The sequence below is a fragment of the Salmonella sp. NW177 genome, assembly GCF_051811585.1.
Taxonomy (GTDB): Bacteria; Pseudomonadota; Gammaproteobacteria; order Enterobacterales; family Enterobacteriaceae; genus Salmonella; species Salmonella enterica.
On record NZ_JAMMZV010000010.1, the window covers coordinates 1 to 57,236 of the forward strand.

The window sequence follows — 57,236 nt, forward strand, 5'->3', positions numbered from 1 at the left end:
TGGTAGTGTGGGGTCTCCCCATGCGAGAGTAGGGAACTGCCAGGCATCAAATAAAACGAAGGGCCCTGTCGGAAGACAGGGCCTTTTGTTTTATCTGTGGTCTGTCGGTGAGCACTCTCCTGGGGAGGAGAAATCCGCCGGGAGCAGATTTGAACGTTGCGCAGCAACGGCCCGTAGGGTGGCGGGCAGGACGCCCGCCATAAACTGCCAGGCATCAGACAAGTGAAGAAGCCCGTTCTGACGGACGGGCTTCTTTGCGTGTGTGGTAACTGTAAAAATGTAGGCCTGATAAGCGCAGCGCCATCAGGCAACCGGCACCGCCGGATGGCAGCTTCGCCTTATCCGGCCTACAAGGAACGTGCTTTCTCTAACCACCGCAAAATGAAGGCAGAAATCTGCGATACATCATTAAGATCCAAAACGGGTACCGCTACGGCAAGTGGAATATCACTGGCAACCGCAATAACATGCTCATCAAGAATCAATTCCTCCTCGCTGTGCCCACATCCCTGACGAAAAAGTAAGATCTTCGCAACTGCCTCGTGTTTAAACCCTTCTACCAGCACCATATCCAGCTTTGATGCATCCATCCGGCTCACCAGCCATGCCAGATCCAACTCTTCTTGCCCCGGCGTTTCAGTCATTAACGCCCAGCGCTGCTGACTGGCAACCAGCGTTTGTGCCGCCCCGGCCTTACGTAATTCGTAGCTATCTTTACCCGGTTTATCAACATCCATATCATGATGGGTATGCTTAATCAGCCCTGGCCGAATACCGTGCGCACAAAGTGCTGGGATCAGTTTTTTCAGCAGTGTTGTTTTTCCCGTGCCGCTCCACGCGGCAATGGCGAGTAGCGGTATCATGGTCTCTTTTGCCATTGCGCGAGTTCCTCCGGCGTGTTGACGTTCACAAATGCCTCTTTACAATCGCTGAAATCAACGGCGTGTCCGCCTACCTGGCGCATAAAAATCATTACCCGCCGCTCGCCTGCTTGCAAATAAGCTGTCAACTGGGGCTCAACGGCACGATTAATCAACGCGATCGTTGGATGATCGCGCTCTCCATCATGAACCCAAACCACGGGTGCACCATGACGCTGCGCTGCTAAACGATCGACCAGGTTGTGGGGGATACAGGGATTGTCACAGGGGCAAAACAGAAACCAGTCGCCTGCTACCTGCTGAAAAACGGAAAGCATACCCGCCAGCGGACCGGGAAAGTCAGCGATTGAATCCGGAATGACTTTCAGGCCGCTGGCCTGGTAGATATCCAGATGGCGATTAGCACTAATGACGACCGTAGCCAGTTGCGGCGCGAGCGCATCGGCAACGTGCCGCCAGAGCGGTTTCCCGTCCAGTTCAAGCAGACCTTTATCCGCACCTCCCATCCGCCTGGCTTTACCGCCTGCCAGCACCACGCCGGTTATTACTTCATCCAGATTCACCGATATCGCCTCTTTTATTGTGGGATTGACCCTGCTACCGTGTCTGTATCAAGAATAAGGAGCACAGCTATGAAATGTAAACGCCTGAATGAAGTCATTGAACTCCTCCAGCCAGCCTGGCAGAAAGAGCCTGATCTTAATCTGACGCAATTTTTGCAGAAACTGGCGAAAGAGTCAGGTTTTGACGGCAAACTGGAAGATTTAACTGATGATATCCTGATCTACCATCTGAAAATGCGTGATTCCGCCAAAGACGCCGCCATTCCAGGGATTCAAAAAGACTATGAAGAGGACTTTAAAACGGCGCTTTTACGCGCCCGCGGCGTTATTAAAGAGTAAAACCTTGTAAGCGGCGCCACCGAAATCGCCACGAAATGATATCCTGAATCATTCGTAGTATTTTCCGGATGATGGGATGAACGACAACGCTTTTACTTTCCAGACGCTACACCCGGAAACCATCATGGATGCGCTGTTTGAACAGGGGATCAGGGTGGATTCCGGGCTGACTCCACTAAACAGTTATGAAAACCGCGTCTATCAGTTTCAGGATGAAGACCGTCGACGTTTTGTCGTTAAGTTTTATCGTCCTGAACGCTGGTCTGTTGATCAAATTCGGGAAGAACACCAATTCGCGCTTGAACTGGTGAAGGATGAGGTTCCGGTTGCTGCTCCGCTCGCGTTTAATGGCCAGACGCTGTTAGCACATCAGGGCTATCATTATGCCATTTTCCCCAGCGTAGGCGGTCGTCAGTTTGAAGCAGATAATATCGATCAGATGGAGGCGGTAGGGCGTTATCTTGGTCGATTGCATCAGACGGGGCGAAAACGTCCTTTCACTTTCCGGCCTGACATTGGGCTTGCAGAGTATCTTTTTGAACCTCGCCAGGTATTCGAAGATGCCGCACTGATTCCCTCCGGGCAAAAAGCGGCTTTCCTGAAAGCCACTGATACTCTACTGTCTGCAGTTACCGAATGCTGGCGCACCGATTTCGCCACGCTGCGATTGCACGGCGATTGTCATGCCGGCAACATTCTATGGCGTGATGGACCGCTGTTTGTCGATTTAGATGATGCCCGTAACGGCCCGGCGATACAGGATTTATGGATGCTGCTGAACGGCGACAAAGCCGAACAGCGAATGCAGCTTGAAACCATTATTGAAGCTTATGAAGAAGTTAGTGAGTTCGATACGGCTGAAATTGGTCTCATTGAACCTTTACGCGCCATGCGTTTAGTTTATTATCTTGCCTGGTTGATTCGTCGTTGGGGCGATCCTGCGTTTCCGAAAAACTTTCCCTGGTTAACAGGGGAAGATTACTGGCAGCGACAGACAACGACTTTTATTGAGCAGACTAAAATTTTGCACGAACCCCCTTTACAATTAACGCCAATGTATTAATCGGAGAGAGTTGATCATGAAAAAGATTTGGCTGGCGCTGGCTGGTATGGTTTTAGCTTTTAGCGCCTCGGCAGCACAGATCAGCGACGGTAAACAGTATATCACGCTGGATAAACCGGTCGCTGGCGAACCCCAGGTACTGGAGTTTTTCTCCTTCTACTGCCCACATTGTTATCAGTTTGAAGAAGTGCTTCATGTGTCTGACAATGTGAAGAAAAAGCTGCCGGAAGGCACCAAAATGACCAAGTACCACGTTGAGTTCCTGGGGCCGTTGGGCAAGGAGCTCACCCAGGCATGGGCGGTGGCGATGGCGTTGGGTGTAGAAGATAAAGTCACGGTCCCGCTGTTTGAAGCCGTACAGAAAACCCAGACAGTACAATCTGCCGCGGATATCCGTAAAGTGTTCGTTGATGCGGGCGTCAAGGGCGAAGATTACGATGCGGCATGGAACAGCTTCGTGGTGAAATCACTGGTTGCGCAACAGGAGAAAGCCGCGGCTGACCTGCAACTGCAGGGCGTTCCGGCGATGTTCGTCAATGGCAAATACCAGATTAACCCACAAGGCATGGATACCAGCAGCATGGATGTTTTTGTTCAGCAGTATGCTGATACTGTGAAATATTTGGTTGATAAAAAATAAAAAGAACGCCGGTCACTGACCGGCGTTTTTATAAGATGTTTTAATCTCTTCTATCTGTATATCTTTCTTATCCCACAGCGTATTAAGCCAACGTTGAAAACGGCGTTTGAATGTTTTGTCGTTCACGTAATCGCCGTGCAGTTCTTCATTTATGGGTTCCAGTTGCACCCGAACAACAATACGCGTCAGCCTACCGCTTAGCATATCGTAGAAGGGGTGACGATCGTTGTTTGGGTAACACAACGTAATATTAAGCAGCTTATCGAACTGTGAGCCTAAAACATTAATCGCCATTGCAATACCGGCAGCTTTTGGCGGCAACAGATGTTGATAAGGTGAATGCGTTTGCTGACGTTTCTCATGCGTAAATCGCGAGCCTTCAACAAAGTTAACGATAGTGGTGGGATACCGACGAAACTTTTCGCAAGAGCGACGAGTTGTTTCAACATCTTTGCCGCGTCGATCGGGGTGTCGGAGCAGGTAGCTACGGGAGTAGCGCTTCATAAACGGCATATCTAATGCCCAGCACGCCAGGCCGATGAACGGCACCCAGGCCAATTGCTGTTTAAGAAAGTACTTATTCATTGGGATATGCTTGCGGAACAGAACGCAAAGCACAACGATATCGGCCCAGCTGCGATGATTACAAATCAGTAAATACCAATTTTTCTTGCTCAGCCCTTCTAACCCTTCTACATCCCATTGCAAGTGCGGATTAAGGCGTAACAGCGCTGCAAGACCAGCACACCAGCAATACATCATGAAATTGCAGAAAATGGAGACCTTGCGCCAGATACCGGGAACAGGCAAAAGAAGCTTTACCATACCGGCAACGATGATCGGTACTGAGCAAACAATAGTGACCAGGATGGTCAATACGATACTCAATGGGAGCGTGATAGCCGCGAGTATTCTCGTCATAATAAATTATTCAAAAGTTAGCCATAAACGGTGCGCGAAAAGGGCGCAAGAGGCTGATTCTATCAGAAAACGATGCTAATGATGGCGCTGAGTGAAATAGAAACACTCGTAACAACTATCCACATTATGATAACGGCATGAATCAGATAATCAGAAAAACGTGATGTTAACAACTCATTGAAAATAATGGGTAATTATTAAGACGAGAAGGCTATCGCGCTGATTTTAAAGTAATGGTAAGAATTTACACACAAAGTTATCCACAGGTTGTTTTGCGAGCGATCCTGAAGATCGACAAAACTTTTCCGCAAATGCGGCGAAAAACTCAAGTTTTCCTCCTGTATGTGGCATCCTTTAACCATAATCTGTTAAACAGGCACGGACATTATGGTTCAGATCCCAGAAAACCCACTTATTCTCGTAGATGGCTCATCCTATCTCTATCGCGCCTATCATGCGTTTCCGCCGTTAACCAACAGCGCGGGAGAACCTACGGGCGCAATGTATGGTGTCCTCAACATGTTGCGCAGCCTGATCATGCAGTATCAGCCGACGCATGCTGCGGTGGTGTTTGACGCCAAAGGAAAAACCTTCCGTGATGAGCTCTTTGAACACTACAAATCGCATCGTCCTCCGATGCCGGATGATCTGCGAGCGCAAATAGAGCCGTTACATGCCATGGTTAAAGCCATGGGGTTACCTCTGCTGGCAGTCTCTGGCGTAGAAGCGGATGACGTTATCGGTACACTGGCGCGAGAAGCGGAGAAGGTGGGGCGTCCGGTATTAATCAGCACCGGCGATAAAGATATGGCACAGTTGGTGACGCCGAATATTACGCTGATCAACACCATGACTAACACCATCCTCGGCCCGGATGAAGTCGTTAATAAGTACGGCGTGCCGCCTGAGCTGATTATCGACTTTCTGGCGCTGATGGGGGACTCCTCGGATAATATTCCGGGCGTACCAGGCGTGGGTGAGAAGACGGCGCAAGCCTTGCTTCAGGGATTGGGCGGCCTGGATACGCTGTACGCCGAGCCGGAAAAAATTGCCGGTCTCACTTTCCGCGGCGCCAAAACGATGGCCGCTAAATTAGCGCAGAATAAAGACGTAGCGTACCTGTCTTATAAACTCGCCACCATTAAAACGGATGTTGAGCTGGAGCTGACCTGCGAACAGCTTGAAGTGCAGCAGCCGATTGCGGATGAACTGCTGGGCCTGTTTAAAAAATATGAGTTTAAGCGCTGGACGGCGGACGTTGAGTCAGGCAAGTGGCTACAGGCAAAGGGCGTGAAACCGGCGGCCAAACCGCAGGAAACGGTCGTTATTGATGAATCGCCCAGCGAACCGGCAGCGGCGCTCTCTTATGAAAATTATGTCACGATTCTGGACGACGTTACGCTGGAAAGCTGGATTGAAAAGCTGAAAAAAGCGCCAGTTTTTGCTTTCGACACGGAGACCGACAGTCTGGATAATATCGCCGCCAACCTGGTGGGCCTCTCGTTTGCTATCGAACCTGGCGTTGCCGCGTATGTACCTGTCGCGCATGATTATCTGGACGCTCCGGATCAAATCTCCCGCCAGCGTGCTCTGGAACTGCTGAAGCCGCTGCTGGAAGATGAAAAAGTGCGCAAAGTGGGGCAAAACCTCAAGTACGATCGCGGCGTCTTGCAAAATTACGGTATTGAGCTGCGCGGTATCGCCTTCGATACCATGCTTGAGTCTTACATTCTGAACAGCGTCGCCGGACGCCATGATATGGACAGTTTGTCCGATCGTTGGCTGAAGCACAAAACTATCACCTTTGAAGACATTGCCGGTAAAGGTAAAAACCAGCTCACCTTTAACCAGATCGCACTGGAGGAAGCGGGGCGCTATGCGGCAGAAGATGCGGATGTCACGTTACAGTTGCATCTCAAAATGTGGCCTGAGCTCCAGCAGCACAAAGGCCCGCTGAATGTTTTCGAAAACATCGAAATGCCGTTGGTGCCTGTACTGTCACGCGTTGAGCGCAATGGCGTAAAAATCGATCCTGCCGTCCTGCACAAACATTCGGAAGAAATCACGCTACGTCTGGCGGAACTGGAAAAGAAAGCGCATGACATTGCGGGCGAGGCGTTCAACCTGTCCTCGACGAAGCAGTTGCAGACCATCCTGTTTGAAAAGCAGGGTATTAAGCCGCTGAAGAAAACGCCTGGCGGCGCGCCGTCAACGTCGGAAGAGGTGCTGGAAGAGCTGGCGCTGGACTATCCGCTGCCGAAAGTGATTCTGGAGTATCGTGGTCTGGCGAAGCTAAAATCCACCTATACCGATAAGCTGCCGCTGATGATTAACCCGAAAACCGGGCGCGTCCATACGTCCTATCATCAGGCGGTAACGGCGACGGGACGTTTATCGTCCACCGATCCGAACCTGCAAAATATTCCGGTGCGCAATGAAGAAGGCCGCCGCATTCGTCAGGCATTTATTGCGCCTGAGGATTATCTCATCGTGTCTGCGGACTATTCACAGATTGAGCTGCGTATTATGGCGCATCTTTCCCGTGATAAAGGGCTGCTCACGGCGTTCGCCGAAGGAAAGGATATTCACCGCGCAACGGCGGCGGAAGTCTTTGGCTTGCCGCTGGATAGCGTGACCGGGGAACAGCGCCGAAGTGCGAAAGCCATTAACTTTGGCCTGATTTACGGGATGAGCGCCTTCGGTCTTTCTCGCCAGCTTAATATTCCGCGTAAAGAGGCGCAGAAGTATATGGATCTCTACTTCGAACGCTACCCTGGCGTGCTGGAATATATGGAGCGCACCCGCGCTCAGGCAAAAGAACAAGGCTATGTGGAAACGCTGGAGGGGCGCCGCCTTTACCTGCCGGATATTAAATCCAGTAACGCGGCGCGGCGCGCGGGGGCGGAACGCGCGGCGATCAATGCTCCCATGCAAGGAACGGCTGCCGATATCATCAAGCGCGCCATGATTGCCGTCGATGCCTGGCTACAGGCCGAGCAGCCGCGCGTGCGGATGATTATGCAGGTACACGATGAATTAGTGTTCGAGGTGCATAAAGACGACTTAGATGCGGTAGCAAAACGTATCCATCAGTTGATGGAAAACTGCACGCGTATTGATGTGCCGTTGCTGGTAGAAGTCGGTAGCGGGGAAAATTGGGATCAAGCGCACTAAGCATTTAAGGAATAACGCGCTTTTTTCGTAATTAAGCAACATAAGCACGGGAGTTTTGTGATGGGTATTAGAATTCCCTATGTAAAGAATGAAAAAAAATTACGAAAAGGTCTTTCTGTGTTGCTCAAAAAAGAGTAAAGTTATTCACGTAGGGTACAGAGGTAAGATGTTCTATCTTTCAGACCTTTTACTTCACGTAATCGGATTTGGCTGAATATTTTAGCCGCCCCAGTCAGTTTATGACTGGGGCGTTTTTTATTGGGCGTAAGAAAAGTTTCGCTCACACCGTAGGCCGGATAAGACGCGCAGCGGCGCCATCCGGCATAGCGGGTGATTATTCCCCGTCCTGAATCTCTTCGACCGGTGCCAGTTCGCTAAACCAGCTATCCAGTTTCTGACGTAACTTATCCACTCCCTGCTTTTTCAGCGAGGAAAACGCTTCTACCTGCACATCGCCATTAAAAGCCAGCACGGCTTCACGTACCATATTCAACTGCGCCTTGCGCGCGCCGCTGGCCAGTTTGTCCGCTTTGGTCAGCAGAACCAGAACCTGGATATTGCTCTCTACAGCCCACTGGATCATCTGTTGGTCGAGGTCTTTCAACGGATGGCGGATATCCATTAAAACGACTAAGCCCTGTAGGCTTTGACGTTTCTCCAGATATTCCCCCAGCGCGCGTTGCCACTTGCGTTTCATCTCTTCCGGGACTTCCGCGTAGCCATAGCCCGGCAGGTCGACCAACCGTTTGCCATCTACGACTTCAAACAGGTTAATCAATTGGGTACGGCCCGGCGTTTTAGAGGTACGCGCCAGGCTTTTTTGGTTGGTCAACGTGTTCAGGGCGCTGGATTTGCCTGCATTGGAACGGCCAGCAAAAGCCACTTCAATTCCGCAATCGGAAGGTAAATGGCGAATATCAGGCGCACTCATCACAAAATGCGTCTGTTGATAATTCAGGTTAGTCAAAGCGGTCGTCTCCATCAGTCAAAGCATTGTGGCGATTATACCTGAACGCCAGCAAAAGACGGATTTTTCGGCGCGGCGGTGCTGTAAGTAAAAGCCATACGCTTTGTGAGACATTGACCATTGCACTTATGCGACATGACAGAGTCGTTGTCAGGCTCAAAGCCAGTTAATATAGTTAAATCATGAATTTATAGAAAGGTAATTGTCTGAAAAAAAGGGATTTGCCGTGTCGGTATCTTGTGAGTTTACCCCAAAAGAGTAAAGTAATGCACATAGCGAGGACGCTAACAGGATCAACGACTCAGGATGAGGGTCAGGAGCGCCAGGAGGCGAAGACACAGGATTGTCAGGAAGACAAACGTCCGGAGACGTTAGTAAAAGGAAATGGAAACAACATGGAATGTTCCAGGCTAAGGGAAAAACAGGGCGTGTTGATAGCCAACAGGGATGGTGGAACCCGTTAAGGGTCGTGAGTCAAGAAAAAAGGCGGCAGATTACTCTGTCGCCTTTTTTCTTTGCTTGCTTTCTGCTAGATTCCGCCTCAATTCTATACTGAATAAAACGGCTTAAAGATCTGACATCATGAAAAAACCAACCTCTGCACCGCGCAGTAAAGCCTTTGGCAAACAGCGTCGTAAAACGCGTGAAGAGTTAAACCAGGAGGCGCGCGACCGTAAACGCCTGAAAAAACATCGCGGTCATGCGCCGGGAAGTCGCGCGGCGGGCGGCAATTCCGCTTCGGGCGGCGGCAATCAGAATCAACAAAAAGATCCACGTATTGGCAGTAAAGCACCTGTTCCATTAGGCGTGACTGAAAAAGTGACCCAACAGCATAAACCGAAAAGTGAGAAACCTATGCTTTCACCGCAGGCGGAGTTGGATTTACTGGAAACGGATGAGCGCCTGGATGCGCTGTTAGAACGTCTGGAAGCGGGCGAAACCCTGAGTGCGGAAGATCAAGCCTGGGTAGATGCCAAACTGGATCGTATTGATGAACTGATGCAGAAGCTTGGTCTGTCTTACGATGACGACGAAGAAGACGACGAAGAGGACGAGAAGCAGGAAGATATGATGCGCCTGCTAAGAGGCGGCAACTAACGGATTTACACCGTGGGCTTGCCCGTCCTGCTTATAACCCTTCCGGTTATATGTTATCTGGTGTGGTTATTCGTTAAACTACAGCGATTGTCGCGGCGACAGAAATGGCTGCGCAGCCGGCTTGCCGCCCGTCATGGCGTGAAGCCGGTACGCCGTACCCGCCAGAGACGCCATCGGAAGGAGTGAGCATGTCTGAACAGCAAATAGACTGGGATCTGGCCCTGATCCAGAAATATAACTATTCCGGGCCACGATATACCTCGTACCCAACCGCGCTGGAGTTTTCTGAAGACTTCGAGGACGCCGCATTCTTGCAGGCTGTGGCGCGTTATCCTGAACGTCCGCTCTCGCTGTATGTGCATATCCCGTTTTGTCACAAGTTGTGTTATTTCTGCGGCTGCAACAAGATTGTCACCCGCCAACAGCATAAAGCTGACCAGTATCTTGACGCGCTTGAGCAGGAAATTCGCCATCGCGCGCCGCTGTTTGCAAACCGTCATGTTAGCCAGCTTCACTGGGGCGGCGGTACGCCTACTTACCTGAATAAAGCGCAAATCAGCCGCTTAATGACGCTGTTGCGTGAAAATTTCCACTTTAATACCGACGCGGAAATCTCGATCGAAGTCGATCCCCGTGAAATTGAGCTGGATGTGCTCGATCATTTACGTGCGGAAGGTTTTAACCGCCTGAGTATGGGCGTGCAGGACTTTAATAAAGAGGTGCAGCGGCTGGTTAACCGCGAGCAGGATGAAGAATTCATCTTTGCGTTGCTTAATCACGCCCGCGATATCGGCTTTACCTCGACCAATATCGACTTGATCTACGGTCTACCGAAACAGACGCCGGAAAGCTTCGCTTTCACGCTGAAGCGTGTGACGGAACTGAACCCCGATCGTTTGAGCGTCTTTAACTATGCGCATCTGCCAACGCTTTTTGCCGCCCAGCGTAAAATTAAAGATGCCGATTTACCCAGCGCGCAGCAGAAACTGGATATTTTGCAGGAGACGATCGTATCGCTTACTCAGGCCGGTTATCAGTTTATCGGGATGGACCATTTTGCCCGTCCGGACGACGAACTGGCCGTCGCGCAGCGCGAAGGCGTGCTGCACCGTAATTTTCAGGGCTATACGACCCAGGGCGATACCGATCTGCTGGGGATGGGGGTTTCTGCTATCAGCATGATTGGCGATGGCTACATGCAGAACCAGAAAGAGCTGAAGCGTTATTACCAGCAAGTGGATGAGCGGGGCAATGCGCTATGGCGTGGTATTACGCTGACCCGTGATGATTGCATTCGTCGCGATGTTATCAAGGCGCTGATTTGTAACTTCCGCCTGGATTTTAACGCTGTCGAACAGCAGTGGGGTTTGCATTTCGCTGAGTATTTTGCCGAAGATTTGCAGTTACTGTCGCCGCTGGCGAAAGATGGGCTGGTGGATATTAGCGAGAAGGGAATTCAGGTGACGGCGAAAGGTCGTTTGCTGATCCGCAATATCTGCATGTGCTTTGACGCGTATCTGCGCCAGAAAGCGCGGATGCAGCAGTTCTCGCGCGTCATTTAGCCGGGTTGCCCGGTGGCGCTGCGCTTACCGGGCCTACACGTTGCGACAACCTGTAGGCCGGATAAGCATTAGCGCCATCCGGCACATTGTCAGCTGAACAGTCCTACCAGCGCGGCACACAACACGGCGGCTAGCGCAGTTTGTGGCGTGTGGCTGTCGACCGCTCCACTCGATACCAGATTAATAATAGATTCTAACATAATGAATCCCCCCGTTTGCCGGGCATGATCATACTGAACTCATCGGAACAGTAAAGCGCAAAATAGCAGCGTTTTGCGCTCAATTATTAATCTTTACACTCGCGGGTAATGTTTACTCCATTCCCAGCTCTTTCAACTTCCGCGTTAGGGTGTTTCGCCCCCAACCGAGCAGCCTGGCGGCTTCCTGTTTATGACCCTGCGTATGGCGTAACGCCGTGGTCAGTAGCGTTCTTTCCAGTTCTGGCTGCGCTTCAGAAAGCAGGTTTTGATGACCGGATCGCAAGGCGCGGTCCGCCCATTGCGCCAGTAATGTCGCCCAGCTATCCGGCGGCAGGTGGGACGGGCTATCCGGCGCCGAGGCTTCAAACAGTTCGCCCGGTAAATCCTGAATCAATACCTCCTGTCCGGCGGCCATGACGGTGAGCCAGCGGCAGGTATTTTCTAACTGACGCACGTTACCAGGCCATGCCAGGCGCGTTAACGCCGTTTCGGTTTCCGGATGTAATAATTTGGCTTCCACACCTAATTCACGGGCGGCGACCTGCAAAAAATGGCGCGCCAGGCGCGGAATATCCTCACGGCGCTCGCGCAATGGCGGAAGATGGATACGAATCACGTTCAGGCGGTGGAATAGGTCTTCGCGGAATTTCCCTTCCTGAACGCGTCGTTCGAGGTTCTGGTGGGTGGCGGCGATAATGCGCACATCCACTTTTACCGGCGCGTACCCGCCCACGCGGTAGAACTGTCCGTCAGCCAGCACGCGTAACAGACGAGTCTGGACATCCAGCGGCATATCGCCAATTTCGTCCAGAAACAGCGTGCCGCCGTCAGCCTGCTCGAAACGGCCCTGCCGGATGGTATTCGCCCCGGTAAAAGCGCCTTTCTCATGGCCAAACAGTTCGGATTCAATCAAATCTTTCGGGATGGCCGCCATATTGAGCGCGATAAACGGCGCTTTGGCGCGTGGGCTATGGCGGTGAAGCGCATGGGCGACCAGTTCTTTCCCGGTCCCTGATTCGCCGTTAATCAGCACGCTAATCGAAGAACGCGACAGCCGACCAATAATGCGAAACACATCCTGCATGGCGGGCGCTTCGCCTATCATGTCTGTTGTCGGGCCGTTAACCTCGATATTACGCGGCTGCTGCTGCTCCTGATAGTGGCTAATCGCGCGCTCGACCAGAGCGACGGCTTCATCAATATCAAACGGTTTAGGTAGATAATCAAACGCCCCCTGCTGATAAGCGCTCACGGCGGCATCTAAATCGGAATGCGCGGTCATAATGATGACCGGAAGCATCGGGTGACGCTGTTTAATCTGCTTTAATAGCGCCAGCCCGTCCATTCCCGGCATTCGGATATCCGACAGCAAGACGTCCGGCGTTTTACTGGCCAGCGCAGCCAGTACTTCATTACCATTCTCAAAGGTGGTACAGGTCAACCCTGCCCCGGCGAGAGCACGCTCAAGCACCCAACGGATGGAACTATCATCATCGACGACCCAGACTATTCCTCGTTGCATAAACACCTCTATTTCCGAATCGGCAGGTAAACCGAAAACTCGGTATGCCCCGGCCAACTGGTAAATTCAATTTTGCCGGCGTGTTGATCGATAAGATTGCGGGCGATAGATAACCCAAGCCCGGTGCCGCCTTCGCGACCGCTGACCATCGGGTAGAACAGCGTATCCTGTAAATGGGGAGGAATGCCCGGCCCATTGTCTTCAACGTCTATACGCGCCGCCAGGCGATAGCGTTCGCCATGCAGCGTTAACTGGAAGGCGGTACGCGTACGCAGCGTAATTTCGCCGCCTTCCGGCCCCAGCGCCTGCAAGGCATTGCGGACAATATTCAGCAGTACTTGCTCAATTTGTTCCGGGTCGTGCGGCAGTTCTGGCAGACTGGGGTCATAATCGCGGATAAGCCGGACATTATCCGGCAGTTCCATCGACACCAGCGCCACCACGCGCTCCGCGACTTTATGTATGCTCTCGGTAATGTGCATTCCCGGGTGCTGCGGCCCCAGCAAACGATCGACAAGGTTGCGTAGCCTGTCGGCCTGTTCAATGATGACTTTGGTATATTCCATTAGCGCCGGGTCGGGCAGCGCCTTGCTGAGTAGCTGCGCCGCGCCGCGCAGGCCGCCGAGCGGATTTTTGATTTCGTGCGCCAGACCGCGCACCAGATCGCGGGCGGCGATTTGCTGCGCGTGCTGCAACTGCTCCTGACTCAGACGACGCTGGTTATCCATCGGCGCCATTTCGAGCAGTATAAAATCGTCGGGCAGACGTTGGGCGGTCAAAGAGAGAATATGCGAGCGACTATCAATCACCAGCGTCACTTCATTATCGGTAAAGCCTTGCCCTGCCGCTAAACTTTCGCGCATCAGGTCAATGTTTAACGAAAAATAGCTCAACAGTTCAGGTAACGGCGTCCCGAACAGTTTGCGTGAGCTTTGCGCGAGCAACTGCTGCGCGGCAGGGTTGGCGTAATGGATTGCCAGCGCGTCGTCGACCACCAGCACGCTGTTGATTAACGAATTGAGGATCTGCCCAGCATCGGGCTGTATGCCGCTTGCCATTCAGCAGTCTCCTGGAAAAGGTTGCACCATTTTAGTGCATTATAGCTTTTTACCACTAAAAAGCGCGTGAGATCAGATTGTTGGTGGAGAAAAAAGCCCATCCTGGGATGGGCTGAAAGTTTCCACGGCAACTCAAAAACTCCTGACGCCTTTCACGCTGCTGTTGTGTTGGCTGCTTTCGCTTACCCCAGTCTCATCGCTATCTATGCTCCTGGGGATGTGCTCAGCTGCCGCCTTGCAGCAACGCGAAATTCGTCGGATTTTTAATATACGATTAAACGCTGTAGTACAGCTCAAACTCTACCGGGTGCGGGGTCATACGCACGCGGTCATCTTCTTCGCGACGCAGCGCAATATACGCATCGATCGCTTCATCCGTGAACACGCCGCCTGCTTTCAGGAACTCGCGGTCCAGGTCCAGCGCGTTCAGCGCTTCTTCCAGAGAACCCGCTACCTGTGGGATCTCTTTCGCTTCTTCCGGCGGCAGGTCATACAGGTTTTTGTCCATGGCTTCGCCCGGGTGAATCTTATTCTTAATCCCGTCCAGACCGGCCATCAGCAGGGCGGCAAAGCACAGATACGGGTTAGCCGCCGGGTCCGGGAAGCGAACTTCGATACGGCGCGCTTTCGGAGACGCCACCACCGGAATACGGATAGAGGCGGAACGGTTACGGGCGGAGTAGGCCAGCATCACCGGCGCTTCGTAACCCGGGACCAGACGCTTGTAGGAGTTGGTGGTCGGGTTCGCCAGGGCGTTGATGGCTTTGGCGTGTTTGATGACGCCGCCGATGTAGTGCAGCGCCTGCTCAGACAGACCGGCATATTTGTCGCCAGAGAACAGGTTGGTGCCGTTCTTCGCCAGCGACATGTGGCAGTGCATACCGGAACCGTTATCGCCGAACATCGGTTTTGGCATAAAGGTCGCGGTCTTACCGAAGCGGTGAGCCACGTTATGCACGACATATTTGTAAATCTGAATTTCGTCGGCTTTTTTGGTCATGGTGTTAAAGCGGGTCGCCACTTCGTTCTGACCTGCGGTCGCTACTTCGTGGTGGTGCGCTTCAACGACCAGGCCCATCTGCTCCATGACCAGACACATTTCAGAACGGATATCCTGCGCGGAGTCGACTGGCGGAACCGGGAAATAACCGCCTTTCACGCCCGGACGATGGCCTTTGTTGCCGCCTTCGTACTTGGTAGAGGAGTTCCAGGCGCCTTCAATATCGTCAATCGCCACATGTGAGCCGGAGATAGATGCGCCGAAGCGGATGTCGTCGAACAGGAAGAATTCAGGTTCCGGCCCAAACAGGACGGTATCGGCGATACCGGTCGCGCGCAGGTAGTCTTCCGCACGTTTTGCGATGGAACGTGGGTCACGGTCATAACCTTGCAGAGTGCCAGGCTCCAGGATGTCGCAACGGATAATCAGGGTAGAGTCCGCGAAGAACGGGTCAATCACTGCGGTGGATGCGTCTGGCATCAGCACCATGTCGGATTCGTTAATGCCTTTCCAGCCGCCGATAGAGGAGCCGTCAAACATTTTGCCTTCTTCAAAGAATTCGGCATTTACCTGATGAGCAGGAATCGTGACGTGCTGTTCTTTGCCTTTGGTATCGGTGAAGCGCAGATCGACAAACTTCACTTCGTGCTCGTTCAGCATCGTCAAAACGTGTTCAGCGGACATACTTGTACTCTCCCGGATTGGTCATGGTCGGTCGTCGTGGTAACGAGATCTTCAATTCTGCTGGCCGTGTCGCCGTAAAAATATAAAGCGAAATCTGTGCCAACTTTCACATTGCCCCTAAAAGGCGTTATCATGCGCACCATCGTGCAAAAGGGCTGCACCATGGTGACTATGTTGCACCAAAATAGTGCTTTAATGTGAACATTAAGCACCACATTGGTGCAATAGAACGCAAGCCACCCTTTTAACGCTCCGTGAAAGCGATCACAAAGAGACTCTGCAATACTTGTTTGCGGAGGATGTTTGTGATCCTGTTTTGTAGTGCGATTAATCCGTGTACAATAACGCGCTATTTCTAATGCCTGAGGCAAAGTTGTGATCGAAAATTTGCGTAACATCGCCATCATCGCGCACGTTGACCATGGTAAAACTACCCTGGTTGATAAGCTGCTCCAGCAATCCGGTACGTTCGACGCGCGTGCCGAAACTCAAGAGCGAGTGATGGACTCCAACGATTTGGAGAAAGAGCGTGGTATTACTATCCTCGCTAAAAACACCGCTATTAAATGGAATGATTACCGTATCAATATCGTTGATACTCCCGGGCACGCTGACTTCGGTGGTGAAGTAGAGCGCGTCATGTCCATGGTTGACTCTGTGCTGCTGGTGGTTGACGCATTTGACGGCCCGATGCCGCAAACGCGCTTCGTGACCAAAAAAGCCTTTGCTCATGGCCTGAAACCTATTGTGGTTATCAACAAGGTTGACCGTCCTGGCGCGCGCCCTGACTGGGTTGTTGACCAGGTATTCGACCTGTTTGTTAACCTCGACGCGACCGACGAACAGCTGGACTTCCCGATCATCTACGCTTCGGCGCTGAACGGTATCGCGGGTCTGGACCACGAAGATATGGCGGAAGACATGACCCCGCTGTATCAGGCGATCATTGATCATGTTCCGGCGCCGGACGTTGACCTCGATGGTCCGTTGCAGATGCAGATCTCCCAGTTGGACTACAACAACTACGTTGGCGTTATCGGCATCGGCCGTATCAAACGCGGCAAAGTGAAGCCGAACCAGCAGGTCACTATCATCGATAGTGAAGGGAAAACCCGTAACGCGAAAGTAGGTAAAGTGCTGACGCATCTGGGGCTGGAGCGTATCGACAGCGATATCGCCGAAGCGGGCGATATCATTGCGATCACCGGTCTGGGCGAGCTGAACATTTCCGACACCATCTGCGACCCGCAGAACGTTGAAGCGCTGCCGGCGCTGTCCGTTGATGAGCCGACCGTGTCTATGTTCTTCTGCGTTAACACCTCGCCGTTCTGCGGTAAAGAAGGTAAGTTTGTGACTTCTCGTCAGATTCTTGACCGTCTGAACAAAGAGCTGGTGCATAACGTGGCGCTGCGCGTTGAAGAAACCGAAGATGCGGATGCGTTCCGTGTATCCGGTCGTGGCGAACTGCACCTGTCCGTGCTGATTGAAAATATGCGTCGTGAAGGTTTCGAACTGGCGGTTTCCCGTCCGAAAGTTATCTTCCGTGAAATCGACGGTCGTAAACAAGAGCCGTACGAAAACGTGACGCTGGACGTCGAAGAGCAGCACCAGGGGTCTGTCATGCAGGCGCTGGGCGAGCGTAAAGGCGACCTGAAAAACATGAATCCGGACGGTAAAGGCCGCGTACGTCTCGACTACGTGATCCCAAGCCGTGGGCTGATTGGTTTCCGTTCAGAATTCATGACCATGACTTCCGGTACGGGTCTGCTGTACTCCACCTTCAGCCATTACGACGATATTCGTCCGGGTGAAGTGGGCCAGCGTCAGAACGGCGTACTGATCTCCAACGGTCAGGGTAAAGCGGTGGCGTTTGCGCTGTTCGGTTTGCAGGATCGCGGTAAGCTGTTCCTGGGTCACGGCGCGGAAGTTTATGAAGGCCAGATTATTGGTATTCACAGTCGCTCCAACGACCTGACGGTAAACTGCCTGACCGGTAAGAAACTGACCAACATGCGTGCGTCTGGTACGGATGAAGCGGTGATTCTGGTTCCGCCAATTAAAATGAGCCTTGAGCAAGCGCTGGAGTTCATTGATGACGACGAACTGGTAGAAGTCACCCCAACCTCTATCCGTATCCGTAAACGTCACCTGACGGAAAACGATCGCCGCCGTGCGAACCGTGGTCAGAAAGAAGAGTAATTAACGTTCTTACGGATAAAAACCCTGCCGAAATGAAAACTCGGCGGGGTTTTTTTATTCACATTGATAAAGGGATAAGGTTGCCAAAAAATCAGCAATCGCTGGCGTATTATGCCGACCAATGACGCTGTCCGCATAAACCTTTGCCCGGGCGCTGGCATTCCCCATCGCTACGCCCAATCCGGCTAAACGTAGCATTTCCGCATCGTTATCATTATCGCCAAACGCCATCACTTCGCGCATTGCGATATGCTGTTGCTGTGCATATCTGGCGAGGCTTTGCCCTTTGCTACACCCCTTCTGGAGAATATCCAGTTGATGATGCCAGGACCAGGTACAGCTTAGCTGTAATTCATGCTGTATAAACTCAGCAATATTTTGTAGTTGTTTTATGTGTCGATGAACGATGCTGATTTGCCAAATATTCTCCCTACTGCTTAGCTCATCAGCCTGAAAGATTATTTTATCATCAGCACGAATTGTCGGTTTAAGCGGATATACCCGCGCCAGTATTTTTTCCGTTTGTAAGTGCGTCAGCGGCAGCGGATGAAGGATCTGCTGTTGAGCCGGTTGATAAATATAACTTCCGTTACAACAGATCATCGGTTCGGTGAGCGCCAGCGTTTGATAATACGCATAGGCTTCACGATGAGAGCGACCGGTGACAAGCATTATTCGGCAGCCCATGTCCTGCATCTGACGGATAGCGGTTAGCGACTCTGGCAGAATTTGTTTATTACGGTTTAGCAGCGTTCCATCAAGATCAAAAGCGATTAAACGATATCGCATGAGCGCCCGATCCTAAAACAGCGTGAGGTATCCAGGTGATTCAGCAATGGAATATCGAGACGGTGCTGATAAGCGAGAAAACAGTGGCATTGTTTTGCCTGGCAGGCGGGAGAATTAAGCCGTTGCTGATATAAATTACCCATTTTAATTTTGCTGATATGACAAGCAAAAAGATCGCCTTCTGCATTCATAAAAATACTTTTTCTTCCTGCGGTACAGATATCCAGCTGCGCTGGCCACTGCTGCGTTTCAACCACATACAGCGGATCGAGTTCGCTGAAGGCGATGGTTTCCTCAACGGTATACCGGGTATTGGCACACTCGTTGGCGTTAAACCAAAAATAATTCTGGTCAGGCAACCGCTGGCGTAGCCAACGAAACTGGTCGATATCTTTCATACTGGCGACAGCCCCCGCGCACCAGGTTATTCCGGCGGCAGAGAGCGCTAAACACTGCTGGAGAAAGCGCTCAGCGGTAATTTGTGAGGGATGAAAAGAACACCATAACCGAAGCTTTGAGATATCTCCGCCGCCAGCACGAAATGATTCCAGCAATGACATTAACGAAAAAGAGGCGTTAGTTTGTATGCCGACCGCCTGAACATGAGGATAGCGGCTAATTTCTGCCAGCGCCGCCATGTAATAACGCAAGCGTAGCGCCTCGCCATAAGGCGTAATCATCACATTCAACGGCGTACCTAAAAGAGGCAAATGGTCAACCATGCGCCATAGCGCGGCTTCGTCGCGTTTTTTATCGTTACGGGCGTGTTTATGGAACGGGCAATAGCCGCAATGATAATTACACGATTTAAGATAGCCGCGATAAAACAGCGTGTGAATATCGCGCAGGGCAGGGGCGCTCATCTCTGCCGATTCTCCCGTAGCATCACCTCAGGCGAAACGAACACAGGAGCAAGGCAATCGGATAATGCCATACCGGTCTCCGTTAGCCGGAGGCGACTGCTATTCTGATAACAGTAGCCTTGCTGTATAAAGCGTTCCAGGTCGGGGAAATCCCTTAGCGCATCGCTGGCAAAATATTGCTGATAATCGCTAAGAGAAAGTCCCTGCCAGAAAAATAGATTTTTAATGATAAAGCGGCGTTTCATTTCATCAGGGGGGAGCAGATAACCGTGATTAATGACGGTTTTATCCGGGCTGTCGATAAACGCCTGAATGATTTTTCGTGATGTCTGCAGGTTCGACGACCACGGCGAACAGTAATGCAGATTGCCAAGATAACTTCTGCCGCCCGCGCCGAGCGCCAGTGAGTTTTCAAATCCGCAGCTTTCCGCCGCGGCGGATGGCGCTGGATTAAGGACGAAACGGCGCATGGACGTTTGGGTATAGCCCGCGTTGCGTAAAAGATCGCGGGCTAAAACGTAGTAGCTATGCATATTTTCCTGGCGAGGCATATTATAAAGCGGATAAAGAAAAAGCTCTTCCGGTTGATAAACGAGCGCCTGATGTAACGATTCCGTCAGGCTTGCGTGAGTCTGGCCGGGAATGCCGTAAATAATATCAATATTGAGTGATGGAAAATGACCCGCCTTTAGCCATTCCAGCGCCTGATGCGCGCTGGCGGCATTGTGGCGGCGATGCAGCGTATGTAACTCGCTATCATGAAAACTTTGTACGCCAATACTGACGCGATTAACGGAAAAGGCGTTTAATAGCGCTACTTTTTCTGCCGTGGTATCCGTAGGGGAAGTTTCAATTGTTTTATAAATATTCCAGTCAACATTGAGCACATCAAAGACGGAAAAAAATAACTTCTCTAATTGCGCAATGTTTAATAGCAGAGGTGTGCCGCCGCCTACGGTAAAGCTTGCCCAGTGGACGGGCGCCAGCGCCATTTGTCGGCCTTGGGTAATAATCGCGTCGATATAGCTATCAATGAACGTATTCTCTGCGCCAGTGCAGGTAAATAAATTACAGAACCCGCAGCGACTTTGACAAAACGGCATATGAACATACAGATGTGTGTCGTGCTCGTAAATCCGCGGTTTTACTTCGCTAAAGCTGACGTTCTCCAGCTCCCGATAAGCCGTCTTATGCGGATAACTGTACATATACTGACGATAAATATCATTGTTATTCATATTAATGATTACAGCTCAGCAAGAAATGCATATAGGGAACGGTATTAACGATCGGATGATTAAAACTATGGAAATATTTCCCGTCTTCGCCATAGCAGGTACCGTGATCGGAACAGATAATAACGAACGTTTCGCCGCCGGTTTGGCGGAAAATGTTCAGTAATCCGTCGATGCGGGCGTCGATATAGCGTAGCGCGGCGGCATGGGTCTCAACGGTATCGCCAGGGGCCGCGCCCTCAACGTAAAAATGGTTAGGGTAATGAATCGTGTCGATATTGATATACATCATGACCGGTTGGCTGCCAGCACGCTCGGCCATGATTTTCTGGATATAATGGATCTGGTTATCCATACTTTCTTTAACCGTACAGGCAAATCGTGGATGCCAGTAACTCTCTTTAAACATCGAGGGGAACACTTTTCCCATGCCGGAGCGGTTATTAAAGAAAGAGACGCCGCCAATACAGATGGTCTGGTAGCCTTTATTTTCCAGACTTTTTATCCATGTTGCGTCATCAAAGGCAAATGCATTTTTCGGCCCTTTACGACCAAGTCCGATATCTTTTGGGAAAAACAGCATGGTCTGATTAACGGTATCATCAATAGGTTTTGGCATAAAACCTGAAAACATGGCGTGATGCGAAGGCCAGGTAAAATTACCGGCCGCCTCGCATTTCGTCCATTGTCCATAATGATTAAGGTTTGGCGTATTTCCGGCGGTTTGTTCCTGAAGCGCAATATCGTAGCGTAACGAGTCCAGCACAATAAAAAGAATATGAGCGTTATTACTAATTAGCGCATTCATATCGAATTCGCCATCGCCTGTGTCAATCGACGCGTGTAGCGAGACGGGGACTTCATCCATTGAATTATACATTTTTCTTCCTCATGGCCCGGATTTGCGCCTGATAAATTAGATTATTCTGCTGCGCATCCTGATAAATCAAATCACCCTGGCCATTAATTTCAATAATATACGGCGTCAGGCTGGTAGTAAGTAAAACATCAATACCCGCTAAGCGAATGCCAGGGAAAAGTCGCATGGCATTTTGACAGAGCGTATCGATCTCAGTCACTTTTGCGGCAGATAACTCCAGACTTTCGAAGCAGTAAGCCTGGTTTTGCAGATGTAAGTTAGTAATGGGCTGCGAGGAGGTTCTGACCACTCGCCAGATAATTTCGCCATCCAGGCAGACGATGCGTAAATCATAGGTTTTATGCTTTACGCTGGCTTTGGGCAGCCACTGTTCGACGAGGTTTTCCTGCTGAAGAACGCCATCAATAATGAGCTGGATATCTTCTTTCTGACGATACTGTTGGATTTTTTTGCTGTTAAATAGCTGTTGTCCTGATATGGCAATCGCGCTGTAAAGCACCTGCTTTATGCCATCGGGGTGGCGGCGCAAAGCGATAACGCCCGCCGCGCCAGAACCCAGCGAGGGCTTAATGAACACGCTGGCGACCCTTTTTTCCTCCATGATGGCGGTGAGCTGTGCAAAACTTTTTACGTCTTCCGCTACCAACGGCGGCGTGGGGATGCCGTGTTCCATTAAGCGCCGCTTGCAGCGTTTTTTATCCAACAGGTGAATGAGGCCCGCCGGATGGTTAAGCCAGGTGACGCCAGGACGCGCCGCCATGTTCTGCAAAAAATGGATATAGTCCAGACCGATCGCGTTTATTTTGCGGATGTCTGTTTCACTGTGTACTGGCGGGTCGATTTTAACGATGCCAGAGGTCAGCGAAGCGTCCAGCGCTTGCGGATGAGTCAGCGCCGTGACGGGTTCCCCAAGTACGGCGGCAGCCTGCATAAAATAATGCGTGCGCTTGCTCTGATGGGGGCCAATGAGCGTAATCACAATAAATCCCTTTATCGTTGAGTAGGGGAATGTGCACATTCCCCTACACAATCACTCGGTGTACATCGCATTCATATAAATATCGCCATCGTAATCATCAGGCTCCAGAGCTTCTGAAAGATTCAGGTTTATCGGCAGTGTGGCTTTTAGCTTTTCCTGCATCTCCGGCGTCAAATAGTGGTGGTGGAGATCGAGTGTTTCCAGATGCGCAATTCGGTCTTTATGCTCCAGCAGCGCCTCTGCGCCGTTATCCGTTAAGGTACCGCATGAGAGTTCCAGCACGTTAAGCTGCGGCAGGATATTACTTTCCAGCACCCGGCGGGCGATATCATCCTGCTCTTCGCTGTTCATCAACCCCAGATGGGTGAGCTGAGGGAAAAGATCTTTCGATGCCAGCGCCATCACGTCATCCAGCGAACCGTCAAAACCGTATCCCTCTACGCCCAGGAAGAGCTTCAGCGTTTTTAATGCAGGGAGCTGCGCATTTTGTAGTTCGGCAAGCACGTTAGAAGGGATGCCGCCGGAAATGATTTCCAGGTGCTCCAGTTTCTCATGATGTATAGCGCCCAGTCGCAGATCCGACGCGCCTTTAATAATCAGTTCCTTCAGATTGGGTAACGCCGCATAGAGCCTGGAATAGTCACCTTGTTTAATCCAGGAGATCTCGCAGTCTTCGCTCTCCATATCACCGATAAACAGTGATTCCAGGTGAGAAAAACGGGGGGCGTTCTCCACAATCATATCAATAATAGGCTGGCAGGTTTCGTCTTCCCAACAATCACCCCAGTTACCAATAGTCAGTGAGCGAAGCTTTGGCAGATCTTCATCGGTTAAAATCAAATTAATGAGCTGTTCCTGGGTTAATTCATTGTCCCAATCAATATTAAATCGCTTATTCATTTGTTTCCCTTCTCTATAAGCATGAATATGGTAAAACGCTTTGCGAATATTATCATGGCGCTTAGGGGCGGGATATCGGGAGTCTGATTCAGGATGAATGAGCGGGCAGAACAACTACCCGCTGTGATGCAGATTCGGAAAATAGAGGCGATAATATCAGAAGAAATACTTCGCCCCGATACGAATCTGGTTTTGCTCTCTATGGTAGGGGCCCACGTTACGATCTAACCAGCGTAATTCAAAGTAGGGCAGCCAGTGTTCATTGATACGATAACGGAAGGTGTTAGTGATTTCCCAATGATGCTTCGTACCATTACTACTATTAAAATCATTAACGTTATAAAAATAGTGTGATTCAAAGGTATAAGAAAATTTATCGGTAATGATAAAATTCCAATAGTTACCGATTTCATAGCTGTCATTATTATCCAGTTCGCCATTCAAATCGGTTGAACTATAATTATTGTGATTATATCGGTTACGTACCGTAAGATTAAACCACGGGGTAAATTTATAGTTAACATCCAGATAGACGGCGCCGCCGGAACCAATGCTTTTGTCGTTTATTAACCCGCCAGGCTGGATGGTTAATTTATCTGTAGGTTTAAATAATGGATACCAGCCCTCAATCTCATTATAACCGTGCTTTAATTCATCATCACGCTGTAGCGTATAGGTATTGGTCAACATAATTCCGGCCCCCATATCGGAGTTATAGCCGACGCGCAGCATAAACTCCATTTGGTCAGACGCCAGGTTATAGGCCTCACGGTTTTCTACATAAGCGCCAGCAAAAACAGAGGTGGATATTACTGAAGTTAATATCACTAGAGTATTCAGAGATTTCATAATAAATCCATTTTTCAAATATAGGGAAGCCGCCATCCATCGGGATGGATAAAGCGGCAAGCGTCGTTTAATTATTTACAGTAGAAATACTTTGTTTATTATTAGTCGCGACAATTTGATTACCTGTTTTCTTTCGTTGGGCAATTTCCTCGATAATAAAAGCGAAACGTTGTTCATTGAGCTTATAAAAAAAGCCCATCGTTAGTGCTGCGATAATGGCAAGACCGCAAGGCCATAAAAAAATGAGCTGACGCAAACCAAGCAACGTGGTGTCACTTTGAGCTATGTTGGGGATATAACCGATTTGCGTCAGCATAATACCTGGCAAAAAGCCAGCAAGCGCAGCGGAAATTTTGCGGGAAAAGGTATAACCCGTATACACCGAGCCTTCAGCGCGAATACCCGTTTTCCATTCACCGTAGTCAACCGTATCCGGAACCAGCGCCCAGTTCAGGCTGTTGACGAAAGCGGTACCGAAGAAGGCGATACAAGAGAAAATAACAAACAGGAATGACGTTCCGCCCCAGATAAAATTCAGGATATCGCCAACGGCCCACAATATCAGACCACCAAGATAAACCTGTTTTTTCCCGAAGCGTTTTACCACAGCAGGTACTAATAAAACACCAATCAGGATACAGCCCATGCTGAAAAAACCCATCCATGACAACAAATGAATATCGTTCAGCACGTATTGAGTGTAATAAACCTGAATGGCCAGCTTGATATTAAAGGCGGCCAGCGTGCACAAATTGGCAACGCAGAGCACCAGCAGCGGCGGATTACGAAAAATCGCGCAGAAGGACTTCAATATGCTGGGTTTATGCGTGTCAGGTACGGTTTCGATATACCGTTCTTTCACCCCGCTAAAGCACCACCACATGCTGAACAGCCCGCAGACCGAAAAGATGACTGCTGCAATCAGATAACCCAGCGAAGGGGAACGGGTAAACAGCGCCTGAATGGGCATAAAACCTACGGTACAAAGAAGAAGGCCAATGGTAGCGCCGCCTTGTCGCCATGCGGCGAGCTGGGCGCGCTCATGCGGATTTTTGGTAATAGCGGGTACCATCGCGCCGTATGAGCAGTTCATCAGGCTGTAGAACAGACCGAACAACATAAACAGCACCGTCGCGAAGGCTGTTTTAACGGGTAAAGTAAAGTGAGTGGCAAAGAATTGCGCAGTAGCAACCAGAGCCACCGGAAATGACGCATACAGAATAAAAGGCCGAAACTTTCCTTTTGCGCCAATATTACGGCGTGAATCCAGCAATACGCCGGTGAGCATATCGGTAAAAGCAGTGAAGAATTTCGCCACCAGAAAGATAATTCCACCGTAATATGCAGGCATCCCGAGTTCATCGGTATAAAACTTCAGTAGATACAGCGTACCGATACACAGCATCAGATTTGAGCCGAAATCGCCCACGCCATAGGCGCATTTTTCCCGCAGGCTCAACTTTAGCGTTAGCGGATCATGATTAGACATAATCGCCTCTCAAAACGCCCCGCAGGGCGTTATATTTTATTGTTGTTAAACCGTATGTTTCCGGGCCTCAATCTCTTCCACAATTCGCACGTACATCTTCTCGTTGAGGTTGTAGAAACAGCCCATCGCAATAATGGTGATGACCGCCAGCACGCAAGGATATATAAAGATCAACTGGCGTAGGCCTTCGACGGTGCCTGCCGATTGCACCACATTCGGGATATAACCGATTTGCGTCAGCATCCAGCCGGGGAAGAACCCTGCCAGCGCCTGGGAGACCTTACGGAAGAACGTGAAGCCGGTGTAAACCGTCCCTTCCGAGCGGACGCCGGTGCGCCATTCACCGTACTCCACCGTGTCGGAAACCAGCGCCCAGTTCAGGCTGTTGACGAAGGCGGAACCGAAGAACGCCAGGCAGGAGAAGGCGACAAAACTGACCGAGCCGCCGCCAAAGAAGTAGTTGAGCAGATCGCCCGCCACCCATATTAACAGCCCGCCGATATAGACTTTCTTCTTGCCAAAACGCCTGACTGCGCCGGGCATCAAAAAGACGCCGATAAAAATACAGCCCATGCTAAAGAAGCCCATCCAGGAGAGGAGGATCGGGTCGTTAAGAACGTACTGTGTGTAATAAACCTGAATCGCCAGTTTGACGTTGAAGGCGCCGAGAGTACAAAGGTTGGCGATACACAGAATAAACAGCGGACGGTTACCGGCGATGGCGCGGAACGACTGCAATAATCCGGGCTTTTGCGCGTTATCGACAGGTTTCACTTCGACGTAGCGCTCTTTAACGCCGGCGTAGCACAGCCACATAAATAGCAGGCCAAACAATGAAAATAGCGTGGCGGCGAAAATATAGCTGAGTTGGGCATTGCCTTCGATCAGGTTCATGACCGGCACAAAGCCAACGGTACACAGCAGCAGGCCGAGAGTGGCGCCGCCCTGACGCCAGGCGGCAAGCGAGGCGCGTTCATCCGGGTTCTTGGTAATCGCGGGCACCATCGCGCCATACGAGCAGTTCATCATGCTGAAAACCAGCCCGTACAGCATAAACAGCATCGTTGCGACGACGGTTTTTCCCGTCACCTCAAACGGTGTGCCGACAAAGTTAGCAATCGCCAGTAGCGTTACCGGAAATGCCGCGTAAAGCACGAACGGGCGGAATTTGCCCTTCGGACCAATTTTACGCCGCGAGTCGAGCATAATGCCGGTACCCATATCGGTAAATGCGGTAAAAAATTTGGCGATCAGGAAAATGATCCCGCCGTAAGTCCCTGGTAAACCCAGCACATCGGTATAAAATTTGAGTAAATAGAGGGTCCCGATATCTAACAGGATATTGGAACCTAAATCCCCCAGTCCATAGGCAAGTTTTTCTTTAAACGGCAAGCGTAGGGTTGCCGGATTCGATGATGTTTGACTCATTATTCTTCTCCATCTGCCCGCAGGTTTCCCTGCGGGCGAGCCGTATTAGATATTCCGTAAAGAAGCAAAAAGTGAAACCCACTCGCTCTTCGCGCGATAGAAGACCGGCGGCTTGCCAATCGGCGCATCCACGGTAATTTCACCGCCGTGGTGAGCTTCGCCGGTCCAGATATTCACCCAGTGATCTTCCGGCAGGTACAGCGTCCAGTCGCAACGCCCCTGCTCGTGAACCGGCGCGACCAGCAGATCCTGACCGAGCAGATATTGATATTTCAGGGTGTAGGTTGTGGCATCGTTCTCGTAGTGCAGGAATAGCGGACGCATGACCGGCAGACCGGTAGCCGCGTTTTGCGCCACCGCCTGCTTGAGATACGGTTTCAGCGTGGTAAAGACGGTGGTCATGCGGGCAAAGTGGGCAATAGTTTCCGCGTCGCCGTCGAACTGCCAGTTATCGCCGGGGCGGTTGCCTTCATGGGTGCGCATCATCGGCGTAAAGGCGCTGAAATCGCACCAGCGCAGCAGCAACTCTTTGCTGCGTTTCATGTCAAACAGGGTGGTGTAGCCGCCGATATCGCTGTGATGCAGACCATGGCCGGTCATCGCCAGCGACAATGCCGCAGGCACTACAGAGGCCAGACCATCATCAAGGCTCCAGTCAACGTTCTGGTCGCCTGCCCACATCATGGTGGAATATTTCTGACTGCCGGTGTAACCCGCACGCATAAAGAACAGGATCTCGCCGAGCTTGCCGGTCTCCTGTAGCGCTTCGTAGTTACATTTCGCCCACAGCGCAGGCCAGGCGTTATGCATGATCTCGGCGCTGACGCCGTTGTGCAGATACGTGTCGGTCGGCAGATATTCGCCGAAATCCGCCATCCAGCCGCTGCAGCCGAGCGCGATCATGTTCTTTTTGATGACGTCTTTGAACCAGTCGTAAGCTTCAGGATTGGTCAGATCGACCACGCCGCCATAGAATTCGCCAAACTCGACCAGATAGTCGCCGCCCGTGGCGTCTTTCGCCAGATAGCCGTGTTTCGCCGCCTCAGCGCAGAGGTCTTTATCACTGGCGACGTATGGGTTGATATAAGAGAGGAACTGGACGCCTTCTTCTTTCCACTGTTTGATACGGCTATCCAGCTGTGGATAGTTGTCGCTATTCCACTTCCAGTTCCACATCACGCGCTTGCCAAAGGAGGTCATGCGGATACCGGACCAGTCCTGCGCCCAAATACCGTTCACTTTTACGCCTGCGTTGCGCATGGTATCCAGTTTTTGCTGGCAAACTTCCGTACCGCCCTGAATGCCTAGCGTGACGCCGTCATAAACCCAGTCCGGCAGCTCCGGCTGGCGGCCTAACAGCGCAGTCAGTTTTTCCAGCAGGGCGATGTAGGTGTCGGCACACTCAAAACGCAGCGTAGTTTTATCTTCCCACAGCGCCAGTTCGTGATACTCCGGCGCGCTGAAGTCGAAATTCATATAGCAGCTATTATCGACGTGGCAGTAATACTTCTGCGTGCTGACAAAGGTCGGTTGCGGGAAGAAGGTCCAGTAATAGTCGCCGCCGGCGTTCTCTTTACAGTCTGCCTGCCAGGTGACATAGCTGGTTTTATTACGGCCAACGCCCTGTTCGCTGGTCCACAGCGGGAACGGCTTGCCGCGCAAATCGAAATAAGAGAACTGTTCGCCGCAGCCGTAGATATGGTCGTCTGGATTAGCTGCGAGGCGTAACCAGATACGGTTATGGTGCAGGTCGTCGTTTTGCAGATCCAGCTGCAGGCGTCCCGCCTCATCGGTGGAGATGCGAAGGGTGGCGCTAATTGTTGCGCCACGGCTGAATTGTACCAGCCAGCCGTCAGGTAGCTCGCTGACGGTGGCCTCCGTTAATGCAATCTTTTCGTTAAGTTTGTCTTTGATGCTAAAGTTGCCGCGAAACATGTCAATGTCGGCAACGCCCGCGCCAATCCACAGACAGGGATTTTCGGTGCTGTGACGTAAAATCAGGCGCTGTTGCCAGCTAAGCGCAAAACCATCCTGTGATGTTGTCAGTTCAAAATCGGTTGACCGTTGTGGTAGAGAATTCATTGTAATCTCCGTGAATGTAGGGTAATTCGGTAATCCATTTGGGCTAGTCGCAGCCGATGGAAAAATGCAGTTGATGGATCGCTTTTGGGGCAAGATGAATCAGTGCGATCCCGGAATTAAATGCATCGGGCGGGCAGCTCATAGGCTCTACCGCGAGACCTTTTCGGCTGAGTTTTTCGCCGGTATAGATCTGTAGCCAGGGTTGATTGCTGCGTAAAAATGTAGACATGTTCTGCGTTGGGCTGGTAAGTCTGACCTCCCACTCAGCCGGGGTAGTCTCGGTCTTAACCGCATGATCAAGGCGCGTTTCGCCGAGCAGGCATGATGCGGAAAAATCCCTGCCTGCGGGCAATTCCTCGCTTGCAGGCAGTGTTAATACACAGCTATCGATGCTTTGCAGATTACAAGTCAAATAAGGATGTGCGCCCGCGCCATAAGGGGCTGATTCATCGCCAATGTTTTGCGTACGAATAAATACGTGCAGCCCACTGGCGGCATCTAACCGATAAATCACTTCCGATATCAACGCAAAGGGATAGCCGTAAGAGGGCGGCAGAAAAATCGTTAGCGACGCTTCCGTCGCCGACTGATAATTAATCTGCCAGTCTCGCCAGGCTAACAGACCGTGAATGGCGGTCTGCGAAACCGGGTCGTTAACGGCAAGCTGGAAAACCTTGCCGTTATAGGAGTAGCAGCCATTTGTCACGCGATTGGGCCAGGGAATCAATACTTTCCCCAGATGCGCCATGGGTATTTCTTCCGGTTTATGCGGGATGACCACATGGCGTCCATGATGGGTCAGTTCCGCCAGACCTGCGCCAACCGTGACGATTTTCGCCTGGTAATGGCCCGCATTAAGCTGAATAGTTTTTCCACCGCTGTGCATGGCTGCCATCCTCATGACCTATTTCGCGTTGATATCCAGGAGACCCGCCGCGACCGCTGGAGCCAGGCCCGGCGCCAATGGCAGACGAGGAATGACCAGACAGTGCAGCAGATGGTAAATATCTTGCTTACCGTCCCACACTTTGGTGGTCACTTTGTTATCGGCGTCCAGCTCTTGCCACCAGGAACCATTTTCATAGTCCATCAGGTACTTAATGCAGTAGTCCCACCATTTCTGATACCACTCTTCATACTGGCTATCGCCCGTCAGGGTGTAGAGGGCGTAGGCCGTACCCATCGCTTCCACAATCGGCCAGCGCACGCGTTCACGTACGATAGGTTTACCGTCCCAGTCGACTGAGTAGACAAAGCCGTCTGCGCCATCTGGCGCCCAGGCGTCGCGGATAGTGGCATGGAACAGACCTTTCGCGTCTTCCAGCAGCCAGGCGGGCGGCGTTTCGAAGCGGGCCTCCAGCGCAGCATGGAGATGGAGCATCAGACGGCCCCACTCAATCCAGTGACCTGGCGTACCGCCGTAGGCGCGAAAACGGTGGGCAGGATTATCTTTGTTGTAGTCGCGGATAGGGTTCCACTGTGAATCGAAGTGTTCATTGACGCGGTAATCACCGTTGCGCGCCACATCATGAATAATTACCGACGCGATACGCAGCGCGCGATCCAGCCATTTTTTGTCATGGGTAACGTCATAAACAATCAGGAACGCTTCGACGGCGTGCATATTGGCGTTGCCGCCACGGTAGTCTTCGGTTTTGCTAAAGGCTTCATCCCAGGACTCCAGGCACATCTGCTCTTCTTCACTCCAGAAGTATTTCTCAATCACTTCTATGGTGTAATCCAGCAATTTCCTGGCTTCAGGGTGCCCGGTCGTGACGGCGCTGGCCGCGCCCAGCAAGGCGAAGAAGTGTTGATAACCCTGTTTAGAGGCATCTACCACGCCCTGATCGTTAACGCAGGCATACCAGCCGCCGTATTTTTTATCGCGCAGCGCGCCGTTCATGGCTTTGATGCCATGATCGACCAGATCATAAGCGCCCGGTCGGCCCATCGACGCCGCCACGGAATAAACGTGCAACATACGCGCCGTGATCCAAAGATGGGTGCCCATCTCTTCTTTAATTTGCCCTTTATTTCCCAGCCAGCCGAAGCCTGTCGGCACCACGGCGTTTTTACCGAAATTAAAGATGCGGTCGGTTTCCTGCTCCAGCCAGCGGTTGTGGCTCAACGTGTTAAACCATTTCATTCTTTCATCCTCGTATTAACGACGTTTCGCCATCATTTCATCGACGATCTCGCCCAGACGTTGCAACTTAGGCGCGGAAACATCACGTAGCATCAGCTCGGTATCCGGTAAACCAATCACTGATGACCAGACCGCGCGTCCCGCCAGGAACCCGGATGCGCCAGCTTCCATGGCGACCCTGACCGCGCGAGGGAACAGTTTTTCGTCCACACCGGAAGAGAGGATGACCCACGGCATATTGATATGCCCATTCAGGCGTTGTGAGGCGGTAAGAAGATCGGAACGCGCGCCTTTGCCGTAGAGCGGCATTTCAACTTTGTAAAGATCGGCGCCGCTGTCGCCCAGCTCTTTGGCCGCATCGATAATCGCCTGCTCGCGATCGAACTTGTCGCCGCAGCGCGGCGGACGAACAACCGGTTCGATAATGCTCAGCAAACCATTGGAGTGACATAATTCATTGAATTCTTTGACCATATCCAGACGCTGCTGCGCGTCTTCATCGCTGCGCCACAGCACCAACAGTTTTAAGGCTTTCGCGCCATCCCGTTTTACCGCCTGCGCATTAATTTTTTTATCAATGACCACGTTATCAACGGGAATACCGTTGCCCGGGATGAAATCATCCGCCGCGACGATCATGGCGCAGCTTTTAGCGACCGCGTTTTGTTCTACGGCCTGGCGATAACAGAACTGCTGATCCAGCAGAACGGCAGAGGCATACGGGGAAAGAATTTTCGCCGCATTCACTTTGAAATCCGTCAGCACGCTATCGGCAACGGGTGTTTTCGCACCAGCAGCAGCAAACATTAAACGCATCGCCTCGCGCTGATCGACAGCCAGCATGGCAAACCCGCCGGACGCTCGCGTAATGTCTTTGATGGTGTAGTTGTTCATTCAATTTTCCTTTATACAGTCGTTACTTTTTTACGTTGGCGGTCAGCCCGGCGCTGATGCGCACCTGTTCCAGGATGGCGCTCCAGTCTTCCCGACCGCGGCCTGCGGCCCGCGCCAGGTTATAAACTTCACGGGAGGCGGCGCCGAGCGGCATCGGTACGTGCAGTTGATTGGCGACATCCAACGCGATGCCAAGATCTTTGTGCGCCAGATCGATCATGAAGGCGGGAGACAGATCCCCTTTCATCACTTTATTCGGCCAGGTGGTGGTGAAATGCCCTTTGCCTGCGGCAGTGCCGCTCATCACTTTTAAAGCCACGTCGAAGGAAAGCCCCAGCGCTTCACACAGCACGGCGGCTTCGGCGGAGAGCGCATTTAGCGCAATACTCATGTAGTTGTTGATCAGTTTTACGCGAATACCCATTCCCGGGCCGCCGGTGTTGACCAGCTCATTACCCATCGCCATCAGAACAGGGGTAGCGCGCTCTACTTGCTCCGTCGTACCGCCTGCCAGCAGCAACAATGTGCCGGTAATCGCGTTGTCGGATGTCCGGCCTACCGGCACATCCATCATGCTGAACCCTTTGCTCTGCATGTCGGCAATCAGCTTATCGGTTTGCAACGGATGAATAGTGGACATATCAATGACCAGCGCTTCACGGGAAAGAGTTTCACAAACGCCTTGCTCGCCAAACAAAACGGAACGAACCAGATCGCCGTTCGGGAGCATGGTGATAACAAATTCAGCGCCGATGGTTGCCTGAGCCGGGCTGCTTGCAGGTTGCGCGCCTTTGTCTACCAGACGCTGTACGGCGTCGGGATTAACATCGAAGACGCTGAGTTGATGGCCCTGCTTTAGCAGATTGCTCGCCATAGGGGAGCCCATCTGTCCCAACCCGATAAATGCTATAACTGCCATATCGTTCTCCTGAACACGGTGGTGTCATTTTTTGTCATTAATGAGCCTTTTTCTGTCTGTTTGTGATCGTATTTGTAATTTATAGTCAAAAAATTGACAGCCGTCACTTTTTAAACATTTCGTGAAATTAAAATGAGCACATCGAAAATGCTTGAGGAATGACCATGGTTCGTATTGCTTGTGTAGGTATTACCGTGATGGATCGCATCTATTACGTGGAAGGATTACCGACAGAAGGGGGTAAATATGTGGCGAAGCGCTATACGGAAGTGGGCGGCGGGCCTGCGGCGACCGCTGCCGTGGCTGCGGCGAAATTGGGCGCGCAGGTGGACTTTATTGGCCGTGTGGGCGATGACGACACCGGAAACAGCCTGCTGGCGGAACTGGAATCCCTGGGGGTAAATACCCGTTATACCCGCCGCTACACGCAGGCCATGTCGTCGCAGTCAGCGATTATGGTGGATGCCAAAGGAGAGCGGATTATCGTTAATTATCCCAGCCCGGATTTATTACCTGACGCCGACTGGCTTAACGACATCGATTTTTCGCAGTGGGATGTGGTGTTGGCGGATGTGCGCTGGCATGACGGCGCAAAACAGGCGTTTACGCTGGCGCGTCAGGCTGGCGTCATGACTGTTCTTGATGGCGATATTACGCCGCAGGATATTAGCGAGCTGGTGGCGTTAAGCGACCACGCCGCCTTCTCCGAGCCAGGGCTGGCACGCCTGACGGGGATGAGCGAAGCCATTGATGCGCTAAAAAAAGCACAAATGCTCACAAATGGACATGTCTATGTCACGCGAGGCAGTGAAGGCTGCAACTGGTTGGAAAAAGCGGCGGTACGCCACCAACCGGGTTTTACCGTGGAGGTGGTGGATACTACCGGCGCGGGCGATGTTTTTCATGGCGCACTGGCATTTGGCCTGGCAAGCGGATACGCCATCGAAGAGGCTGTCAGATTCGCCAGCGGCGTTGCCGCGCTGAAGTGTACGCGCCCAGGTGGCCGGGCGGGTATCCCTGATTGTGAGCAAACCCGATCTTTCTTGTCACTTTTTGTATAATATGAGCAGTAGGAAGCTTTTAGAGGAATGCTCATGAGTCTTACCGAACTGACCGGTAATCCGCGACACGATCGGCTGTTAATGCTTATTGATGAGCGCGGCTATATGAATATCGATGAGTTAGCCAGTTTGTTGGAGGTCTCTACCCAGACGGTTCGCCGCGATATTCGTAAATTAAGCGAGCAGGGGCTGATTACGCGTCATCACGGCGGCGCTGGCAGAGCGTCCAGTGTGGTCAATACCGCCTTTGAGCAGCGAGAGGTCTCCTGGACGCAAGAGAAAAAAGCCATTGCGGAAGCCGTGGCTGACTATATTCCGGATGGCTCCACGATATTTATCACGATTGGAACGACGGTTGAGCAGGTGGCGCGCGCGCTGCTCAACCATAATCATCTGCGCATTATCACCAATAGCCTGCGCGTCGCGCACATTCTTTATAATAACCCTCGCTTTGAAGTGATGGTGCCTGGCGGCACGCTGCGCCCGCATAATAGCGGCATTATCGGGCCATCCGCGGCGGCGTTTGTCGCGGGGTTCCGGGCGGACTATCTCGTCACCAGCGTAGGCGCGATAGAGAGCGATGGCGCGTTACTGGAGTTTGATGTCAACGAAGCCAGCGTAGTGAAAACCATGATGGCCCACTCGCGACATATTTTGCTGGCCGCCGATCATACGAAATACCATGCTTCTGCGGCGGTTGAGATCGGCAATGTGTCACAGATTACCGCTCTGTTTACGGACGAGTATCCCGGTCCGGCATTACAGAATTTACTTCAATCCCAGCAAATCGAAGTGGTTCAGGTGAGTCCTTCGCTGGACGACGCCGTTTCAGCGTGACAAGCGCCCTTGCGCCGGAGGGTCGCGTCAGCGCTTTATCCGGCCAATAAAACGGCGCTGTGATGCAGGCGATATTGGGCATCGTCTGCGTTTCTATTGTCTTTTTGTTAATTGATTTATAAAGGGATACATAGTCAAACTTCTCCTTTCCCGCTACAGTTATTCATCCCCGGTTAGCAAGGAGAATGACATGCTCTACATCTTTGATTTAGGTAATGTGATTGTCGACATCGACTTTAACCGCGTATTAGGTGTGTGGAGCGATCTGAGTCGAGTACCGCTGGCTTCGCTGAAGCAAAAATTTACGATGGGCGAGACTTTTCACCAACATGAACGCGGTGAGATAACGGACGAAGCGTTTGCTGAAGCTTTCTGTCATGAAATGGCGTTATCGCTCAGTTATGAACAATTTGCGCACGGCTGGCAGGCGGTATTTGTCGGGTTACGGCCCGAAGTGATTGCTATCATGCATAAACTGCGCGAGCAGGGGCATCGCGTGGTGGTGCTATCCAATACTAACCGACTGCATACCCACTTCTGGCCGGAGGAATACCCGGAGGTGCGCGCTGCCGCCGACCATATCTATTTATCGCAGGACTTGGGAATGCGTAAGCCGGAAGCGCGTATTTATCAGCACGTCCTGCAGAAAGAAGGTTTTTCCGCTGCCGATGCGGTCTTTTTCGACGACAATGCCGATAATATAGAAGGGGCCAACCAGTTGGGGATCACCAGCATTCTGGTGAAGGATAAAGCCACCATCCCTGACTATTTCGCGAAGCTGTTATGCTAAAAACCGTTCACCAAAAAGCTGGACGCCATACGCGCCCTGTTCGGGCCTGGCTCAAGCTATTATGGCAGCGTATCGATGAGGATAATATGACGACTCTGGCGGGAAATCTCGCCTATGTCTCATTACTCTCCTTAGTACCGCTTATTGCCGTCGTTTTTGCCCTTTTCGCTGCTTTTCCGATGTTTTCTGATGTCAGCATTCAGTTACGCCATTTTATTTTTGCTAACTTTATGCCAGCCACCGGAGACGTGATTCAGCGCTATATTGAGCAGTTTGTCGCTAACTCCAACAAAATGACGGCGGTGGGCGCCTGTGGACTGATTGTGACGGCATTGCTGTTGATGTACGCCATTGATAGCGCCTTAAACACTATCTGGCGCAGCAAACGCACACGGCCAAAAGTGTACTCTTTTGCGGTGTACTGGATGATCCTCACGCTCGGCCCGCTTCTCGCCGGCGCCAGCCTGGCAATCAGCTCCTACCTGCTTTCTTTACGCTGGGCCAGCGATCTGAATACGGTCATCGACAATGTATTGCGCATCCTTCCGCTGCTGCTCTCGTGGATCTCATTCTGGTTACTTTACAGTATTGTCCCAACAACTCGCGTACCGAACCGTGACGCCCTTGTCGGCGCGTTTGTCGCAGCGTTGCTGTTCGAGGCCGGAAAGAAAGGTTTCGCGCTTTATATCACCATGTTCCCGTCATATCAGCTCATTTATGGCGTACTGGCAGTGATCCCTATCCTGTTTGTCTGGGTATACTGGACCTGGTGTATAGTCTTGCTTGGCGCAGAAATAACTGTCACTCTCGGGGAATACCGAAAACTCAAACAAGCCGCAGAACAAGAAGCTGACCAACCATGATTGCATTAATTCAACGCGTAACCCGTGCCAGCGTCACCGTGGAGGATGAGGTGACGGGTGAAATCGGCCCAGGACTTTTGGTGTTATTGGGTGTCGAAAAAGAAGATGACGAACAAAAAGCGAATCGTCTGTGCGAGCGCGTGCTGGGATACCGTATCTTCAGCGATGCTGACGGCAAGATGAATCTGAATGTACAACAGGCTGGCGGCAGCGTGCTGGTGGTGTCGCAGTTTACGCTGGCGGCAGATACCGAGCGTGGTATGCGACCAAGCTTTTCTGGCGGGGCTGCGCCGGATCGCGCGCAGGCGCTTTATGAATATTTTGTCGAACGCTGCCGCCAGCAGGCGATAAACACGCAAACCGGACGCTTCGCTGCCGATATGCAGGTTGAGCTGGTTAATGACGGTCCCGTGACATTCTGGCTCCAGGTATGAGTCAGCTTCCGGCGTGGCCGCGGATAACAAGAGAGAGTACGGCTATGTATCACCTTCGAGTTCCGCAAACAGAAGAAGAATTAGAACGTTACTACCAGTTTCGCTGGGAGATGCTGCGTAAACCGCTGCACCAGCCGAAAGGGTCGGAACGGGATGGCTGGGATGCGTTGGCGCACCATCAAATGGTGGTGGACGAAGAAGGAAATTTAGTTGCAGTGGGCCGCCTGTATATCAATGCAGATAACGAGGCGTCTATTCGTTTTATGGCTGTACATCCCTCGGTACAGGATAAAGGGCTGGGGACATTAATGGCGATGACCCTGGAGTCTGTCGCCCGCCAGGAAGGCGTTAAGCGCGTCACCTGCAGCGCGCGCGAAGATGCGGTTGAGTTCTTTGCCAAACTCGGATTTGTCAATCAGGGGGAGATTACTACGCCCACAACCACGCCAATCCGCCATTTTCTGATGATTAAACCGGTAGCATCGCTGGATGATATCCTGCATCGCGGCGACTGGTGCGGGCAGCTTCAGCAGGCCTGGTATGAGCACATTCCATTGAGTGAAAAGATGGGGGTGCGCATTCAGCAGTACACCGGGCAAAAATTTATCACCACGATGCCGGAAACCGGTAATCAAAATCCGCATCACACGGTGTTTGCCGGCAGCCTGTTCTCCCTGGCGACGCTGACCGGATGGGGACTTATCTGGCTGATGCTCCGTGAACGCCACCTGGGCGGGACGATTATTCTTGCTGACGCCCATATTCGCTACAGTAAACCCATTAGCGGAAAGCCAAACGCCGTGGCTGATTTGGGGTCGCTAAGCGGTGATTTGGACAGGCTGGCGCGGGGTAAAAAAGCGCGTGTCCAGTTGCAGGTTGAACTGTTGGGCGGCGAGACCGCCGGGGCAATTTTCGAAGGCATTTATATCGTACTACCTGCGAAACCGTTCGGCCCGTATGAAGAGGGCGGCAACGAGGAGGAGTAGCTGGACATATCCAACTACTCGATGAAGGCATCTGCTGGTAGTTTGAAGCGTTGTGTAAGCGCTTTAATATGATTAACCGTTAGTGCTCTGCGGCCATTTAAGATGTTGCTGACGTTCGATTTAGAACCAAGTTCGTTGGCAAGATCTGCTGCTTTGAGACCGTATTGATCCATGAGCGTTCGCAATACTGAAACGCCAGGGGGCGTTTTCTCCAGGTGTTGGTTGAGTGCTTTGAATTCCGGCGCATGTTTTTCGTATTCACTGATTCGGGCACAGAGCAATTCAAATAGTGGGTTTTCAAGATCGTCGTGGTCGACCAGAAACTCCACTAGCGCTAGTGCCCTGCGATACTCATTGTTATTTCGGTCTTCCCCCATCAGTGGGACGGTTTTTACCGCATCGCTGAAGGTATCAACGATCTTTTTTGCGCTGGTTGCATCCATCTGACGATGAGTTCTCATTCTTTATTACCCCGATAATATGCGGTCAGTTTGTCATATTCGGCATGGGAAACGATATGTTTCACAAATATCTTATGTAACCTGAAATCTATGTAGGAAATGAGTCTCAGGCTGTTACCAGAAACATCAATCACCCACCATTGATCTCTGTACTTAAAATTATCCAGTGAAGGAATATACCGCTTCATCTCTTCAGGCTGAGTGAATGTTTTTTTCTCAAGAACATTCAGCAACTCAGTGAGGGCAAGCTCATGGTTTGGATACATGAGCATCGCTTCATTGAACGGTTTTCGGCTGATAACATGCACAATGTAGTTCCATTACAAAGTTTTCAACCTGAAAACAATTTAGCGCAACGTTATCCAGTTTTCAAGTTGAAAACAAAATTGAATTTTAGGTCATTTTGCTTGTTGATGGACTTACAACACGCCAGGCCACATCTCGCATGGCGCTTCGTGCCGCCTGGCTCACGCCTCCGAGCTGGAAAAAGCCATGGATAACACCGAGATAGCGCTGGCAAGTACATTCCACACCCTGTTCCTGGAACCGTTGATACAGGGCCTCGCCCTCATCGCGCAGTGGGTCGAATTCGGCAGTAATGATGTGCGTGGATGGCAGTCCGGCGAAGTCCTCACGCCAGAGCAGACTGGCTTCAGGATGCAGTGGATCGGTTCGCGGCATATACATCTCGTAGCCTGAAAGCAGCGTGTCACGCGTGATAATGTAATCCAGCCCATTACAGGTGTAGCTCGCAAACCTGGCGGTTGCGTCCAGCATGGGGTAGATCAGAATCAGCTGTGCAGGTTGCCATTGACGGGCGGCTTTCAGGCGTAGCGCGGTGACCAGCGCCAGATGCCCACCCGCGCTGTCACCGGCAAGCGTAATGTTCTCGCGATCTATCCCCAGTTTCTGGGCATATTTCCAGATAGTATTAGCTCCGGTTTCGGCATCGTTATGTGCGGCCGGGAAGGTGTGCTCTGGTGCAAGTCGGTACTGTGCCGCAATCACGCGACAACGGCTGTAAAAAGCTAACTGCCTTAACTGGTTATCGTGAGTGGCAAAACCGCCGCTGACAAAGCAGCCACCATGATAATAAATGATGCAGGGTAATTTCCCTGTGGCATTGAGCGGCGAAACCACGCGAAACGTCATGGCATCGAGTTCAATATCTTCAACCTGGACGCGGGTTTCTGTTTCTCCTGCCAGCGTCGTGCTGGCGATGTAGCCCGCCCTCCGGTCATCAATATTCTGTTCGCGAGAAGAGGGGCGTCCCGCCGCGATAAACCCAGCGACCAGTTCGGCAATTCCTTTTTCCAGTGGCATATAACGCTCCTTTGACTGTATGTATGTACAGTTTATAACCTGGTTCGTTGGGGATGGAAAGTGGTGAAACGAGGGGATGATGATTCTGGATAGAGGTTCGCAAAAAATGGAATGCGGTTGGCGCTGGGTTTTTAATTTTTGTACTGTGAAACGATGATGCTATACGCCATTGACGTATAGATTATTTTCACTACTATAAGCCAATGGCGTATGGAATATGCAATTTATAGAAACGGAACTCTTTACTGAAGATGTTAAAAAACTGCTCGATGATGATGAATACCATAAGCTTCAGGTTTTTATGGCTCAGCATCCAGATTGTGGTGATGTCATTCAGGAAACGGGCGGCCTGAGAAAAATGCGCTGGGGATCGCGAGGCAAAGGAAAGCGTAGTGGCGTGCGAATTATCTATTTTCACCGTAGTCAACGGTATGAGATTCGCTTGCTTCTGATTTATCAAAAAGGCATTAAAGATGATCTCACGCCGCAGGAAAAAGCGGTGCTTCGTATGCTGAATGAGAGGTGGTAGATGGATAAAGTGTTATTTGAGCGATTAACTCAAAGTATGTCTCAAATGAATGAAATCATTGAAGGGACCCGTGAACCTTCTCGTACCTTTCATATTGATGCAATGAAGATTAAAGAAATACGGCAGGCATCTGGGTTGTCGCAATCTAAGTTTGCAGAGCTGATTTCGGTCAACGTGGATACGCTGCGCAACTGGGAGCAAGGAAGACGTTCACCGACAGGGCCAGCCAAAGCGTTACTTCGCGCCATTGCCAACGACCCGAGAAACGTTATACAAGCATTGCGTTATTGAGCAATGATCCGGCTAACGTAGATTGCTAGCCGGTATACCAGAGAACTTATTCCCCTTCCCCCGGGAACAGGAACGGGTTGATGGAACTGCGGGCGAAGCCCTCCTGTTCCATGCGCGCGTCCAGCACCAGCGAGGCGAGGTCGTCGGCCACGGCTTCCACTTTCGGGTCTTTTTCCTGATAGAGAATCTTCAGGTAAGTCCCGCAATCGCCGCAGCTTTCGGCTTTCACCGCAGCCTGCTCATTTTCCAGCGACCAGTAGTGTAAGTCGCGGCTCTGTTCGCAGTTACTGCATTTTACGCGCACGACATGCCATTCGGTTTCGCACAGGTTACAGTGCAGATAACGCAGCCCCTGCGTGGTGCCGATTTGCACCATGCTGGAGACCGGCATCGAACCGCACACCGGGCAATACTGGCGCGCTTCACCGTATTCCGCGCGGGCTTTGCCTGGAATCAAGCTGGCCATTTGCGCCCAGTAAAGGGAGAGCGCGGCCCAGATAAACGGGGCTTTATCGCTGCTGACGGAGGCAAAATCCGAGGCAAACAGCGCGCTGGCCATCTGCTCCAGCTCCTGCTCTGAGGCTTTCTCCAGGTTCTCAATCACCGCCAGCGCGGGGCCGCTCATCTCGGGTTTTAGCTCGGCAATTAACGAATGCAGCAGTTTTTGCCAGTGCTTATCACGCGGCAGCACGTGGATATCCAGCGGCGGCTTGCCCTGGTCGTTCGCTTCTTTAATACGTGCGGTCAGATCCATCTCCAGCGGATGGTCGTACAGCACCACTTCCTGCGCGTGCGCGATAAGCGCGGCAAAGCGCAGGTAATCGCCCAGCGGGTTATTTTCAGCCAGCTCGCGCAGACGTTCGGCGCGGCGGTTGTAGACGTTTTTGAGTCGGGGGAACAATAACGGCGGAATCATATCCGCCGTACGTTTCTCGCTCGACCCCAGCTCATCTTGCGGGATTATGCGAATACTCATTCAGTTTCTTTTTCCGTTGTCTTGCGGACTTCTCGGTACCAGCGCGGGTGATGCTTCTTCGCCCACGACCGGGTTACCCAGCCTTCCACCATCGCGGTAATGGTGCCTTTCACCCAAAGGGCGGCGTAGATATGCACCATGATAACCACAATTAACGCTACTGCGGCAAAAGAATGCAACATTAACGCGAATCGGATCACCGGGATTGAGAAAGCAGGCGCAAAGTACGGACGCCAGATAATTACCCCGCTCACCAGCAGCAGCACCAGGAAGATAATCGCCGCCCAGAATACGCATTTCTGACCGAAGTTATAACGCCCGGTGTCACCCACTTCCTCGTTGACGACGATCTTACGAATATTCTTCGCCCAAAAGATATCATCCCGATTGATTAGATTGTGGTGCCAGTAACGGAAAAACATGATGATAAACGAGGCAAACATAACCACGCCCACAAACGGGTGCAGAATTCGCGCCAGTTGTGGGGTGCCCAGGATATGCATCAACCAGTTGAAGGATGGGAATAAAAAGCCCAGCCCGCTCACCGCCGCCAGCACGAAGCAGAAGGCGACGATCCAGTGGTTGATGCGTTCCGGCGCCGTATAGCGCACGATGGTGTCACGTCGTTTCATTTGCGCACCTCGTCTTTCTCTTCATGCAGGTTGTCATCTTCCTCTTCCGCGCGGTTCGGGCCGACGCCGACATAGTGGAAGACGCTGGCGGCAAAGGTCGCGGCAAAACCGAACGCGGCGAGCGGTTTCCAGACGCCTTTCCAGAACTTAACGGTTTCGCTGATTTCCGGGTTTTCCGGCAGGCCGTGATACAGATTCGGCTTGTCGGCATGATGCAGCACGTACATGACATGCGTACCGCCTACGCCCGCCGGATCGTACAGACCCGCGTTGTCATAACCACGGGTTTTGAGTTCCGCCACCCGCTCGCCCGCCAGCGTTTTCATATCCTCTTTCGAGCCAAAATGAATGGCGCCGGTTGGACAGGTCTTCACGCAGGCCGGTTCTTGCCCCACGGTCACGCGGTCAACGCACAGCGTACATTTATAGACGCGGTTGTCTTCCGGGTTGAGGCGCGGCACGTTGAACGGGCAGCCAGCGATACAGTAGCCGCAGCCGATACACTGCTCGGACTGGAAGTCGACAATACCGTTAGCGTACTGAATGATCGCCCCTTCCGCCGGACAGGCCTTCAGGCAGCCGGGATCGGCGCAGTGCATACAGCCATCCTTACGGATCAGCCACTCCAGTTTGTCGTTCTGTTCCACTTCCGAGAAGCGCATCACCGTCCAGGATTTCGCGGTTAAGTCCGCCGGGTTGTCATACACCCCGACGTTATTGCCCACTTCATCACGGATGTCGTTCCACTCGGAGCACGCCACCTGACACGCTTTACAGCCGATACAGGTGGTGACGTCGATGAGTTTCGCCACCTCTTCCTGGTGGTCCCGCGCCTGGGGCGCGGGGGTGAAACCGTTAGTGGCGGAACGACGAATGATGTCTTGCGATTGATAAGCCATAGGTCGTCTCCGTTACACCTTTTCCACGTTCACAAGGAAGGATTTAAACTCCGGCGTTTGCGTGTTCGCATCACCGACGAAAGGCGTTAACGTATTGGCGATAAAGCCTTTTTTCGCCACGCCTTCGTAGCCCCAGTGAATAGGAATACCGATGGTATCGATATCCTTGCCGTCCGCTTTCAGCGTGCGAATACGCTTGGTCACCACCGCTTTGGCTTTGATATAGCCGCGGTTTGAGGAGACCTTCACGGTATCGCCATGCGCGATGCCGAGCTTATTCGCCAGCTTCTCGCCAATTTCCACAAACTGTTCCGGCTGGGCGATAGCGTTAAGCAACGCGTGCTTGGTCCAGTAGTGGAAGTGCTCGGTCAGACGGTAAGTGGTTCCGACATACGGGAACTTATCCGCTTTACCCAGCGCGTCGGCATCGTCTTTAAAGATACGGGCGGCAGGGTTAGAGATAACGTTCGGGTGCAGCGGGTTAGTGCCCAGCGGCGTTTCAAACGGTTCGTAGTGTTCCGGGAACGGCCCTTCCGCCATCTTATCGATGGCAAACAGGCGACCCATCCCTTCCGGCTGCATGATAAACGGTCCGACGTCGCTGCCTGGCGCGGCGGCGCTGTAGTCCGGAATATCCCATCCGGCCCATTTTCCGCCTTCCCATTTCAGTAGCTGACGTTTCGGGTCCCAGGGGTTACCCTGCGGATCGGCGGAAGCGCGGTTATACAGAATACGGCGGTTAAGCGGCCATGCCCATGCCCAGCCCAGCGTGTTGCCGAGACCAGACGGGTCGGCGTTATCACGACGCGCCATCATGTTGCCTTCCGGCGTCCAGCTACCGGCGAAAATCCAGCAGCCGCTGGACGTCGTACCGTCATCACGCAGTTGCGCGAACGAACTGAGCTGTTGACCTTTCTTCACCACCACCGCGCCGGTTGCCGGGTCGATAAGATCGGCCAGCGCTTTACCGTTACTTTCCATCGCCACTTCTTCAGAGGCGGGTTCGTATGGTTTGGTGTAGTTCCAGGTCATATTCAGCACCTGTTCCGGGTTGGCGCCGCCCTGTTCAGAGTACATCTTACGCAGGCGTAAGAAGATACCGGCGAGGATTTCGCCGTCGGTCATGGCAATTCCCGGGGCGTCCGCGCCCTTCCAGTGCCACTGTAACCAGCGACCGGAGTTAACGATGGAACCATTTTCCTCGGCAAAACAGGTGGAAGGCAGACGGAACACTTCGGTCTGGATTTTCGCGGGATCAACGTCGTTCGACTCACCGTGGTTTTGCCAGAAGGTGGACGTTTCGGTGTTGAGCGGATCGATAGTCACCAGGTACTTCAGTTTGGAAAGCGACGCGACCACTTTGTTTTTGTTCGGGAATGAGGCCACCGGGTTAAAGCCCTGGCAGATATAGCCGTTGACCTTACCCTGTTTCATCATCTCGAAGTACTGCAACACGTCGTAGCCTTTGTCCCACTTCGGTAGCCAGTCAAAGCCCCAGCTATTTTCCGCTGTCGCTTTATCACCAAAGAAGGCCTTCATCATCGAGACGAAGAATTTCGGATAGTTGCCCCAGTAGTTGACCTGATCCTTCAACAATGGCTTCGGCGTATTGGCAGCCAGATAGGTTTGCAAATCGGTCTGTTTTTCGCTCGGCAGCGTCAGATAGCCCGGCAGACTTTGCGACAGCAGTCCTAAGTCGGTCAGTCCCTGAATGTTGGAGTGACCGCGCAGGGCGTTAACGCCGCCGCCCGCCATCCCCATGTTACCGAGCAGAAGCTGGATCATCGCCATAGTACGGATGTTCTGCGCGCCGATGGAATGCTGCGTCCAGCCCAGCGCGTACAGGAACGACGCGGTTTTATCTTTTGCGCTGGTTTCTGCAATGTACTCGCACACTTTCAGGAAGTCCGCTTTCGGCGTACCGCAGATATTTTCTACCACGTCCGGCGTATAGCGTGAGACATGCTGTTTCAACAGATTCCAGACACAGCGCGGGTGTTGCAGTGTCGTATCGCGTTTGGCAAAACCGTTTTCGTCCAGCTCATAGTGCCAACTGGTTTTATCGTACTGCCGCTTATCGGCGTCATAGCCGGTGAACAGACCATCATCGAAGCCAAAATCTTCACGCACGATCAGGCTGGCATTGGTATAGGCCTCGGTGTATTCACGGTTGTATTTTTCGTTGGTCAGCAGATACAGCATCACGCCTGACAAGAAGGCAATGTCAGTACCAGAGCGTATTGGCGCATAGAAATCGGCCACCGACGCGGTACGCGTAAAGCGCGGATCGATCACAATCAGCTTCGCGCCGTTGTGAATTTTGGCTTCCATCGCCCAGCGGAACCCGACCGGGTGAGCTTCTGCGGCGTTACCGCCCATCACCACGACGAGGTTGGCGTTCTTGATGTCGACCCAGTGGTTGGTCATCGCACCGCGACCAAATGTTGGAGCAAGACTTGCTACCGTTGGTCCGTGTCAGACACGCGCCTGGTTGTCGACCGCGAGCATACCCAGCGCGCGGGAGAATTTTTGCGTTAAATAACCCGTCTCGTTACTGGATGCGGAAGCGCACAGCATCCCGGTGGTGAGCCAGCGGTTAACGGTAACGCCTTCGGCGTTCTGCGCCTGATAGTTGGCGTCGCGATCTTCCTTCATCAGTTTAGCGATTCGGTCAAACGCTTCTTCCCAACTGATCTGTTGCCACTTATCTGAACCCGGCGCGCGGTATTGCGGGAATTTCAGGCGGCTTTCAGAGTGGATAAAGTCCACCAGACCGGCCCCTTTCGGGCACAGCGCGCCACGGCTTACCGGATGATCCGGGTCCCCTTCGATATGGAAAATAGATGCTTTGGCGTTTTTCGCACCGTCGCCGAGGCTGTACATCAACAGCCCGCAGCCAACGGAACAGTAGGTGCAGGTGTTACGGGTTTCGCGGGTGCGCAGCAGTTTATATTGCCGTGTTTCCGCTAGCGCTACGCCGGGCGCGAAGCCCAGTGCCGCCGCCGTGGTGCCTGCCATACCGCCAGCGCAGATCTTAAAGAACTGCCTTCTGCTGACCTGCATGGTTTGCTCCTTGTTTCGACATTGTCACTTCTCTTTCACATTTCTCTATCCGAAACGCTCAGGGAGTGGTTGTTATTTTTCTTTGCGGACGGGCCCGCAAAGGTTCAGAATTGGATAAATTTTCCTCCATCCGGGAGGAGTTGTAACAGAATACCATAATGTTGGTGTGTGTGTTCTTATATGGTTAAAAGAAAGTGAACAATATACTGTCTGAAGAAGTCCTAAATGTGACTGATTTCACAACCTCACGCCAGTTGACTCTCTGGAAACGCGAGGATTTGCAGTCCCCCCAACTTGATGATGTTGCCGAGGAAGTGCCAGTGGCACTGGTGTATAACGGTATTTCGCATGTCGTTATGATGGCTTCTCCGAAAGATCTGACGCATTTCGCAATAGGGTTTTCTCTGTCGGAAGGGATCATTGACAGCCCGCGTGAAATCTATGGCATGGACGTTGTGCCGTCCTGTAACGGACTTGAAGTGCAGATTGATCTTTCCAGCCGTCGATTTATGGGGCTGAAAGCGCGTCGTCGCGCGCTGGCCGGACGTACCGGTTGCGGCGTATGTGGCGTGGAACAGCTCAATGACATCGGTAAGCCGGTGCAACCGCTGCCGTTTAGCCAAACGTTTAATCTCGGTAACCTTGATCGCGCGTTAAAACATCTGAATGATTTTCAACCGACGGGTAAGCTGACGGGTTGTACGCACGCTGCGGCGTGGGTCATGCCGTCGGGTGAACTGGCGGGGGGCCATGAAGATGTCGGACGCCACGTTGCGCTGGATAAACTGCTCGGCCGCCGCGCTACGGAAGGTGAGGAATGGCGGCAAGGCGCGGCGCTGGTTTCCAGTCGTGCGAGTTACGAAATGGTGCAGAAGTCGGCGATGTGCGGTGTGGAAATTTTGTTTGCGGTTTCTGCTGCCACCACGCTCGCGGTTGACGTCGCTGAACGGTGTAATCTTACGCTGGTGGGGTTCTGTAAGCCGGGTCGGGCGACGATTTATACCCATCCGCAGCGGTTAATCGCAGACTAAAATAGTACCCTCTACATTTTCGTAAAATATATATTTTCTCAATTTTACAGCCTCTCTTGATAACGGAATCACGTATAGTGGCGAGGCCATACAGGTTTTAATCGTTTTTATGCTGGGCCGCAGCTTATTCCAGCCATTCACGAGGCGCTTGCTACCCGGTAATACTTCGAACGAAAAAAGCGCCTCTGGGGCGCTCTTTCGACAGTCGCTAACGACTTATTTGCTCAGTTCAGCGGTCATATGCACGCGATTTGCAGCGTGAAAAGCTTAGAACTCACGCTCAAGATGATAGCCATTATAGGTATCGATGAGCTCGTTATAAGCTTTAACCACAGCCTCATAAGAACCATCTACCATATCGCCGCTGCCGCTATTGAGGTAGTCCTGCTCATGCGAGGTATACGCCACGTTATCGCGCACACGCCGAATGCGTTTTTTCACCTTGCCCTGGAATTTTTCCAGCTCAGAAATAAAGCCAGGGAAGCTACGATGTTTATCTATATCAACGTTGATCTTCTCGTTTAGCTTCTGAGTATGCTCTTCAAAATCAGCGAGCTGTTTGCTTACTGCCGCCACATCAAAAGAAGCATCAGCTACAGCGTCATTAAGCGTCTCGGCTTCCTGCATCGTCAAAAGCGTATAGTACTTAATGGATTTACCTTCTTTCTTCTCGGTCGCCTTAATTTCATTAGCCGCATGCTGCTTACTCATAATGGTAATCTCGGCGATATATTTCTTCGCAATGGGATCAAACTCATCGAACTGTTTTATAAACGTTTTATGGAACGCTTTAGCGCCAGCAAAGGCATCATCCTTGAAGTTATCTTGATCATAGTATTTATTCATACTATTGATTGTTTCAGCTAGTGGCCCAGCCGCATTAATAAATGCCAGAGCAGCACTATCCAGAGAGGCAAACGCCGGCTTTAATTCAGCCGCCGCCTTGATGTCTTTCCGGCAGTCCTGGATAAATGCAGGATACACAGGAACCAGCGGAGAGGGATCGTCTTCCTTACCGGTAGGACCGGTACGGAAATCGTCGAATGTGTTAGCATAACGATTTACAGCACGGTAAATATCTGCCTGGAGATTATTATAACAATCAATGTAAACATTCAGCTTTTGGTTAAGAACATCGTTCGCATCTGCGCTTTCCGCTGATGTGGGTTGTGTATTGCTCGCTGATGAATCCGCACTCTGAGCTACAGGTTGTTCGTCCGCTTTTTTTTCATCACAAGCGCTTAGCCCGGCAGTCATCAGCATAGCGATAATAATTGATGATAACAAATCCTTTTTCATTAGAATAACCTATAAATAATATCATTGAAATTTACAGATTCATTTTAATGAAAAAAAACAGGTATGTGATTTATTCAACACAAAAAATACTTAATCCATATTTCATTATAATTAACATTATCAATATCAATGTGTTCGTTAAAATAAGAGAACCCCAACGTAAATATACAGAAGGCAATTAAATGAAAAGGAATTTATTATCCTCAGCGATAATCATTGCGCTAATGACCCTGGGCGCAACAGGATGTGATGACAATAATGTCAAAACCGAGGCGACGCCGGCCGCCAGCAGTCAGCCTGCGACGCCAGCGCCTTCTCAGACGCCGGAAACGCAATCTGGCGAAAGTCCAGCGCAGCCCCCAGCAGCGAAGCCAGAAACGGCAACTCAGCCCCCGGCGGCGAAGCCAGAAACGCCAGCTCAGCCGGAGGTTGACGCTGAAGAAGTTTATAGTGAAAAAATGGATGTCTATATCGATTGTTTTAATAAACTTCAATTGCCCGTTCAGCGCAGTCTGGCGCGTTACGCGGATTGGGTGAAAGACTTTAAAAAAGGTCCGACAGGGAAAGAGAGCCTGGTTTATGGCATTTATGGTATTACGGAGTCTTACATAACGAATTGCCAGAAAGAGATGAAACAGGTGGCCGCCTTAACGCCATTACTTGAGCCTATTGATGGCGTTGCCGTTAGCTATATTGATAGCGCCGCCGCGCTGGGTAATACCATTAACGAAATGGAAAAATATTATACCCAGGAAAACTATAAAGATGATGCCTTTGCTAAAGGTAAGGCGCTGCATCAGACATTACTGAAGAATATCGAGGATTTTAAACCCGTCTCGGAAAAATATCATGAGGCTATTCAGGAGATAAATGACAGGCGGCAATTGACACAGTTGAAGAGAATAGAAGAAGCGGAAGGTAAAACATTTAACTATTATTCTCTGGCTGTCATGATCTCGGCAAAGCAGATCAACAAGGTTATTTCTGCCGATACCTTTGATGCCGAAGCGATGATGAAAAAAGTCGCGGAACTGGAAACAATGATTGCGCAATTGAAAGAAGTGAATACTGATGGCCGTAATTCTTCTTTCATCAGCTCTGCGGCTGATTATCAGCTACAAGCTAAAAAATATATTCGTCGCATCAGAGACAATGTTGAGTATTCTGATTTTGAAAAGAAACGGGTGCAGGACCCTGCAACAGGATGGATGGTTGCGGATTCTTATCCGGCGTCGTTGAGAAGTTATAACGAGATGGTGGATGATTATAACCGCCTGCGTTGAGTGATGGCGCATTAACTGCGTGCAGGCTGGCGCAAGCGCCTATAAAATTACGCTATAACGCCAATAAAAAGCGCCGATCAGGCGCTTTTTTCGTTTATGTATTCTTCATCAGGCAATATCCGTAAAAATAGCTGACGTAAACATTAACTAAAGAGAGCTATTAGAAAAACCAGTAATCTGAAGCTATCATAAGATGTTGACGTCACGCTGGAAGGTACTGGTAGTGTAATTGAGGATCGGCATTTATATGGAAAGCATTTATCCCGCCTGATGCGAAAATTCTGAGCCACTTCAGCATAGGGCGGCCCAGCCTTCATCACTTATAGGGTGTCACGTCCAACTGTTCTGTAAGACGTTAATTAATACCCGCCATTCGTAATAACGCGGTCACTACCGCAGCGGCGATAATCACCACAATAAGCGGCATTTTACGCCAGGCTAAAAATACGGCGAAGCCAACCCCAAGAACGCGCGCCATTCCGGCAAAATGTTCGCCTTCGTAAAAGGTGGTCGCCAGCGCGACGGAGAATAGCAGCACCGTTGCCGCATCCGAGAGCAGCGCCTGTGAACGCTCAGACAGCGCCAGACGGCTGCCAAGTTTCGCGCCGCCGAGGCGCATCAAATAGGTCCCCGCAGATAAAAGAGCAATACCGATAATAAATAGCGTCATATTGCCCATTATTTTTTCCTCGCCAGTAGGCCAAGCAGCGAAAGCAACACCGGCAATCCGGCAGCCACAAAGGGAACGGCGGCAAGCGACAGCGCGGCGCCGCTGCAACCACGAATCAATGTGGTGCGGTTTTTAAACGCCGGGATCACCAGCGCCAGTAAGATTGCCGGGAATACGGCATCCAGACCGATGGTTTCTGGGGCCGGGAGCAGTTTGCCGACACCTGCGCCAATCAGTGTGCCAATCGGCCAGAATAGGGCGACGCCCAGACCGCATAGCCAGTAGGCGGCTTTACGTTGTTCGGGTGTTTTTTGCGACAGGCCGAACACCACGCTCTCATCATTCATAATATGGCAGCCGAAAAAGCTGGCGGCGCGGGTGCCAACCAAATCGCGCACCGTTACGCCAAACGGCACGTGGCGCGCATTCACCAGCAGTCCTGCCGCCGCTGCCGCTAACGGATTGCCGCCGCTGGCAACAATGCCGATAAACATAAATTCGGACGCGCCCGCCAGTACAAAAATAGAGAGGACAAACGGCACCCACAGTGGGAAACCGTAGGCCATCGCCAGTGAGCCATAGGACATGCCGACGACGCCCACGGCCAGGCACACTAAAAATATCGCTTTTATCGTGTCTCCCTTGAGACAGGAAAAATAGTGTTTCATCTTCTTTAGTCATATCGAACGAATTTTCATTATAATGAACGGAACAGATTTGCTTTACAAGACGAACATTTCGTTCGTTATAGTGAACGTTGGATGCTTTATGACACAACCTATTAGCGTCATTGCCAGAAGTCTGGTACGCGAACGCCAGCGAACCGGACTGTCGCTGGCGGAGATTGCGCGGCGCGCAGGCATCGCTAAATCTACGCTTTCACAACTGGAAGCAGGGAACGGCAACCCCAGCCTGGAGACGTTATGGTCGCTATGCGTCGCGCTCGACATTCCCTTTGCCAGGCTGCTGGAGCCGCAGGTACAAAAAACGCAGGTGATTCGCCGCGGAGAGGGCACCAAAGTCGTGGCGGAGCAGGCGCATTATCAGGCGATATTACTGGCGGCGTGTCCGCCCGGCGCGCGGCGTGATATCTATCTGCTGTTGACGCAGCCGGGGGCCGACCGGATCTCTCACCCGCATCCGCCGGGGTCGGTGGAACATATTATTGTTACGCAGGGAAAAGCCCTCGTCGGCTTAACCGAGGCGCCGGAAGAGCTGGCGGAGGGCGATTACATTTGTTATCCCGGCGACCAGGCGCATATCTTTAAAGCGCTGGAACCGGATACACAGGCTATCCTGGTAGCGGAGCAGAATTGAAATTGCCGGATGGCGGCGTAACCGCCTTATCCGGCCGACAAAAAATAAAACCGTAGGCCCGGTAAGCTTGCGCCACCGGGCACACGACTTACTGCAGATAGAACACCTCTTTTAGCTCTGCGCTGACCGGGCTGTTATCCGGATTCGCGGGCATAACGTCACGCATATGTTTCCACCAACGCTGGCAAACGTCGGTGCTGGCAACGGCGTTCCAGCGCTCCTCGGATTCAATCTCAACGGTGGCGAACAGCAGATTGCGCTCCTGATCGAGATAAATCGCGTAGTGATGCGCGCCGTGAGATTTTAATACGGCTTCCAGCTCCGGCCAGATTGGGTTATGACGACGCTGATACTCCTCGTGCGCGTCGGCATTTACCTGCATCACAAAGGCTTTGCGGATCATAACGCCTCCAGGTACAGCTCGCGAACTTCATCGCGGCTGGCGGTGCGCGGGTTACACGGCGCGCACGGGTCGGCGAGGGCTTTATCCAGCCAGCCTTCGATATCTTCTTTTGTGACGCCCAGCTTGCTGAAACCTTCTGGAATGCCGACGCGTTTGCTCAGCGTACGGATAGCGTTAATCGCTTCCTGACTTGCGACTTCGTCAGACATACCGCGCGTCTCCACGCCCATCGCCTGTGCGATGCGGGCAAAACGCGCGACGGCGTTCGGACGGTTAAAGTTCTCGACAATTGGCAGCAGGATAGCGTTGCAGACGCCGTGCGGCAGGTTGTGGGTTGCGCCCGGCTGGTGCGCCAGCGCGTGAACCAGACCCAAACCGGCGCTGTTGAACGCCATACCTGCCAGGTACTGGCCGAATGCCATTTGCTCACGGGCTTCGAGGTTATGACCATCGTCAACCGCTTTCGGTAGCCACACATTGATTAAGCGAATCGCTTCCAGCGCGTTAGCGTCGGTGAGCGGATGCGCGCCAACGGAGACATAGGCTTCCACCGCATGGGTCAGGGCATCCATGCCGGTTGCGGCGGTCACAGAAGCCGGGATTTCCAGCATAACGCTGGCGTCATCCACGGCAATATCCGGGATGATATTCGGGTCGATGATCACCTCTTTGACCTTTCGGGCAGAGTCGATAATCACCGCGTTGCTGGTCATCTCTGCCGCGGTACCTGCCGTAGTATTAATCGCTACCAGCGGTACGCCGGCGTTTTTCACTTTGCCGACGCCGGAGTAGGCGGTAGATGGGCCTGGGTTGGCGGTCAGAATTTTCACCGCTTTAGCGGTATCGATCGGGCTGCCGCCGCCGAAGGCGATAATGTAGTCACATTCTGCGCTCTGATACGCCGCAAAACCTTTCTGCACCAGCTCTTCTGTCGGGTTTGGGAACACCTCATCAAACAGGTGGTAAGACATTTGATGTTCATCCAGTGCGCTAAACAGGCTATCCAGCAGGCCCAGCTTTACCAGTTGACCATCGGTAACGATCAGCGCTTTGCCCCATTGCTTATTCGCCACGAGGTTCACCATATCGGCAATCGCTCCAGCGCCATGCAGGCTAATTTTTGGCAGTGCCAACATAAAGCTCATCACTATTCTCCTTAAAAAAATTCCCTGTTGCCCGATGGCGCTACGCTTATCGGGCCTACGGTAAAATGCGCACCGTCCTGTAGGCCGGATAAGGCAAAGCCGCATCCGGCGTTGAGTTGGGAGGTATCAGTACAGCGCTACGGCGCTGGCCAGCGGTGTCACGCCAAAACGTTTGCCGAGTGCGACCAGTTCTTCGCGCGTGATGGTCTGCTTCATACCGCCCATCGAATAGATTTTGACTAATACCTCAGCGGATTTCTCTGCGGTATCTATCAAACCGAAGGTTTCATCCAGCGTAGGTCCGCTTCCGAACACGCCGTGGAACGGCCACAGCACCAGCGAATGTTTCTGCATTTCTTGCGCGGTGGCCTGGCCGATTTCATCGGTGCCTGGCACCATCCACGGCAGAATGCCGACACCGTCCGGGAATACCACCAGACATTCGGTGCTGCCTTCCCACAGTTTGCGGGTGATCAGCGCAGTGTTGTTTTCCAGTACGTAGGTGAGGGCGATCAGGTTAGTCGCATGGCAATGCATAATGACGCGGTCTTTGCCGTGGGTGGCTTTGATGCGTTCGCAGTGGGAGAGGAAATGCGCCGGGAGTTCAGAGGTGGGTACCGCGTCGTGGGTTAAGCCCCACAGAATGTGGTAGCCTGCGCCGTCGCTGTCGATTTTGACCACGCCTAAATTGGCTGCCGGATCGAGCTGCACGTTGCGAAAGAATTTGCCGGAACCGGTAACGATAAACGGCGTGTTCGCCAGCAGCGGCATGGGTTGACTTAGCGCGATGTAGCGCGGTTTTTCGTGGAAATTAGCTGCAAACGGTGCGATATCGGCTTCATCCAGACGCAGCGTCAGGTTACCGCCATTACGTTCGTCCCACCCTTTCAGCCACGCATCAGACGTGGCTTTAATCATGCCCTGGACAAACCAGGAATCGGTAATATTTTGCATGTTCGTGTTCCCATTCATTGCCCGAAGGTTATTCGGGTCTTACGTAGGCCGGATAAGCGCAGTGCCATCCGGCAATCGTGTTTCATTTATTGCCGGATGGTGACGCGGGCGTCTTATCCGGCCTACAGATCAGGTGTCGCTGTCAGCTACGTTTGCTCAGGATCTCTTTTTCGTAGGCGCGAACGCTGTCCAGCCACTGGCTGCCAGCCGGCGTGTCGTGACGCTGGCAATACATTTCCCAGACGGCCTGCCACGGCAGAGATTTTTGCTCTTCCAGCAGCGCCAGACGCGCGGTGTAATCGCCGCTGGCTTCAAGCTGACGCAGTTGATCTGTGGGTTCCAGCAGAGCGCGCAGCAGCGCTTTTTTCATGTTGCGGGTACCGATAACCCACGCGGCGACACGGTTGATAGAGGCGTCGAAGAAATCCAGACCGATATGCACACGGTCGAACAGGTTATGACGGACGATCTCGCTGGCAATTGCCTGGGTTTCATCGTCCAGGAGCACCACGTGGTCGCTATCCCAGCGTACCGGGCGGCTGACGTGCAGCAGCAGCCGTGGCACATAGAGCATGGCGGCGGAAATTTTGTCGGAAATCACTTCAGTGGGATGGAAGTGGCCCGCATCCAGGCACAGCGCGGTCTGACGGCTGGTGGCGTAGCCCATGTAGAACTCATTGGAGCCGACGGTGTAGCTTTCCGCGCCGATGCCAAACAGTTTGCTTTCGACGGCGTCGATGTGGTGCGCCGGGTCGAATTTCTCGCTAATGACCTCATCCAGCGCTTCCAGCAGGCGCTGGCGCGGGGCTAAACGGTCGACGGTAATGTCTTTCATGCCGTCCGGGATCCAGATGTTCATCACCGACGGCGTACCGAGCTGCTCACCAAAGTATGCCGAGACGCGGCGGCTGGCTTTGCAGTGATCGATCCAGAACTGGCGAATTTTCGCGTCTGGATGAGAGAGGGTAAAACCGTCAGCGCTCAGTGGATGAGAAAAACAGGTGGGGTTGAAATCCAGCCCCAGCCGGTTCGCTTTCGCCCACTCCACCCAGTTTTTAAAATGCTCCGGTTTGATCTGGTCGCGGGCAACCGGCGTATCCGACTCAAGGTAAATGGCGTGCAGGTTCAGCCGTTTTGGTCCTGGGATCAGACGCAGCGCCTGTTCCAGATCGGCGCGCAGTTCGGTGGCGTTACGCGCTTTGCCCGGATAGTTGCCGGTCGACTGAATTCCGCCCGTCAACGAACCTTCCGGGTTCTCGAATCCGGCAACATCGTCGCCCTGCCAGCAGTGCATGGAAACCGGCAGGCGATCGAGCTGGCGCAGCGCCTCCTCGACATCAATACCTACTGCGGCGAAACGTTGTTTTGCCAGTTCCCAGGCTTGTTCCAGTTGAGTGGTCATGCGCAAAGCTCCTTTGTCTGTCGTTTGGGTTGAAACTGCGCAACGTGGCGGGCAATTTCACTATCAGGATTAGGGATATAGGTTGTCAGGTCGTAGTTAGCGCTGACGACCTGACGGAAGTCATCGACGTTGTTTAATTCGTCGAGGGTCATAAGCTGAATACCAATATTGCCAAGGGTGGAGGCTTCAACCGGCCCGGCCATCACGCGAATACCACATGCATCGGCGCACAACTGGTTGAGGAGCGCGTTTTGGCATCCGCCGCCGACAATATGCAGTTGGGTAAATTTTTCGCCGCGCAGATTTGCCAGTTCGTGCAGAATGTCGGCATACAACAGCGCCAGACTGTCGAAAATGCAGCGCGCCAGTTCGGCATCGCTGACGGGAACGGGCTGGTCGGTCTCGCGACAGGCGGCCTGGATTTCAGCGCGCATATCGTCAGGATTGATAAAGCGATCGTCATTCGGGTTAATCAGGAAACGGCAGGCCGGCAGCGCTTCTGTTTGGGCGATCAGCGCAGGCAGATCGGTAATGTGCCGTTCTTTCAGCACGCGCTGGAGCAGCCACAAACCCATAATGTTTTTCAGTACCCGATAACGCCCTTCCGCGCCGCCTTCGTTGGTGATATTGGCAGCCAGCGCCTCGTCAGTGGTGTAGGGCATTTTGCTTTCAAAACCCATCAGCGACCAGGTGCCTGAAGACAGGTAAGCGCTATGTTTATTTGCCAGCGGAGAGGCAATAACGGCGCTGGCGGTATCGTGGCTGGCGACGGCTACCACCGGAATACGGTTGCCCTGCGGGCAAATCCAGTCGCCGATAACATTGCCAGGGTGCGAGGGGCGACCGAACCAGCTCTTTTTCGCGCCGGTCCACGCCAGCAGGGTATCGTCCCAGTCATCGGTATTGATATTGACCAACTGGGTGGTCGTGGCGTTGGTGTATTCCCAGTTCATTTCACCGGTCAGGCGGTAGCTGAAATAATCGGGCATCAGCAGCGCATGAGCGACCTGCGCCGTTAACTCAGGCTGTTGTTTCGTCAGCGCGCGTAGCTGATAGATGGTGTTAAACGGCAGAAACTGAATCCCGCTGCGGCGATAGATTTCGCTTTTGCCGATCTGGACCAGCGCTTGCGGCATGATGCCCGTGGTACGGTTATCGCGGTAGGAGACCGGCAGGCCGACACGCTGACCTTGTTTATCCAGCAGGACATAATCGACGCCCCAGGTGTCGATGCCGATGCTGTCGATAAGAATGCCTTCATTG

General features: G+C 52.1%; 57 protein-coding genes (1 of these 57 running past the window's edge). 20 read left to right on the top strand and 37 right to left on the bottom strand.

Translation table 11 applies throughout. The annotated features are described in order from the left end of the window. Positions 1–347: 347 nt before the first annotated feature. Positions 348–863 (bottom strand): molybdopterin-guanine dinucleotide biosynthesis protein MobB, encoded by a 516-nt coding sequence (mobB, locus tag NA986_RS21770; protein ID WP_010989085.1) that lies wholly within the window; start codon positions 861–863, stop codon positions 348–350. Then, entirely contained in the window at positions 860–1,444 is a 585-nt protein-coding gene (mobA, locus tag NA986_RS21775; RefSeq protein WP_001046879.1) for a molybdenum cofactor guanylyltransferase MobA, read from the bottom strand. Before mobA ends, mobB begins: the two co-directional genes overlap by 4 nt. 69 nt (positions 1,445–1,513) lie before the next feature. On the opposite strand from mobA, the gene NA986_RS21780 reads away from it, so the two are divergent. The 3 genes from NA986_RS21780 (at position 1,514) to dsbA (ending at position 3,486) form a co-directional block, all read left to right on the top strand. After that, complete coding sequence (locus tag NA986_RS21780) at positions 1,514–1,783, top strand: YihD family protein (protein ID WP_000649858.1); 270 nt, start codon at positions 1,514–1,516, stop codon at positions 1,781–1,783. A 76-nt stretch (positions 1,784–1,859) separates the two neighbouring features. Beyond that, entirely contained in the window at positions 1,860–2,846 is a 987-nt protein-coding gene (locus NA986_RS21785) for a serine/threonine protein kinase (protein ID WP_000999264.1), read from the top strand. 16 nt (positions 2,847–2,862) lie between these two features. Then, complete coding sequence (gene dsbA / locus NA986_RS21790; protein ID WP_000725364.1) at positions 2,863–3,486, top strand: thiol:disulfide interchange protein DsbA; 624 nt, start codon at positions 2,863–2,865, stop codon at positions 3,484–3,486. Positions 3,487–3,498: 12 nt separating this feature from the next. On the opposite strand, the gene NA986_RS21795 is transcribed toward dsbA, so the two are convergent. Next, entirely contained in the window at positions 3,499–4,407 is a 909-nt protein-coding gene (locus tag NA986_RS21795) for an acyltransferase (protein ID WP_000196902.1), read from the bottom strand. 387 nt (positions 4,408–4,794) lie between these two features. Here NA986_RS21795 and polA point away from each other — a divergent pair, with 387 nt between their 5' ends. Beyond that, positions 4,795–7,581 (top strand): DNA polymerase I, encoded by a 2,787-nt coding sequence (gene polA / locus NA986_RS21800; RefSeq protein ID WP_000249963.1) that lies wholly within the window; start codon positions 4,795–4,797, stop codon positions 7,579–7,581. 166 nt (positions 7,582–7,747) lie between these two features. Continuing rightward, the gene (locus NA986_RS21805; protein ID WP_071892919.1) at positions 7,748–7,795 is read left to right on the top strand and encodes a spot 42 RNA, inhibition of DNA synthesis; all 48 of its coding nucleotides are present in this window, start codon (positions 7,748–7,750) and stop codon (positions 7,793–7,795) included. A gap of 120 nt (positions 7,796–7,915) precedes the next feature. On the opposite strand, the gene yihA is transcribed toward NA986_RS21805, so the two are convergent. Continuing rightward, the gene (gene yihA / locus NA986_RS21810) at positions 7,916–8,548 is read right to left on the bottom strand and encodes a ribosome biogenesis GTP-binding protein YihA/YsxC (protein ID WP_000183327.1); all 633 of its coding nucleotides are present in this window, start codon (positions 8,546–8,548) and stop codon (positions 7,916–7,918) included. Between the two features lie 239 nt (positions 8,549–8,787). On the opposite strand from yihA, the gene NA986_RS21815 reads away from it, so the two are divergent. The 3 genes from NA986_RS21815 (at position 8,788) to hemN (ending at position 11,208) form a co-directional block, all read left to right on the top strand. Beyond that, entirely contained in the window at positions 8,788–9,012 is a 225-nt protein-coding gene (locus tag NA986_RS21815) for a hypothetical protein (RefSeq protein WP_001541209.1), read from the top strand. A gap of 118 nt (positions 9,013–9,130) precedes the next feature. After that, positions 9,131–9,646 (top strand): Der GTPase-activating protein YihI, encoded by a 516-nt coding sequence (yihI, locus tag NA986_RS21820; RefSeq protein WP_000743289.1) that lies wholly within the window; start codon positions 9,131–9,133, stop codon positions 9,644–9,646. Between the two features lie 188 nt (positions 9,647–9,834). Continuing rightward, positions 9,835–11,208, top strand: a complete 1,374-nt coding sequence (gene hemN / locus NA986_RS21825; protein WP_000003528.1) for an oxygen-independent coproporphyrinogen III oxidase — start codon at positions 9,835–9,837, stop codon at positions 11,206–11,208. 89 nt (positions 11,209–11,297) lie between these two features. On the opposite strand, the gene NA986_RS21830 is transcribed toward hemN, so the two are convergent. The 4 genes from NA986_RS21830 to glnA form a co-directional block, all read right to left on the bottom strand. Then, positions 11,298–11,408: a YshB family small membrane protein gene (locus NA986_RS21830; RefSeq protein ID WP_001578131.1), complete on the bottom strand. Its 111-nt coding sequence runs from the start codon at positions 11,406–11,408 to the stop codon at positions 11,298–11,300. Positions 11,409–11,520: 112 nt separating this feature from the next. Further along, the gene (gene glnG, locus NA986_RS21835) at positions 11,521–12,930 is read right to left on the bottom strand and encodes a nitrogen regulation protein NR(I) (RefSeq protein ID WP_001188782.1); all 1,410 of its coding nucleotides are present in this window, start codon (positions 12,928–12,930) and stop codon (positions 11,521–11,523) included. Positions 12,931–12,938: 8 nt separating this feature from the next. Further along, positions 12,939–13,988, bottom strand: coding sequence for a nitrogen regulation protein NR(II) (gene glnL, locus NA986_RS21840; protein WP_000146190.1), 1,050 nt, complete (start codon positions 13,986–13,988; stop codon positions 12,939–12,941). 274 nt (positions 13,989–14,262) lie between these two features. Continuing rightward, a complete protein-coding gene (gene glnA / locus NA986_RS21845; protein ID WP_023216612.1) occupies positions 14,263–15,672 on the bottom strand; it encodes a glutamate--ammonia ligase in 1,410 nt (469 codons plus the stop codon). Between the two features lie 375 nt (positions 15,673–16,047). Between glnA and typA the strand changes: the two genes are divergently transcribed. Then, a complete protein-coding gene (gene typA / locus NA986_RS21850; protein ID WP_000572060.1) occupies positions 16,048–17,871 on the top strand; it encodes a ribosome-dependent GTPase TypA in 1,824 nt (607 codons plus the stop codon). A gap of 54 nt (positions 17,872–17,925) precedes the next feature. Here typA and NA986_RS21855 read toward each other — a convergent pair whose 3' ends face one another. From NA986_RS21855 to yihU, 14 genes are all read right to left on the bottom strand, one after another. Further along, positions 17,926–18,660, bottom strand: a complete 735-nt coding sequence (locus NA986_RS21855) for a Cof-type HAD-IIB family hydrolase (protein WP_023216611.1) — start codon at positions 18,658–18,660, stop codon at positions 17,926–17,928. Continuing rightward, positions 18,645–19,523 (bottom strand): STM4011 family radical SAM protein, encoded by an 879-nt coding sequence (locus tag NA986_RS21860; RefSeq protein ID WP_023216610.1) that lies wholly within the window; start codon positions 19,521–19,523, stop codon positions 18,645–18,647. The genes NA986_RS21855 and NA986_RS21860 overlap by 16 nt, the downstream gene beginning before the upstream one ends. Further along, positions 19,520–20,761, bottom strand: a complete 1,242-nt coding sequence (locus NA986_RS21865) for an STM4012 family radical SAM protein (protein ID WP_023216609.1) — start codon at positions 20,759–20,761, stop codon at positions 19,520–19,522. Before NA986_RS21865 ends, NA986_RS21860 begins: the two co-directional genes overlap by 4 nt. A gap of 1 nt (position 20,762) precedes the next feature. Further along, positions 20,763–21,638 carry an STM4013/SEN3800 family hydrolase gene (locus NA986_RS21870; RefSeq protein WP_000282793.1) on the bottom strand — a complete coding sequence of 292 codons (876 nt, stop codon included), beginning with the start codon at positions 21,636–21,638 and terminating at the stop codon, positions 20,763–20,765. Next, the gene (locus NA986_RS21875; RefSeq protein ID WP_077957242.1) at positions 21,631–22,656 is read right to left on the bottom strand and encodes an STM4014 family protein; all 1,026 of its coding nucleotides are present in this window, start codon (positions 22,654–22,656) and stop codon (positions 21,631–21,633) included. Before NA986_RS21875 ends, NA986_RS21870 begins: the two co-directional genes overlap by 8 nt. A gap of 12 nt (positions 22,657–22,668) precedes the next feature. Continuing rightward, positions 22,669–23,517 carry an STM4015 family protein gene (locus NA986_RS21880; RefSeq protein WP_023216607.1) on the bottom strand — a complete coding sequence of 283 codons (849 nt, stop codon included), beginning with the start codon at positions 23,515–23,517 and terminating at the stop codon, positions 22,669–22,671. Positions 23,518–23,673: 156 nt separating this feature from the next. Beyond that, the gene (ompL, locus tag NA986_RS21885; RefSeq protein WP_198889149.1) at positions 23,674–24,366 is read right to left on the bottom strand and encodes a porin OmpL; all 693 of its coding nucleotides are present in this window, start codon (positions 24,364–24,366) and stop codon (positions 23,674–23,676) included. Positions 24,367–24,433: 67 nt separating this feature from the next. Continuing rightward, positions 24,434–25,855 (bottom strand): MFS transporter, encoded by a 1,422-nt coding sequence (locus NA986_RS21890; RefSeq protein WP_000064891.1) that lies wholly within the window; start codon positions 25,853–25,855, stop codon positions 24,434–24,436. A gap of 45 nt (positions 25,856–25,900) precedes the next feature. Further along, positions 25,901–27,283 (bottom strand): MFS transporter, encoded by a 1,383-nt coding sequence (locus tag NA986_RS21895; RefSeq protein WP_000084250.1) that lies wholly within the window; start codon positions 27,281–27,283, stop codon positions 25,901–25,903. A 45-nt stretch (positions 27,284–27,328) separates the two neighbouring features. Continuing rightward, positions 27,329–29,365 (bottom strand): alpha-glucosidase, encoded by a 2,037-nt coding sequence (locus NA986_RS21900; RefSeq protein ID WP_023181419.1) that lies wholly within the window; start codon positions 29,363–29,365, stop codon positions 27,329–27,331. 43 nt (positions 29,366–29,408) lie between these two features. Next, positions 29,409–30,266 (bottom strand): aldose-1-epimerase, encoded by an 858-nt coding sequence (locus NA986_RS21905; RefSeq protein WP_023166960.1) that lies wholly within the window; start codon positions 30,264–30,266, stop codon positions 29,409–29,411. 3 nt (positions 30,267–30,269) lie between these two features. Then, entirely contained in the window at positions 30,270–31,511 is a 1,242-nt protein-coding gene (yihS, locus tag NA986_RS21910; protein WP_000870942.1) for a sulfoquinovose isomerase, read from the bottom strand. A gap of 15 nt (positions 31,512–31,526) precedes the next feature. Next, positions 31,527–32,405 carry a sulfofructosephosphate aldolase gene (gene yihT, locus NA986_RS21915; protein ID WP_001067413.1) on the bottom strand — a complete coding sequence of 293 codons (879 nt, stop codon included), beginning with the start codon at positions 32,403–32,405 and terminating at the stop codon, positions 31,527–31,529. A 22-nt stretch (positions 32,406–32,427) separates the two neighbouring features. Next, complete coding sequence (gene yihU / locus NA986_RS21920) at positions 32,428–33,324, bottom strand: sulfolactaldehyde 3-reductase (protein ID WP_000268251.1); 897 nt, start codon at positions 33,322–33,324, stop codon at positions 32,428–32,430. Between the two features lie 164 nt (positions 33,325–33,488). Here yihU and NA986_RS21925 point away from each other — a divergent pair, with 164 nt between their 5' ends. The 6 genes from NA986_RS21925 to fabY all read left to right on the top strand — a co-directional run bounded on the left by NA986_RS21925 (position 33,489) and on the right by fabY (position 38,295). Continuing rightward, positions 33,489–34,385, top strand: coding sequence for a sugar kinase (locus NA986_RS21925; protein WP_001520529.1), 897 nt, complete (start codon positions 33,489–33,491; stop codon positions 34,383–34,385). A gap of 33 nt (positions 34,386–34,418) precedes the next feature. Next, on the top strand, positions 34,419–35,222 hold the full coding sequence (locus NA986_RS21930) for a DeoR/GlpR family DNA-binding transcription regulator (protein WP_000059693.1): 804 nt from the start codon (positions 34,419–34,421) through the stop codon (positions 35,220–35,222). A gap of 190 nt (positions 35,223–35,412) precedes the next feature. Continuing rightward, positions 35,413–36,012, top strand: coding sequence for a glucose-1-phosphatase (gene yihX, locus NA986_RS21935; protein WP_000965695.1), 600 nt, complete (start codon positions 35,413–35,415; stop codon positions 36,010–36,012). After that, positions 36,006–36,875 carry a virulence factor BrkB family protein gene (locus tag NA986_RS21940; protein WP_023203606.1) on the top strand — a complete coding sequence of 290 codons (870 nt, stop codon included), beginning with the start codon at positions 36,006–36,008 and terminating at the stop codon, positions 36,873–36,875. Before yihX ends, NA986_RS21940 begins: the two co-directional genes overlap by 7 nt. After that, complete coding sequence (gene dtd, locus NA986_RS21945; RefSeq protein ID WP_000560969.1) at positions 36,872–37,309, top strand: D-aminoacyl-tRNA deacylase; 438 nt, start codon at positions 36,872–36,874, stop codon at positions 37,307–37,309. Before NA986_RS21940 ends, dtd begins: the two co-directional genes overlap by 4 nt. Before the next feature lie 44 nt (positions 37,310–37,353). Next, positions 37,354–38,295, top strand: a complete 942-nt coding sequence (gene fabY, locus NA986_RS21950) for a fatty acid biosynthesis protein FabY (protein ID WP_001518251.1) — start codon at positions 37,354–37,356, stop codon at positions 38,293–38,295. A 14-nt stretch (positions 38,296–38,309) separates the two neighbouring features. Here the strand turns inward: fabY and NA986_RS21955 are convergent, their stop codons facing one another. The 3 genes from NA986_RS21955 to NA986_RS21965 form a co-directional block, all read right to left on the bottom strand. Continuing rightward, positions 38,310–38,756, bottom strand: a complete 447-nt coding sequence (locus NA986_RS21955; RefSeq protein WP_031618981.1) for a helix-turn-helix domain-containing protein — start codon at positions 38,754–38,756, stop codon at positions 38,310–38,312. After that, positions 38,753–39,064 carry a type II toxin-antitoxin system HigB family toxin gene (locus NA986_RS21960; RefSeq protein WP_023216604.1) on the bottom strand — a complete coding sequence of 104 codons (312 nt, stop codon included), beginning with the start codon at positions 39,062–39,064 and terminating at the stop codon, positions 38,753–38,755. The genes NA986_RS21955 and NA986_RS21960 overlap by 4 nt, the downstream gene beginning before the upstream one ends. Positions 39,065–39,149: 85 nt before the next feature. Then, positions 39,150–40,079, bottom strand: coding sequence for an alpha/beta hydrolase (locus NA986_RS21965; protein ID WP_198889148.1), 930 nt, complete (start codon positions 40,077–40,079; stop codon positions 39,150–39,152). Between the two features lie 217 nt (positions 40,080–40,296). Here NA986_RS21965 and NA986_RS21970 point away from each other — a divergent pair, with 217 nt between their 5' ends. Continuing rightward, positions 40,297–40,608: a cytotoxic translational repressor of toxin-antitoxin stability system gene (locus NA986_RS21970; RefSeq protein WP_001159632.1), complete on the top strand. Its 312-nt coding sequence runs from the start codon at positions 40,297–40,299 to the stop codon at positions 40,606–40,608. Continuing rightward, the gene (locus tag NA986_RS21975; protein ID WP_000362050.1) at positions 40,609–40,899 is read left to right on the top strand and encodes a helix-turn-helix domain-containing protein; all 291 of its coding nucleotides are present in this window, start codon (positions 40,609–40,611) and stop codon (positions 40,897–40,899) included. 46 nt (positions 40,900–40,945) lie between these two features. On the opposite strand, the gene fdhE is transcribed toward NA986_RS21975, so the two are convergent. From fdhE to fdnG, 4 genes are read right to left on the bottom strand one after another with little or no spacing between them, the layout of a single operon-like run. Then, on the bottom strand, positions 40,946–41,875 hold the full coding sequence (gene fdhE / locus NA986_RS21980; RefSeq protein WP_000027730.1) for a formate dehydrogenase accessory protein FdhE: 930 nt from the start codon (positions 41,873–41,875) through the stop codon (positions 40,946–40,948). Continuing rightward, on the bottom strand, positions 41,872–42,507 hold the full coding sequence (fdoI, locus tag NA986_RS21985; RefSeq protein ID WP_000829025.1) for a formate dehydrogenase cytochrome b556 subunit: 636 nt from the start codon (positions 42,505–42,507) through the stop codon (positions 41,872–41,874). The genes fdhE and fdoI overlap by 4 nt, the downstream gene beginning before the upstream one ends. Further along, positions 42,504–43,406: a formate dehydrogenase subunit beta gene (fdxH, locus tag NA986_RS21990; protein WP_000331361.1), complete on the bottom strand. Its 903-nt coding sequence runs from the start codon at positions 43,404–43,406 to the stop codon at positions 42,504–42,506. The genes fdoI and fdxH overlap by 4 nt, the downstream gene beginning before the upstream one ends. A gap of 12 nt (positions 43,407–43,418) precedes the next feature. After that, on the bottom strand, positions 43,419–46,469 hold the full coding sequence (gene fdnG / locus NA986_RS21995; RefSeq protein ID WP_077248424.1) for a formate dehydrogenase-N subunit alpha: 3,051 nt from the start codon (positions 46,467–46,469) through the stop codon (positions 43,419–43,421). 194 nt (positions 46,470–46,663) lie between these two features. On the opposite strand from fdnG, the gene fdhD reads away from it, so the two are divergent. Next, the gene (gene fdhD, locus NA986_RS22000) at positions 46,664–47,500 is read left to right on the top strand and encodes a formate dehydrogenase accessory sulfurtransferase FdhD (protein WP_001059739.1); all 837 of its coding nucleotides are present in this window, start codon (positions 46,664–46,666) and stop codon (positions 47,498–47,500) included. A 267-nt stretch (positions 47,501–47,767) separates the two neighbouring features. Here fdhD and NA986_RS22005 read toward each other — a convergent pair whose 3' ends face one another. Continuing rightward, positions 47,768–48,799 carry a YiiG family protein gene (locus NA986_RS22005; protein WP_023216603.1) on the bottom strand — a complete coding sequence of 344 codons (1,032 nt, stop codon included), beginning with the start codon at positions 48,797–48,799 and terminating at the stop codon, positions 47,768–47,770. A gap of 182 nt (positions 48,800–48,981) precedes the next feature. On the opposite strand from NA986_RS22005, the gene NA986_RS22010 reads away from it, so the two are divergent. Beyond that, complete coding sequence (locus NA986_RS22010; RefSeq protein WP_000828048.1) at positions 48,982–50,082, top strand: YiiG family protein; 1,101 nt, start codon at positions 48,982–48,984, stop codon at positions 50,080–50,082. A 355-nt stretch (positions 50,083–50,437) separates the two neighbouring features. On the opposite strand, the gene NA986_RS22015 is transcribed toward NA986_RS22010, so the two are convergent. Continuing rightward, entirely contained in the window at positions 50,438–50,761 is a 324-nt protein-coding gene (locus NA986_RS22015) for an AzlD domain-containing protein (RefSeq protein WP_000527677.1), read from the bottom strand. After that, positions 50,761–51,420, bottom strand: a complete 660-nt coding sequence (locus NA986_RS22020; RefSeq protein ID WP_000683586.1) for an AzlC family ABC transporter permease — start codon at positions 51,418–51,420, stop codon at positions 50,761–50,763. The genes NA986_RS22015 and NA986_RS22020 overlap by 1 nt, the downstream gene beginning before the upstream one ends. Positions 51,421–51,520: 100 nt before the next feature. Here NA986_RS22020 and NA986_RS22025 point away from each other — a divergent pair, with 100 nt between their 5' ends. Next, entirely contained in the window at positions 51,521–52,069 is a 549-nt protein-coding gene (locus tag NA986_RS22025; protein ID WP_001517951.1) for a helix-turn-helix domain-containing protein, read from the top strand. An 88-nt stretch (positions 52,070–52,157) separates the two neighbouring features. Here the strand turns inward: NA986_RS22025 and rhaM are convergent, their stop codons facing one another. The 5 genes from rhaM to rhaB form a co-directional block, all read right to left on the bottom strand. Then, positions 52,158–52,472: an L-rhamnose mutarotase gene (gene rhaM / locus NA986_RS22030; protein ID WP_000619478.1), complete on the bottom strand. Its 315-nt coding sequence runs from the start codon at positions 52,470–52,472 to the stop codon at positions 52,158–52,160. Continuing rightward, a complete protein-coding gene (gene fucO, locus NA986_RS22035; RefSeq protein WP_000009255.1) occupies positions 52,469–53,617 on the bottom strand; it encodes a lactaldehyde reductase in 1,149 nt (382 codons plus the stop codon). Before fucO ends, rhaM begins: the two co-directional genes overlap by 4 nt. 126 nt (positions 53,618–53,743) lie before the next feature. After that, positions 53,744–54,571: a rhamnulose-1-phosphate aldolase gene (gene rhaD / locus NA986_RS22040; protein ID WP_001179685.1), complete on the bottom strand. Its 828-nt coding sequence runs from the start codon at positions 54,569–54,571 to the stop codon at positions 53,744–53,746. A gap of 142 nt (positions 54,572–54,713) precedes the next feature. Then, complete coding sequence (rhaA, locus tag NA986_RS22045) at positions 54,714–55,973, bottom strand: L-rhamnose isomerase (RefSeq protein WP_000211468.1); 1,260 nt, start codon at positions 55,971–55,973, stop codon at positions 54,714–54,716. Continuing rightward, positions 55,970–57,236, bottom strand: the 3' portion of a protein-coding gene (rhaB, locus tag NA986_RS22050; RefSeq protein ID WP_023216602.1) for a rhamnulokinase. 203 nt of this gene lie beyond the right edge of the window; only the last 1,267 of its 1,470 coding nucleotides appear in the window; its start codon lies off the right edge, out of view; its stop codon occupies positions 55,970–55,972. The genes rhaA and rhaB overlap by 4 nt, the downstream gene beginning before the upstream one ends.

Coding starts and splice junctions, on each gene's coding strand:
- mobB (WP_010989085.1), bottom strand. CDS start 863: ATGATACCGCTACTCGCCATTGCCGCGTGGAGCGGCACGGGAAAAACA.
- NA986_RS21780 (WP_000649858.1), top strand. CDS start 1,514: ATGAAATGTAAACGCCTGAATGAAGTCATTGAACTCCTCCAGCCAGCC.
- NA986_RS21785 (WP_000999264.1), top strand. CDS start 1,860: ATGAACGACAACGCTTTTACTTTCCAGACGCTACACCCGGAAACCATC.
- dsbA (WP_000725364.1), top strand. CDS start 2,863: ATGAAAAAGATTTGGCTGGCGCTGGCTGGTATGGTTTTAGCTTTTAGC.
- NA986_RS21795 (WP_000196902.1), bottom strand. CDS start 4,407: ATGACGAGAATACTCGCGGCTATCACGCTCCCATTGAGTATCGTATTG.
- polA (WP_000249963.1), top strand. CDS start 4,795: ATGGTTCAGATCCCAGAAAACCCACTTATTCTCGTAGATGGCTCATCC.
- yihI (WP_000743289.1), top strand. CDS start 9,131: ATGAAAAAACCAACCTCTGCACCGCGCAGTAAAGCCTTTGGCAAACAG.
- hemN (WP_000003528.1), top strand. CDS start 9,835: ATGTCTGAACAGCAAATAGACTGGGATCTGGCCCTGATCCAGAAATAT.
- NA986_RS21830 (WP_001578131.1), bottom strand. CDS start 11,408: ATGTTAGAATCTATTATTAATCTGGTATCGAGTGGAGCGGTCGACAGC.
- glnG (WP_001188782.1), bottom strand. CDS start 12,930: ATGCAACGAGGAATAGTCTGGGTCGTCGATGATGATAGTTCCATCCGT.
- glnL (WP_000146190.1), bottom strand. CDS start 13,988: ATGGCAAGCGGCATACAGCCCGATGCTGGGCAGATCCTCAATTCGTTA.
- glnA (WP_023216612.1), bottom strand. CDS start 15,672: ATGTCCGCTGAACACGTTTTGACGATGCTGAACGAGCACGAAGTGAAG.
- NA986_RS21855 (WP_023216611.1), bottom strand. CDS start 18,660: ATGCGATATCGTTTAATCGCTTTTGATCTTGATGGAACGCTGCTAAAC.
- NA986_RS21860 (WP_023216610.1), bottom strand. CDS start 19,523: ATGAGCGCCCCTGCCCTGCGCGATATTCACACGCTGTTTTATCGCGGC.
- NA986_RS21865 (WP_023216609.1), bottom strand. CDS start 20,761: ATGAATAACAATGATATTTATCGTCAGTATATGTACAGTTATCCGCAT.
- NA986_RS21870 (WP_000282793.1), bottom strand. CDS start 21,638: ATGTATAATTCAATGGATGAAGTCCCCGTCTCGCTACACGCGTCGATT.
- NA986_RS21875 (WP_077957242.1), bottom strand. CDS start 22,656: ATGTGCACATTCCCCTACTCAACGATAAAGGGATTTATTGTGATTACG.
- NA986_RS21880 (WP_023216607.1), bottom strand. CDS start 23,517: ATGAATAAGCGATTTAATATTGATTGGGACAATGAATTAACCCAGGAA.
- ompL (WP_198889149.1), bottom strand. CDS start 24,366: ATGAAATCTCTGAATACTCTAGTGATATTAACTTCAGTAATATCCACC.
- NA986_RS21890 (WP_000064891.1), bottom strand. CDS start 25,855: ATGTCTAATCATGATCCGCTAACGCTAAAGTTGAGCCTGCGGGAAAAA.
- NA986_RS21895 (WP_000084250.1), bottom strand. CDS start 27,283: ATGAGTCAAACATCATCGAATCCGGCAACCCTACGCTTGCCGTTTAAA.
- NA986_RS21900 (WP_023181419.1), bottom strand. CDS start 29,365: ATGAATTCTCTACCACAACGGTCAACCGATTTTGAACTGACAACATCA.
- NA986_RS21905 (WP_023166960.1), bottom strand. CDS start 30,266: ATGAGGATGGCAGCCATGCACAGCGGTGGAAAAACTATTCAGCTTAAT.
- yihS (WP_000870942.1), bottom strand. CDS start 31,511: ATGAAATGGTTTAACACGTTGAGCCACAACCGCTGGCTGGAGCAGGAA.
- yihT (WP_001067413.1), bottom strand. CDS start 32,405: ATGAACAACTACACCATCAAAGACATTACGCGAGCGTCCGGCGGGTTT.
- yihU (WP_000268251.1), bottom strand. CDS start 33,324: ATGGCAGTTATAGCATTTATCGGGTTGGGACAGATGGGCTCCCCTATG.
- NA986_RS21925 (WP_001520529.1), top strand. CDS start 33,489: ATGGTTCGTATTGCTTGTGTAGGTATTACCGTGATGGATCGCATCTAT.
- NA986_RS21930 (WP_000059693.1), top strand. CDS start 34,419: ATGAGTCTTACCGAACTGACCGGTAATCCGCGACACGATCGGCTGTTA.
- yihX (WP_000965695.1), top strand. CDS start 35,413: ATGCTCTACATCTTTGATTTAGGTAATGTGATTGTCGACATCGACTTT.
- NA986_RS21940 (WP_023203606.1), top strand. CDS start 36,006: ATGCTAAAAACCGTTCACCAAAAAGCTGGACGCCATACGCGCCCTGTT.
- dtd (WP_000560969.1), top strand. CDS start 36,872: ATGATTGCATTAATTCAACGCGTAACCCGTGCCAGCGTCACCGTGGAG.
- fabY (WP_001518251.1), top strand. CDS start 37,354: ATGTATCACCTTCGAGTTCCGCAAACAGAAGAAGAATTAGAACGTTAC.
- NA986_RS21955 (WP_031618981.1), bottom strand. CDS start 38,756: ATGAGAACTCATCGTCAGATGGATGCAACCAGCGCAAAAAAGATCGTT.
- NA986_RS21965 (WP_198889148.1), bottom strand. CDS start 40,079: ATGCCACTGGAAAAAGGAATTGCCGAACTGGTCGCTGGGTTTATCGCG.
- NA986_RS21970 (WP_001159632.1), top strand. CDS start 40,297: ATGCAATTTATAGAAACGGAACTCTTTACTGAAGATGTTAAAAAACTG.
- NA986_RS21975 (WP_000362050.1), top strand. CDS start 40,609: ATGGATAAAGTGTTATTTGAGCGATTAACTCAAAGTATGTCTCAAATG.
- fdhE (WP_000027730.1), bottom strand. CDS start 41,875: ATGAGTATTCGCATAATCCCGCAAGATGAGCTGGGGTCGAGCGAGAAA.
- fdoI (WP_000829025.1), bottom strand. CDS start 42,507: ATGAAACGACGTGACACCATCGTGCGCTATACGGCGCCGGAACGCATC.
- fdxH (WP_000331361.1), bottom strand. CDS start 43,406: ATGGCTTATCAATCGCAAGACATCATTCGTCGTTCCGCCACTAACGGT.
- NA986_RS22005 (WP_023216603.1), bottom strand. CDS start 48,799: ATGAAAAAGGATTTGTTATCATCAATTATTATCGCTATGCTGATGACT.
- NA986_RS22010 (WP_000828048.1), top strand. CDS start 48,982: ATGAAAAGGAATTTATTATCCTCAGCGATAATCATTGCGCTAATGACC.
- NA986_RS22015 (WP_000527677.1), bottom strand. CDS start 50,761: ATGGGCAATATGACGCTATTTATTATCGGTATTGCTCTTTTATCTGCG.
- NA986_RS22020 (WP_000683586.1), bottom strand. CDS start 51,420: ATGAAACACTATTTTTCCTGTCTCAAGGGAGACACGATAAAAGCGATA.
- NA986_RS22025 (WP_001517951.1), top strand. CDS start 51,521: ATGACACAACCTATTAGCGTCATTGCCAGAAGTCTGGTACGCGAACGC.
- rhaM (WP_000619478.1), bottom strand. CDS start 52,472: ATGATCCGCAAAGCCTTTGTGATGCAGGTAAATGCCGACGCGCACGAG.
- fucO (WP_000009255.1), bottom strand. CDS start 53,617: ATGAGCTTTATGTTGGCACTGCCAAAAATTAGCCTGCATGGCGCTGGA.
- rhaD (WP_001179685.1), bottom strand. CDS start 54,571: ATGCAAAATATTACCGATTCCTGGTTTGTCCAGGGCATGATTAAAGCC.
- rhaA (WP_000211468.1), bottom strand. CDS start 55,973: ATGACCACTCAACTGGAACAAGCCTGGGAACTGGCAAAACAACGTTTC.